This is a genomic window from Pseudomonas sp. PDM03 (assembly GCF_014852385.1).
In the GTDB taxonomy this organism is placed as follows: domain Bacteria; phylum Pseudomonadota; class Gammaproteobacteria; order Pseudomonadales; family Pseudomonadaceae; genus Aquipseudomonas; species Aquipseudomonas migulae.
On sequence record NZ_JACVBM010000014.1, the window covers coordinates 115,344 to 171,019 of the forward strand.

Annotated in this window: 54 protein-coding genes and 1 pseudogene (1 of these 55 only partly in view); 32 read left to right on the forward strand and 23 right to left on the reverse strand. The window is 59.6% G+C overall.

Features of this window, described 5'->3' with window-relative positions; translation table 11 throughout:
• The 3 genes in view from IB254_RS19380 to IB254_RS19390 are tightly spaced (at most 38 nt apart) and all read left to right on the forward strand, a layout consistent with a single transcriptional unit that may run on beyond the window.
• Window positions 1-538, forward strand: partial view of an FAD-binding oxidoreductase gene (locus IB254_RS19380; protein ID WP_192418878.1) — the end only. 845 nt of this gene lie to the left of the window's left edge; only the last 538 of its 1,383 coding nucleotides appear in the window; the start codon falls outside the window, past its left edge; its stop codon occupies window positions 536-538.
• Between the two features lie 38 nt (window positions 539-576).
• Window positions 577-1,812: an ATP-grasp domain-containing protein gene (locus IB254_RS19385; RefSeq protein ID WP_192418879.1), complete on the forward strand. Its 1,236-nt coding sequence runs from the start codon at window positions 577-579 to the stop codon at window positions 1,810-1,812.
• On the forward strand, window positions 1,809-2,993 hold the full coding sequence (locus IB254_RS19390) for an MFS transporter (protein ID WP_192418880.1): 1,185 nt from the start codon (window positions 1,809-1,811) through the stop codon (window positions 2,991-2,993). Before IB254_RS19385 ends, IB254_RS19390 begins: the two co-directional genes overlap by 4 nt.
• 15 nt (window positions 2,994-3,008) lie before the next feature.
• On the opposite strand, the gene IB254_RS19395 is transcribed toward IB254_RS19390, so the two are convergent.
• The gene (locus tag IB254_RS19395; protein WP_192418881.1) at window positions 3,009-3,923 is read right to left on the reverse strand and encodes a LysR substrate-binding domain-containing protein; all 915 of its coding nucleotides are present in this window, start codon (window positions 3,921-3,923) and stop codon (window positions 3,009-3,011) included.
• Window positions 3,924-4,148: 225 nt separating this feature from the next.
• Here IB254_RS19395 and IB254_RS19400 point away from each other — a divergent pair, with 225 nt between their 5' ends.
• From IB254_RS19400 to IB254_RS19420, 5 genes are all read left to right on the forward strand, one after another.
• The gene (locus tag IB254_RS19400; protein ID WP_192418965.1) at window positions 4,149-5,639 is read left to right on the forward strand and encodes an aldehyde dehydrogenase; all 1,491 of its coding nucleotides are present in this window, start codon (window positions 4,149-4,151) and stop codon (window positions 5,637-5,639) included.
• A gap of 21 nt (window positions 5,640-5,660) precedes the next feature.
• On the forward strand, window positions 5,661-7,031 hold the full coding sequence (locus IB254_RS19405; protein WP_008041264.1) for an aspartate aminotransferase family protein: 1,371 nt from the start codon (window positions 5,661-5,663) through the stop codon (window positions 7,029-7,031).
• 406 nt (window positions 7,032-7,437) lie between these two features.
• Window positions 7,438-8,424: an ABC transporter substrate-binding protein gene (locus IB254_RS19410; RefSeq protein WP_192418882.1), complete on the forward strand. Its 987-nt coding sequence runs from the start codon at window positions 7,438-7,440 to the stop codon at window positions 8,422-8,424.
• A gap of 9 nt (window positions 8,425-8,433) precedes the next feature.
• Window positions 8,434-9,237 carry an ABC transporter permease gene (locus IB254_RS19415; protein ID WP_008031757.1) on the forward strand — a complete coding sequence of 268 codons (804 nt, stop codon included), beginning with the start codon at window positions 8,434-8,436 and terminating at the stop codon, window positions 9,235-9,237.
• Window positions 9,225-10,061, forward strand: coding sequence for an ABC transporter ATP-binding protein (locus tag IB254_RS19420; protein WP_008031755.1), 837 nt, complete (start codon window positions 9,225-9,227; stop codon window positions 10,059-10,061). The genes IB254_RS19415 and IB254_RS19420 overlap by 13 nt, the downstream gene beginning before the upstream one ends.
• Before the next feature lie 125 nt (window positions 10,062-10,186).
• Here IB254_RS19420 and IB254_RS19425 read toward each other — a convergent pair whose 3' ends face one another.
• Window positions 10,187-11,266 (reverse strand): endonuclease/exonuclease/phosphatase family protein, encoded by a 1,080-nt coding sequence (locus IB254_RS19425; protein ID WP_192418883.1) that lies wholly within the window; start codon window positions 11,264-11,266, stop codon window positions 10,187-10,189.
• Window positions 11,267-11,332: 66 nt separating this feature from the next.
• The gene (locus IB254_RS19430) at window positions 11,333-12,007 is read right to left on the reverse strand and encodes a YciC family protein (protein ID WP_032828940.1); all 675 of its coding nucleotides are present in this window, start codon (window positions 12,005-12,007) and stop codon (window positions 11,333-11,335) included.
• A 179-nt stretch (window positions 12,008-12,186) separates the two neighbouring features.
• On the opposite strand from IB254_RS19430, the gene IB254_RS19435 reads away from it, so the two are divergent.
• From IB254_RS19435 to IB254_RS19450, 4 genes are all read left to right on the forward strand, one after another.
• Window positions 12,187-12,930, forward strand: a complete 744-nt coding sequence (locus IB254_RS19435; protein ID WP_192418885.1) for a DUF2076 domain-containing protein — start codon at window positions 12,187-12,189, stop codon at window positions 12,928-12,930.
• A gap of 127 nt (window positions 12,931-13,057) precedes the next feature.
• Complete coding sequence (locus tag IB254_RS19440; RefSeq protein ID WP_008031749.1) at window positions 13,058-13,537, forward strand: NYN domain-containing protein; 480 nt, start codon at window positions 13,058-13,060, stop codon at window positions 13,535-13,537.
• A 22-nt stretch (window positions 13,538-13,559) separates the two neighbouring features.
• On the forward strand, window positions 13,560-14,171 hold the full coding sequence (locus IB254_RS19445; RefSeq protein ID WP_008031746.1) for a PolC-type DNA polymerase III: 612 nt from the start codon (window positions 13,560-13,562) through the stop codon (window positions 14,169-14,171).
• A 301-nt stretch (window positions 14,172-14,472) separates the two neighbouring features.
• The gene (locus tag IB254_RS19450; protein ID WP_192418887.1) at window positions 14,473-14,997 is read left to right on the forward strand and encodes a Bro-N domain-containing protein; all 525 of its coding nucleotides are present in this window, start codon (window positions 14,473-14,475) and stop codon (window positions 14,995-14,997) included.
• Window positions 14,998-15,149: 152 nt separating this feature from the next.
• On the opposite strand, the gene IB254_RS19455 is transcribed toward IB254_RS19450, so the two are convergent.
• Window positions 15,150-15,605 carry an Lrp/AsnC family transcriptional regulator gene (locus tag IB254_RS19455; protein WP_008031743.1) on the reverse strand — a complete coding sequence of 152 codons (456 nt, stop codon included), beginning with the start codon at window positions 15,603-15,605 and terminating at the stop codon, window positions 15,150-15,152.
• A 163-nt stretch (window positions 15,606-15,768) separates the two neighbouring features.
• On the opposite strand from IB254_RS19455, the gene yedA reads away from it, so the two are divergent.
• Entirely contained in the window at window positions 15,769-16,695 is a 927-nt protein-coding gene (gene yedA, locus IB254_RS19460) for a drug/metabolite exporter YedA (RefSeq protein ID WP_192228035.1), read from the forward strand.
• Between the two features lie 65 nt (window positions 16,696-16,760).
• Window positions 16,761-18,095 (forward strand): DEAD/DEAH box helicase, encoded by a 1,335-nt coding sequence (locus tag IB254_RS19465; protein ID WP_008031738.1) that lies wholly within the window; start codon window positions 16,761-16,763, stop codon window positions 18,093-18,095.
• A 106-nt stretch (window positions 18,096-18,201) separates the two neighbouring features.
• Here the strand turns inward: IB254_RS19465 and IB254_RS19470 are convergent, their stop codons facing one another.
• A complete protein-coding gene (locus IB254_RS19470) occupies window positions 18,202-19,443 on the reverse strand; it encodes a TIGR03862 family flavoprotein (protein ID WP_192418889.1) in 1,242 nt (413 codons plus the stop codon).
• Window positions 19,444-19,725: 282 nt separating this feature from the next.
• A complete protein-coding gene (locus IB254_RS19475; RefSeq protein ID WP_008031735.1) occupies window positions 19,726-20,646 on the reverse strand; it encodes a histone deacetylase in 921 nt (306 codons plus the stop codon).
• Window positions 20,647-20,733: 87 nt separating this feature from the next.
• Between IB254_RS19475 and IB254_RS19480 the strand changes: the two genes are divergently transcribed.
• From IB254_RS19480 to IB254_RS19490, 3 genes are all read left to right on the forward strand, one after another.
• Window positions 20,734-21,303 (forward strand): GNAT family N-acetyltransferase, encoded by a 570-nt coding sequence (locus IB254_RS19480; protein ID WP_192418891.1) that lies wholly within the window; start codon window positions 20,734-20,736, stop codon window positions 21,301-21,303.
• Between the two features lie 106 nt (window positions 21,304-21,409).
• Window positions 21,410-22,279, forward strand: coding sequence for an acyl-CoA thioesterase II (tesB, locus tag IB254_RS19485; protein WP_008031730.1), 870 nt, complete (start codon window positions 21,410-21,412; stop codon window positions 22,277-22,279).
• Window positions 22,276-22,869 carry an HAD family hydrolase gene (locus tag IB254_RS19490; protein ID WP_192418893.1) on the forward strand — a complete coding sequence of 198 codons (594 nt, stop codon included), beginning with the start codon at window positions 22,276-22,278 and terminating at the stop codon, window positions 22,867-22,869. Before tesB ends, IB254_RS19490 begins: the two co-directional genes overlap by 4 nt.
• A gap of 104 nt (window positions 22,870-22,973) precedes the next feature.
• On the opposite strand, the gene IB254_RS19495 is transcribed toward IB254_RS19490, so the two are convergent.
• From IB254_RS19495 to IB254_RS19510, 4 genes are all read right to left on the reverse strand, one after another.
• Complete coding sequence (locus IB254_RS19495; protein ID WP_192418895.1) at window positions 22,974-23,933, reverse strand: alpha/beta hydrolase; 960 nt, start codon at window positions 23,931-23,933, stop codon at window positions 22,974-22,976.
• Window positions 23,934-24,827: a neutral zinc metallopeptidase gene (locus tag IB254_RS19500; protein ID WP_008028943.1), complete on the reverse strand. Its 894-nt coding sequence runs from the start codon at window positions 24,825-24,827 to the stop codon at window positions 23,934-23,936.
• Window positions 24,828-25,087: 260 nt separating this feature from the next.
• On the reverse strand, window positions 25,088-25,921 hold the full coding sequence (locus tag IB254_RS19505) for an aldo/keto reductase (RefSeq protein ID WP_192418897.1): 834 nt from the start codon (window positions 25,919-25,921) through the stop codon (window positions 25,088-25,090).
• On the reverse strand, window positions 25,905-27,653 hold the full coding sequence (locus tag IB254_RS19510; RefSeq protein WP_192418899.1) for an FAD-dependent oxidoreductase: 1,749 nt from the start codon (window positions 27,651-27,653) through the stop codon (window positions 25,905-25,907). Before IB254_RS19510 ends, IB254_RS19505 begins: the two co-directional genes overlap by 17 nt.
• Window positions 27,654-27,826: 173 nt before the next feature.
• Between IB254_RS19510 and IB254_RS19515 the strand changes: the two genes are divergently transcribed.
• The 4 genes from IB254_RS19515 (at window position 27,827) to IB254_RS19530 (ending at window position 31,725) form a co-directional block, all read left to right on the forward strand.
• Window positions 27,827-28,603 carry an IclR family transcriptional regulator gene (locus IB254_RS19515; protein WP_008028937.1) on the forward strand — a complete coding sequence of 259 codons (777 nt, stop codon included), beginning with the start codon at window positions 27,827-27,829 and terminating at the stop codon, window positions 28,601-28,603.
• Between the two features lie 238 nt (window positions 28,604-28,841).
• Window positions 28,842-29,897: a Gfo/Idh/MocA family protein gene (locus IB254_RS19520; RefSeq protein ID WP_192418901.1), complete on the forward strand. Its 1,056-nt coding sequence runs from the start codon at window positions 28,842-28,844 to the stop codon at window positions 29,895-29,897.
• Between the two features lie 2 nt (window positions 29,898-29,899).
• The gene (locus tag IB254_RS19525) at window positions 29,900-30,715 is read left to right on the forward strand and encodes a sugar phosphate isomerase/epimerase family protein (RefSeq protein ID WP_192418902.1); all 816 of its coding nucleotides are present in this window, start codon (window positions 29,900-29,902) and stop codon (window positions 30,713-30,715) included.
• 131 nt (window positions 30,716-30,846) lie between these two features.
• Window positions 30,847-31,725, forward strand: coding sequence for a DMT family transporter (locus tag IB254_RS19530; RefSeq protein WP_008028930.1), 879 nt, complete (start codon window positions 30,847-30,849; stop codon window positions 31,723-31,725).
• A 6-nt stretch (window positions 31,726-31,731) separates the two neighbouring features.
• Here the strand turns inward: IB254_RS19530 and IB254_RS29935 are convergent, their stop codons facing one another.
• The 3 genes and pseudogenes from IB254_RS29935 to IB254_RS19540 all read right to left on the reverse strand — a co-directional run bounded on the left by IB254_RS29935 (window position 31,732) and on the right by IB254_RS19540 (window position 34,706).
• Complete coding sequence (locus tag IB254_RS29935) at window positions 31,732-32,595, reverse strand: methyl-accepting chemotaxis protein (protein WP_412548227.1); 864 nt, start codon at window positions 32,593-32,595, stop codon at window positions 31,732-31,734.
• A pseudogene (locus tag IB254_RS29940) lies at window positions 32,587-33,390 on the reverse strand (MCP four helix bundle domain-containing protein); the annotation flags it as partial. The pseudogene IB254_RS29940 and the gene IB254_RS29935, both read right to left, overlap by 9 nt.
• A gap of 59 nt (window positions 33,391-33,449) precedes the next feature.
• Complete coding sequence (locus IB254_RS19540) at window positions 33,450-34,706, reverse strand: MFS transporter (protein WP_223414472.1); 1,257 nt, start codon at window positions 34,704-34,706, stop codon at window positions 33,450-33,452.
• Window positions 34,707-35,137: 431 nt separating this feature from the next.
• On the opposite strand from IB254_RS19540, the gene quiC reads away from it, so the two are divergent.
• Both quiC and IB254_RS19550 read left to right on the forward strand, forming a co-directional pair.
• The gene (quiC, locus tag IB254_RS19545) at window positions 35,138-37,039 is read left to right on the forward strand and encodes a 3-dehydroshikimate dehydratase QuiC (RefSeq protein WP_192418904.1); all 1,902 of its coding nucleotides are present in this window, start codon (window positions 35,138-35,140) and stop codon (window positions 37,037-37,039) included.
• Between the two features lie 102 nt (window positions 37,040-37,141).
• On the forward strand, window positions 37,142-37,819 hold the full coding sequence (locus tag IB254_RS19550; protein WP_192228022.1) for a TetR/AcrR family transcriptional regulator: 678 nt from the start codon (window positions 37,142-37,144) through the stop codon (window positions 37,817-37,819).
• Window positions 37,820-37,907: 88 nt separating this feature from the next.
• Here the strand turns inward: IB254_RS19550 and IB254_RS19555 are convergent, their stop codons facing one another.
• The 3 genes from IB254_RS19555 to IB254_RS19565 form a co-directional block, all read right to left on the reverse strand.
• The gene (locus IB254_RS19555) at window positions 37,908-38,762 is read right to left on the reverse strand and encodes a shikimate dehydrogenase (protein ID WP_192418906.1); all 855 of its coding nucleotides are present in this window, start codon (window positions 38,760-38,762) and stop codon (window positions 37,908-37,910) included.
• Between the two features lie 5 nt (window positions 38,763-38,767).
• Entirely contained in the window at window positions 38,768-39,208 is a 441-nt protein-coding gene (gene aroQ / locus IB254_RS19560; RefSeq protein ID WP_192418908.1) for a type II 3-dehydroquinate dehydratase, read from the reverse strand.
• A 140-nt stretch (window positions 39,209-39,348) separates the two neighbouring features.
• Entirely contained in the window at window positions 39,349-40,260 is a 912-nt protein-coding gene (locus IB254_RS19565; protein ID WP_008028916.1) for a LysR family transcriptional regulator, read from the reverse strand.
• 215 nt (window positions 40,261-40,475) lie between these two features.
• Here IB254_RS19565 and IB254_RS19570 point away from each other — a divergent pair, with 215 nt between their 5' ends.
• A complete protein-coding gene (locus IB254_RS19570; protein ID WP_192418910.1) occupies window positions 40,476-40,904 on the forward strand; it encodes a DUF4160 domain-containing protein in 429 nt (142 codons plus the stop codon).
• Window positions 40,901-41,347, forward strand: a complete 447-nt coding sequence (locus IB254_RS19575) for a DUF2442 domain-containing protein (RefSeq protein WP_192418912.1) — start codon at window positions 40,901-40,903, stop codon at window positions 41,345-41,347. Before IB254_RS19570 ends, IB254_RS19575 begins: the two co-directional genes overlap by 4 nt.
• A gap of 54 nt (window positions 41,348-41,401) precedes the next feature.
• On the opposite strand, the gene trmA is transcribed toward IB254_RS19575, so the two are convergent.
• Both trmA and IB254_RS19585 read right to left on the reverse strand, forming a co-directional pair.
• Entirely contained in the window at window positions 41,402-42,481 is a 1,080-nt protein-coding gene (trmA, locus tag IB254_RS19580; protein ID WP_192418914.1) for a tRNA (uridine(54)-C5)-methyltransferase TrmA, read from the reverse strand.
• Window positions 42,478-43,773, reverse strand: a complete 1,296-nt coding sequence (locus IB254_RS19585; protein ID WP_008028910.1) for an NCS2 family permease — start codon at window positions 43,771-43,773, stop codon at window positions 42,478-42,480. Before IB254_RS19585 ends, trmA begins: the two co-directional genes overlap by 4 nt.
• A 222-nt stretch (window positions 43,774-43,995) precedes the next feature.
• Between IB254_RS19585 and IB254_RS19590 the strand changes: the two genes are divergently transcribed.
• Together IB254_RS19590 and IB254_RS19595 are read left to right on the forward strand one after the other, a co-directional pair.
• Window positions 43,996-44,442: a DUF4879 domain-containing protein gene (locus tag IB254_RS19590; protein ID WP_192418916.1), complete on the forward strand. Its 447-nt coding sequence runs from the start codon at window positions 43,996-43,998 to the stop codon at window positions 44,440-44,442.
• 66 nt (window positions 44,443-44,508) lie between these two features.
• On the forward strand, window positions 44,509-45,060 hold the full coding sequence (locus IB254_RS19595; RefSeq protein ID WP_192418918.1) for a DJ-1 family glyoxalase III: 552 nt from the start codon (window positions 44,509-44,511) through the stop codon (window positions 45,058-45,060).
• Between the two features lie 6 nt (window positions 45,061-45,066).
• On the opposite strand, the gene IB254_RS19600 is transcribed toward IB254_RS19595, so the two are convergent.
• Window positions 45,067-46,305 carry an MFS transporter gene (locus IB254_RS19600; RefSeq protein ID WP_192418920.1) on the reverse strand — a complete coding sequence of 413 codons (1,239 nt, stop codon included), beginning with the start codon at window positions 46,303-46,305 and terminating at the stop codon, window positions 45,067-45,069.
• Window positions 46,306-46,795: 490 nt separating this feature from the next.
• Between IB254_RS19600 and IB254_RS19605 the strand changes: the two genes are divergently transcribed.
• The 3 genes from IB254_RS19605 to IB254_RS19615 all read left to right on the forward strand — a co-directional run bounded on the left by IB254_RS19605 (window position 46,796) and on the right by IB254_RS19615 (window position 49,492).
• Complete coding sequence (locus IB254_RS19605) at window positions 46,796-48,238, forward strand: cytochrome ubiquinol oxidase subunit I (protein ID WP_192418922.1); 1,443 nt, start codon at window positions 46,796-46,798, stop codon at window positions 48,236-48,238.
• Between the two features lie 3 nt (window positions 48,239-48,241).
• Window positions 48,242-49,249, forward strand: coding sequence for a cytochrome d ubiquinol oxidase subunit II (gene cydB / locus IB254_RS19610; protein ID WP_192418924.1), 1,008 nt, complete (start codon window positions 48,242-48,244; stop codon window positions 49,247-49,249).
• Window positions 49,250-49,324: 75 nt separating this feature from the next.
• Entirely contained in the window at window positions 49,325-49,492 is a 168-nt protein-coding gene (locus tag IB254_RS19615; RefSeq protein WP_192418926.1) for a DUF2474 domain-containing protein, read from the forward strand.
• Between the two features lie 78 nt (window positions 49,493-49,570).
• On the opposite strand, the gene IB254_RS19620 is transcribed toward IB254_RS19615, so the two are convergent.
• Together IB254_RS19620 and IB254_RS19625 are read right to left on the reverse strand one after the other, a co-directional pair.
• Window positions 49,571-50,695: a methyltransferase gene (locus tag IB254_RS19620; protein WP_192418928.1), complete on the reverse strand. Its 1,125-nt coding sequence runs from the start codon at window positions 50,693-50,695 to the stop codon at window positions 49,571-49,573.
• Between the two features lie 150 nt (window positions 50,696-50,845).
• A complete protein-coding gene (locus IB254_RS19625) occupies window positions 50,846-51,577 on the reverse strand; it encodes a helix-turn-helix transcriptional regulator (RefSeq protein WP_192418967.1) in 732 nt (243 codons plus the stop codon).
• Between the two features lie 336 nt (window positions 51,578-51,913).
• Here IB254_RS19625 and IB254_RS19630 point away from each other — a divergent pair, with 336 nt between their 5' ends.
• A complete protein-coding gene (locus IB254_RS19630) occupies window positions 51,914-52,690 on the forward strand; it encodes a ferredoxin--NADP reductase (RefSeq protein WP_192418930.1) in 777 nt (258 codons plus the stop codon).
• Window positions 52,691-52,734: 44 nt separating this feature from the next.
• Here IB254_RS19630 and mscL read toward each other — a convergent pair whose 3' ends face one another.
• Window positions 52,735-53,151, reverse strand: a complete 417-nt coding sequence (mscL, locus tag IB254_RS19635; protein WP_008040320.1) for a large-conductance mechanosensitive channel protein MscL — start codon at window positions 53,149-53,151, stop codon at window positions 52,735-52,737.
• A 646-nt stretch (window positions 53,152-53,797) separates the two neighbouring features.
• Between mscL and radA the strand changes: the two genes are divergently transcribed.
• A complete protein-coding gene (gene radA / locus IB254_RS19640) occupies window positions 53,798-55,165 on the forward strand; it encodes a DNA repair protein RadA (protein ID WP_008028888.1) in 1,368 nt (455 codons plus the stop codon).
• 132 nt (window positions 55,166-55,297) lie between these two features.
• On the opposite strand, the gene IB254_RS19645 is transcribed toward radA, so the two are convergent.
• Window positions 55,298-55,666, reverse strand: coding sequence for a PilZ domain-containing protein (locus tag IB254_RS19645; RefSeq protein WP_192418933.1), 369 nt, complete (start codon window positions 55,664-55,666; stop codon window positions 55,298-55,300).
• Window positions 55,667-55,676: the final 10 nt, after the last annotated feature.

Below are 55,676 nucleotides of genomic sequence, written 5' to 3' on the forward strand. Positions count from 1 at the left end.
GGTTGCCAGTAGCGTTGAAATGTTCACGGTTTGCGCTCGTGAGCACGGGGGGCAGGTCAAGGTTTCTGATCGCCTTGAAGAACGCACGGCCTTGTGGAAGGCCCGGCATGACGCCTGGTGGGCATTTCACGCGTTCTACAAGGGGCGCAAGGGGCTGGCCACCGATGTCTGTGTTCCGCTGTCGTGCCTGAGTGCATGTATCAGCGCCACCGCGGCAGACATCGCCGCTTCCGGGCTTGACGCACCACTCATCGGCCATGTAGGGGACGGTAATTTCCACTTACTGGTCATGCTTGAGGAAGGTGAGGATGAAAGTGTGGAGATTCAGGCTTTCCTCAGTCGATTGTCGAATCGGGCGTTGTCGTTCGGCGGCACGGTCAGTGGCGAGCACGGCGTAGGGCAAGGAAAAGTGAAATGGATGTCGGCACAACACGGCACGGCGCTCCAGGTCATGCGGGCAATCAAATCGGCATTGGACCCGGAGAACATCCTGAACCCCGGAAAGATGTATCGGCCGCTAACCGTTGAAGCTCAATAATCGTCGTTTTTTCATTTTTATGGATGGAGGTGAAAGATATGCGTCATGTTTTGATAGTTGGTATTAACAAGGTATCCATCAAGTATGTTTGCGATGCGATTCGCAGTGCAGGGTTCGAGCCGATACTTTCCGTTGACCCTTCAGGTTTTCACGGAGCAGCCAAAGCTGTATTCGAAGGGGTAACCTGCATTCCTGCATTTACCGACACAGATGCCCTGTCCGGTTACTTGAAGGCCAATGAAGCGCTGGTTGGAAAGATCCACAGCATTACAACCTTTTTTGACGAGCTGTTCCCGGTTGTCTCGGCGATTGCCCAAAAGTTCGGCTTCAACGCGCCGCCAGCGGTATTTGCAAGACTGTCATCAAAGGAGTTCGTGGGCGGCTTGATACCCGAGCACGTTCCGGCCGAGTCCTGTGTTGCACTGGCTGATGGCGATTTCGTGCTTCCCTGGCTGACGCCAGGTGTGAAAAATGACGTAGTCCTCAAGCCCGCGGTCGGCTCCGGTGCGGTGGCAACGACCATGCTTTCAATCGCGGCGGACGTTGATCCTGCCAGTGTGATCAAGTCGGCCATCCTGGAGAGCGGAATCGACGATCCCGAAGGCATTGCGTGGATTGTCCAGGCGCACTGCGTGGGTGACCTTGTGAGCATGGAGGGCTTCGTTCAGGACGGACGGGTTGTCTTCCTTGGGCTGTCCAGACGCGATCGTGTCGGGTTCACTGAAGTCGCCAATCAGTTTCCTGCCAACCAGCTTATCGACCAATCCGTTCGTTCGAAAATCGAGACAGCAGTGCGCGATCTGGTTTCGCGTTCTGCGTTTGATAACGGTTTCTTTCATTGCGAGTTCATCGCAACACCGTCCACGGCCTATCTGATTGACGCCAATATGGGGCGCCTGGGTGGGGCGAGCATCGTCGAGCAGATTGCATTGGCCTATGACCTGCCGCCTGCAACCGTTCTACAGCATGTTGCGCTGCTGCCGCTGGGATTGCTGGATGCCACGCTGGAATACAAACCGGTTGAAGAGTGCCGGCAGACCTTGAGCTATTGGTATTGCCTGGACCACGAAGCAATCGTGCATGACTGGGAGGTTCCGCAAATGGCTTCCATTCATACGCCGATCGCCAACGTCGGCAGCGTGATCCAACCCATCGGCACTTCCGATTATGCCTGGATCGGCATGCTCACCGGCTATGCAGAAGTTGTCGTGCGCGAGATCGGCCAAGTGCTGGTCCATACTGATCGTGGCCCTAGAAGACCGGTATTCAAATGATCTACATCGTCCGGTTTCTATCGTCCGCCGCATGGAGTTGCTTTTATCCATTCATGGCTATCTGGCTCAATGCAGCCGTGGGCCTCAGTACCAGTGCTGCCGGCATCGTCGTCGGCTTTGCAATTGTGTCAAACCGCATAGGTGCACTGGCCTTTCAAGGTGTTCTGGACAAGGTTGATCGCCGCCTGGAAATTGCACTGGCATTACTGTGCGTGGCGGTGGCCGCGTTATTGATGCTTGTTACGGCTGCGATGGGAATCACCAACGTATTGATCTGGGTGGTGCTTGTCGTAGTGTTCGGCGTGGCCAATTCGATCGCTACGATTTCGCAGATCTCCTATATCGTCCAGTACTTCCGTGAGGGCGAGCACGAGCGAGTACTTTCCTACGAGAATGTTGCAGCGAACGCCGGCGCCGGTGTTGCCCCCTTCATCGCATCGTTGATACTGGCCGGGGCGGGTTACTGGTTTGTTGCCTTGCCATTGCTTTTAGGTGTGCTTGCAACTGCTTCCACCACGCTGGTTCCTCACATGGCACGCTCGGCAGGTCTGGAGTTTGGCGATCGTTCTTCCACAGTGGACGGATCCGAGGCGTCCCCTAAAGTTGTTGCATTCATGGCAATCAATTTTCTGACCATGATTGGCTATGCGCAGTTTTATTACGTGTTTCCAACCTATGCGACCGAGCGCTTCTCCAGTGAGTTGGTGGGGGTACTTTTCCTGGTGGCCAGCGGGATCATCATTTTCAGCCAGGTTTATATAACGTCGCTCTCGCAGCGAGTGTCTCGCTTGTGGCGCGTCATCGTTTCAAACATGTTGATCGGGACGGGATGCCTGCTGTTGATCATTTCATCGCAAGCTCAGGCGATTCTGTTTGTCGTGGTGGTTTTTATCGTTATTGGCGAGATGATCTGTGGCCCGTTGTATCAAGCCCAGGCCGTCAAAATTTGGAAAGGGCGCAGCTCTGTCGCGATGGCCGTCCAGACCTGTGTCTGGGGAGCGGCCGAGGCAACCGCAGCGGTGCTCGGACTGCTGGCTGTCGCGCAAGAGCTCAGCTTCATGTCCTTCCTGTTGGGATTTGCCGCATGCGTGATCGCAGCCGTGGGGGCATGGGTATCGATTGCCTTGAAGCGTCCACTCATCGGCATCGAAATCGAGCGCAGGTCACCTCAGGTTTCCTGAATGGGGCCGGGGCATTCAAGCACCGGCCTTGGCCGTCAACTGCTCCCGGCAATAGTCGGCAAACAACTGCGCCGGTTTGGTCAACTGCCCGCGCTTGAGCCAAGCCGCCACCAATCCCGAGCCGGTGACGTCTTCGACGATGTCCACGCACACCACTTTCTGCCCGTCGTAGGTGCATTCCGAGTGCGGGCGGGTGACCAGGATCGAGAAGCCGAACCCTTGCCCGACCATGCCCCGGACCATCTCGATCGACGGTGAGCTGAACGCAATGTTCGGCGACAGGCCCAGTTCTTCGAACAGGCTGACGAAGTAGGTCCGGCTCGGTTGCACGTCCAGCAGAATCATCGGCTCCAGGCACAGATCCCGCAGGGACACTTGCTTGAGTTGGGCAAAGCGATGATCCGCCGGCAGCAATGCATAAGGCCGCTGCGCTGGCATCAAGGGTTCGGTTTCGATGGTGGCGTCGAGGTCGTGTTCATAGAGGATCGCCAGGTCGAAGGTGCCCGAGGTCAGGCCTTGCACCAACTCCTGCTGCTCGCCGTCGCGGATGCGGATTTTCACACCGGGATACAGCGCCGAGAACCCGGCAATCAATTGCGGCAGGTACAGCGGCGCGACGGTTTCGAAGCAGCCGATGTCGATTTGCCCGGCCACCACGTCATTGTCGGCCAGGGCGTTCTGTTCGAACTCCTTGGCCATGCGCAGCAGTTCCTGGGCCTTGCGGTAGAAGCGTGCGCCGCTGGGCGTCAGGGACACGCCTTGGGCGTGATGACGGATCAGCAATTGCACGCCGAAGCTGTCTTCCAGGCCTTTGATCGCCGTGGAAATGGCCGGCTGGGCGATGTACAGCTTGCGCGACGCCTCGGCAACGCTGCCGCATTCGACGGTGGTGATGAAGTACTTCAATTGACGCAGGTTGTAGGCAGCCACGGCAAACCTCGGGGTGGATGGACTCGACATCCAGCAATTTTTGCGCCGACTGCGTCCGTTCTGACGACGGTGTTGTTGTGCCTGAACAATAACCACATACCGCACGACCGGGGAGATGGGCTGCCCAGTTTTTTCATGGTCTGCGAAGACATTTTTACTATTTTTCCTCGACACGGGCCTGGGCCACCATCCAATTCACAAGAAAAGCCCATGGAGCATCTGAACGTGTTCGAGCTTACCTACTGGCAAAACAAGGCCGCTGCGCTGGCGTTTCCCGACCAGGCCCTGATTGATGGCAAACCCCGTTCGGCGCAGTCGGGGCAAACCTTCGCCGCGATCAACCCGGCCACCGGCCAGCGCCTGGCCAACGTGACAGCGTGCGGTGATGACGAAGTGAACGCCGCTGTCAAAAATGCGCGGCAGGTGTTCGAGGCCGGCACCTGGTCGTCGCGTTCGCCAAACGAGCGCAAGCAAGTGCTGCTGCGTCTGGCCGATCTGATCATGACCCACCGCGAAGAACTGGCGCTGCTGGATTCGCTGAACATGGGCAAGCCGGTGATGGACGCCTACAACATCGACGTGCCGGGCGCCGCCGGGGTGTTTCGCTGGTACGCCGAAAGCCTCGACAAACTCTACGACCAGATCGCACCGAGCGCGCAGAACGTACTGGCGACCGTCACCCGTGAAGCGCTGGGCGTGGTCGCCGCCGTGGTGCCCTGGAATTTCCCGCTGGACATGGCCGCATGGAAACTCGCGCCCGCGCTGGCGGCAGGCAACTCGGTGATCCTCAAACCCGCCGAGCAATCACCGTTTTCTGCCCTGCGTCTGGCCGAGTTGGCGCTTGAAGCCGGCTTGCCAGCAGGCGTGCTCAACGTGCTGCCGGGCCTCGGCGAGCAGACTGGCAAAGCCCTCGGTTTGCACCCGGACGTCGATTGCCTGGTGTTCACCGGCTCCACCGAAGTCGGCAAATTTTTCATGCAGTATTCCGCGCAATCGAACCTGAAACAGGTCTGGCTGGAGTGCGGTGGCAAGAGCGCTAATCTGGTGTTCGCCGATTGTCAGGACCTGGATCTGGCCGCCGAAAAAGCTGCGTTCGGCATCTTCTTCAATCAGGGCGAAGTCTGCTCGGCCAACTCGCGGTTGCTGGTGCAGCGTTCGATCCATGACGAGTTCGTCGAGCGCCTCAAGGCGCAGGCCGAACGCTGGCTGCCGGGCGATCCGCTGGACCCGTCGAGCAGCGCCGGGGCGATTGTCGACAGCCGCCAGACCGCGCGCATCATGAAGTTCATCGAGCAAGCCCAGCGCCAGGGTGCGACCAAGGTGTGCGGTGGTCGGCAGTCGATTTTCAACGGCTCCGACAACTTCATCCAGCCAACGATTTTCACTAACGTGAGCCCGGACATGCCGCTGTTTCGCGACGAAGTGTTCGGCCCGGTGCTGGCGATCACCGCGTTCGATGACGAGGCACACGCCTTGCAACTGGCCAACGACAGCGTCTACGGCCTGGCCGCTTCGCTGTGGACCGACGACCTCAATCGAGCCCACCGCGTAGCGCGGCAATTGCGCGCCGGCACGGTGTCGGTGAACAGCGTCGATGCGCTCGATGTGACGGTGCCGTTCGGCGGCGGCAAGCAGTCCGGTTTCGGCCGTGACCTGTCGCTGCACTCATTCGATAAATACACCCAGTTGAAGACCACCTGGTTTCAACTGCGCTAATAACAAAACGGAGAACTGGCGATGACCACACCACGTGAAACCCGCGACTACCAGGCCGCCGACGCTGCGCACCACATCCACGCATTCGTCGATCAGAAAGCGCTCAACGATGAAGGGCCACGGGTGATGGTCCGTGGCGAGCGCCTGCACCTGTGGGACAACGATGGTCGGCGCTACCTCGACGGCATGTCCGGGCTGTGGTGCACCAACCTCGGTTACGGCCGCAAGGATCTGGCGGCGGCAGCGGCTCAACAGCTTGAGCAATTGCCGTACTACAACATGTTTTTCCACACCACTCACCCGCAGGTGATCGAGCTTTCGGAGCTGCTGTTCAGCCTGCTGCCGGGGCACTACAGCCACGCGATCTACACCAACTCCGGCTCCGAAGCGAACGAGGTGCTGATCCGCACCGTGCGCCGTTACTGGACGATCCTCGGCAAGCCCGAGAAGAAAGTCATGATCGGTCGCTGGAACGGTTACCACGGTTCGACGCTGGCAGCGACGGCGCTCGGTGGCATGAAGTTCATGCACGAAATGGGCGGCATGCTGCCGGACATCGAACACATCGACGAGCCGTACTTCTTCGCCCATGAAGGCAACCTGACCCCGGCTGAATTCGGCCTGCGGGCGGCGCAGCAACTGGAAGCGAAGATTCTCGAACTGGGCGCGGACAAGGTCGCCGGGTTTATCGCCGAACCGTTCCAGGGCGCGGGCGGGATGATCTTCCCGCCAGAAAGTTACTGGCCGGAAATTCAGCGGATTTGCCGTAAGTACGACGTGCTGTTGTGCGCCGATGAAGTGATCGGTGGTTTCGGTCGCACCGGCGAATGGTTCGCCCATGAGCACTTCGGTTTCGAGCCGGACACGCTGTCGATTGCCAAGGGGCTGACCTCCGGCTACATCCCCATGGGCGGGCTGATCCTGTCGAAAAAAATGGCGCAGGTGTTGGTGGAGCAGGGCGGGGTGTTTGCCCACGGCCTGACCTATTCCGGACACCCGGTGGCGGCAGCGGTGGCCATCGCCAACCTCAAGGCGTTGCGCGATGAAGGCGTGGTGACGCGGGTCAAGGACGACATCGGGCCGTACCTGCAACAGTGCTTGCGTGAAGTGTTCGGCAATCACCCGTTGGTGGGGGATATTCAGGGTGTCGGGATGGTGGCGGCGTTGCAGTTGGCCGAAGACAAAACCAGTCGCAAGCGCTTTGCCAACGAGAACGACATTGCCTGGCGTTGCCGCACGATTGGCTTTGAGGAGGGGGTGATTATTCGTTCGACGCTGGGGCGGATGATCATGGCGCCGGCGTTGATTGCCAGTCGGGAAGAGGTTGATGAGTTGGTTGGGAAAACCCTGAAAGCGGTTGATCGTACGGCGCAGGAATACGGGCGGCTTTAAGATTGCCGGAAGGTCCTTCGGACCTTAATCGCCGGCAAGCCGGTCTCACTCCCACATTGGAACTGTGTTGACCTCGGTAGAGAGGGCAGCATAGAACCCCCTGTGGGAGCGAGCCTGCTCGCGATTGCGTTAGACCATTCAACACAACTCTCATGTTTTGCACTCACCCCGTGCACCCCCGCCAACCCCGCCCTTTTACCGCGCACGCTACCCAGTTTTTTCATCACTCCCACCGACATATTTCCTAATTTTCCTTCTCCCCACCTTGGTCCAACATCGACCTCGCCAGTCAGCCGAGCACTGCCCACCAAAAGGTCCATCAGAGACCACAAGTGGCAGCGCTTCTCCAGGGCTGCTGGCCGTACTGCCCATGACAAAACTAAATCAACAGCTTTGGGAGTGCTCCATGATCAAGTCCTTGCTAACCCGCGTCGCTCATCCACTGGCGGTCACCGCCATCGCTGCCTCGGTCGCCACCAGCGTCCAGGCCGGCACCCTGTCCATCGGCCATACCACATGGGTCGGTTACGGCACGCTCTACCTCGCCCAGGACCTGGGCTACTTCAAGGAAGGCGGTTTGACCGTCGAATTGCCCGTCGTCGAAGAGGCTTCGATGTACATGGCCGCGCAAGCCTCGGGCGAATTGTCCGGCTCGGCGTCGACCATCGATGAAGTACTGAAATACCGTCCGCAATTCTGCTTCAAGGCCGTAGCCGCACTCGATGACAGCCATGGTGGCGACGGTGTTCTGGTGGGCAAGGACATCAAGAGCCTGCAAGAGCTGAAAGGCAAAGCCGTGGCGGTGAACGAAGGCTCGACTTCGCAGTTCTGGCTCTCGTACTTGCTGAAAAAACACGGCATGAGCATGAGCGACATCACCGTGCAGAACATGACGGCCGACGACGCCGCCACCGCGTTCATCGCCGGTCGTGTGCCTGCCGCCGTGACGTGGGAACCGCACCTGTCGATGGTGCGTGACAAGAAACAAGGCAAAGTCTTGATCGACAGCAGCAGCACGCCAGGCGTGATCGTCGATGTGGTCGCGCTCAACTGCACGGTCATCGAGAAGCAGCCGGAAGACGTCAAGGCGTTGGTCGCCGGTCTGTACAAATCGGTGCAGTACACCAAGGACCATCCGCAGGAAGCCTACAAAATCATGGCCAAGGGTGTTGGCGGCTACCTCGCCGATCCGAAGGAACTGGAAGCCGCCGCGCAAGGCGTGCGCTTCTACGATCAGGCCATGAGCGAAAAACTCCTGGGCTCGCCGGGCAAGCCGGGTGACAGCGAACCGTTGATCAAACTGGCCAACGAAACCGCCAGTGAATTGCAGGGCAAACCCTACAGCGTCAGCAATGACGACCTGATCGACAACCGTTTCGTCAGCCCGCTGTAGGAGGTTCGCATGTTCAAGCGCAATTCATGGCTGAGCCGTTGCATCACGCCCAAGACCGGCTTGCCGGTTTCGGTGATCTGGAGCGCGAGCGGCCTGGCCTGGGTGTTGTTGGTTGGCCTGTGGGCCGGGTTGTCTTACGGCGGCGTGGTGCCGGGCATGTTCTTGCCGACGCCGGGCGCGGTGGTCGAAGCCGCCGTGCGCCTGAGCCGCGACGGCACGCTCGGTTTGCACGTGTGGGCCAGTCTTGAAGTGGTGGTGGTCGGTTTCGTCGTTTCGTCGCTGGTGGCGGTGCCGCTGGGGTTGCTGATGGGCAGCTTCCGCATCGTTCAGGCGTTCCTCGAACCGATGGTCAATTTCATCCGCTACCTGCCGGTGACCTCGTTCGTGCCGCTGTTCATTCTGTGGATCGGCATCGGTCTGGAGCAGCGGGTCTCGGTGATCATCTTCGGCGTGTTTTTCCAGCAACTGGTGATGATCGCGGACGTGTCCAAAGGCATCTCCAAAGACCTGATCAACGCCTCTTACACACTCGGTTCGAACCGCCGCGATGCGGTGTTGCATGTGATCGCACCGGCCTCGTTGCCGGGTGTACTCGACACCTTGCGCGTGACCATGGGCTGGGCCTGGACGTACCTGGTGGTCGCCGAGCTGGTCGCCGCTTCCAGTGGCCTGGGTTACCTGAGTCTTAAAGCCATGCGCGGCTTTCAGGTGGATGTGATTTTCCTCGCCATCGCGATCATCGGCCTGTTGGGCCTGGTCACCGATCAACTGTTCCGTTTCCTTCGTCTGAGGATTGCCGCATGGGCTCAGTAACCGCCGTCAACCCGCGTATCGTCACACCGATGGCTGCCCCGGCCTACGCCGCGCCTCGTTTGCAAGTGGACAAAGTCAGCCTGCGTTACCAGAAGCCCGACGGCGGCGTGTTCACCGCGCTGGATCAGGTTTCGTTCGAAGTTCCGGATCAGCAGTTCGCGGTGCTGGTCGGGCCGTCGGGTTGCGGCAAGTCGAGTTTGCTGTACCTCACTGCCGGTCTGAACGAGCCCACGGAAGGCGAGATCTACGTCGGCGGTCAGCAAGTTCAAGGGCCGGGCGCGGATCGCGGCATGGTGTTCCAGAGCTATACGCTGTTTCCGTGGCTGACCGTGCGACAGAACGTCGAGTTCGGCCTCAAACGTCGCGGCATGGCGGCGGCGCAGCGCAAGGACATCGTCGATTACTACGTCAATGAAGTCGGCCTCAGCGGGTTCGCCGACAACTACGCCAAGCAGTTGTCGGGCGGCATGATGCAGCGGGTGGCGATTGCCCGCGCTTTGGCCAATGACCCGCAAATCCTGCTGATGGACGAACCCTTCGGCGCCCTCGACAGCCAGACGCGCCTGCAAATGCAGCAGCTGTTATTGCGCGTTTGGGGTAACAGCAAGAAGACCGTGCTGTTCGTGACCCACGACATCGACGAGGCGATTTTGCTGGGTGATCGGGTCTACGTGATGGGCGCCAGGCCAGGGCGGATCAAGCAGATTCTGGACGTGCCGATTGAACGTCCCCGGACCCTGGACATGGTCATGGAGCGCTCATTCATCGAGATGAAACGCGATATTTTCGGGCTGCTGCATGACGACCTGGAGGAGGTCCATTGAACAACGCGACCCCTTGTAGGAGCCGGCTTGCTGGCGATGGCGTCGGTACCTTCAACGATGATGTTGCCTGACACACCGCTATCGCCAGCAAGCCGGCTCCTACAGGGTTCTGTGTTTGGCAGGGGTTACGGCGCAGCCGGCAGGAGGAAACGCGCAATCACCGGCAGGTGATCGGAGATCCGCAAGGTATCGTCCTGTCGCACCGTCGCCTCGACCCGTTTGATCCGAGGGCTGTAAAACAGGTAATCGACGGTGCGGTCCGGGCCGTTCAAGCCTGGATCATTCGGGTAATGCGTCAGCCACCGCGCCCGATCGATGCCGCTGGCTTCATTGTTGGTCGGGATCATCGGGTACTTGTCCCACAACAGGTGCAGCGCGCTGTCGGCGGAGTAGGGCGTGCGTTGTTCGGTGGGCAGGCGTCGATATTGCCCCAGCGGCAACAGGTTGAAGTCGCCGCCGATCAGCCACGGGGTGCTATGGCTTTCGTATTTGTCGAGGACTTTGGCCACCGCCGTCACCTGGGTCTGTAGCGTTTCGTCAGGTTGGGTGGCACGGTCCAGATGGGTGTTGAGGACGGCCAACTGCCCGCCGTCACTCAACGGCAGGTAAGTGGCCAGCAAGGCATTTTTCGGCTGGAACTGACGGCTGATGAAGTTAGTCGGCGCGACCGGCAATTGCAGGCGTTCAGCGTGTTCGATCCGGTAGCGGCTGAGGGTTGCCAGTTGCCGGCCGACACTGCCGAAGATGTGCGGTTGCGGCACGAAGTCGGCTTTCCAGTCGAAGGCATGGGCGCTGCACGGATAGAGATCGGCGAGGCGTTCCTGAAGCAGTTTGAACTGGTTCTGGTAATCGCTGGCCTTGGCGCCGTCATCGAGCTCTTGCAGCAACACGAGGTCCGGTTGTTCGTCGCGAATCACCCGCGCCACTTCATCGAGGCTGAAGGCCATGTCTTCAGTCGTCGGTTTTTCGTCGTCGCCGGCGGCCAGGTCATTCCAGAACACATAGCGCTTACCCGCCAGGTACTGAACGTTCCAGGTCATCACTTTCAACGCCTGGCCGGGCACCAGTGTCGGTGCTTGAACGTTGCAACTGACGGGCAAAACTTCCTTGGCTTCGGGGCGCCAGGTCAGGCTGTAGATCAGCAAGGCAATCAGGCCGATTGCTATCAACAGGCCCAGCAGGGTGTAGCGCAGTAGTCGGGTCATGGCTCGGCTTATAGCGTTACAAAAGATGGATCCGAGCATAACCGAGTGCCGGGCCGAAGCCCACGATCAGAGCGGCCGGTCGATTTTCTCGGGAACGTCGCTGATCAGCATGAACAAACGGAACAACACCACGCTGGTGAACAGTTGCAGGAAGCTGTGGGCGCTGTCGATCAGCAGGGAAATCACCGGGTTCTGCGGTTCCGGATACACGTTGAGCGTCACACCCTTGAGCACCCACAACGGGCCCATCACACACAGGATGCACACCAGAATCCGCAGGAAATGACCGCGGGTCAGGCGCAGGCTTTCTTTCATTGCCGCCAGCGGCGCCAGGCCGCGCAGCACCAGCAGGTATTCGCTGAACGCCAACGTCACCATCAGCCAGATGCCCGGCAGGAAGTACAACGACAGGCCGAGCAGGATCATCAATGTATTGAGCGCCGTGAGCAGGGCGAAGCGCGGCCACAGGTACGCGGACCTCGCCAGCAGGTCACGGTTGCGCGGCGATTCGCCACGGCTGCGCGCGTCGAGAAACAGGATCAGCGCGGCGGTGTACAGCGGGTACACCAGCAGGCCGACGATCACGCTGACGCCGGGAAAGCTGTCCGGCACGGTGTTGTGGTCGACCACTTGTTGCAGCAGCGCTTCGAAAATCACCAGCGGCAGGCACAGCCGCACGATCTGGCTCAGATTGCGCTTAAAGAAATACAGCGAGTCACGCAGTACATCGAACGGATTCATCAGTCGGTATCGCAGGTTGAAAGCAGTGGTCCACTTTAACCGATGCAGCGCGTCGGGACGCAAACGTAAACGTTCAGTAAAGCTCATTGAAACAACTTGTTTCAGCCTCCATTAAGGTCGAGCACCGTATCCTCCTTCGAGAAGGTCAACGATTTTCCCCGGCAATCTACGAGGTCGCCATGAACACTGAAGAACAAACCCTGATCGATGGACTGTTTTCCCGGCTGCAACAGGCCGAAACGGACGCAGCCCCGCGCGATGCCCTGGCCGAGGCGCGGATCAAGGAACATCTGGCTCGCCAACCCGCGGCGGGCTACTTCATGACCCAGGCGATTCTGGTGCAGGAGGCAGCGATCAAGAGCCTCGACGCACAGAACAAGCAACTCACCGAGCAAATCCAGCAATTGCAGGCCGAACTGCAATCGGCCAAGTCCCAGGCACCTGCTCCGGCGCCGAGCAGCGGTGGTTTCCTGTCGAGCATTTTCGGTGGCAGTTCCCGTGAAACGCCTGCGCCAAGTGCACCGCCCTCCAGCGGCGGCTGGCGTGAGCCGGGGCGGCCGTCGTACAACGCGCAGCCGCCACAGCAGAATTTCGCTGCACCGCCACCGCAGCAGAACTACGCGCCGCAACAGCAGGCGCCGGCGGTTGGCAGCGGTTTCCTCGGCGGCGCGCTGAAAACTGCAGCCGGTGTGGCGGGTGGCGTGATGCTGGCACAAGGCATCAGCAGCCTGTTCCATCACAACCAGCAGCCGGAAGTGGTGGAAGTGATCAAGGAAGAGCCGGCCCAGGTCAACGACCACGGTGGTGACAACGGCTGGGGCGATGACCAGCGCGTGGCTGACAACTCCCAAGACTATGCCGACACCGACTACAACGATGACAGTTCATCGTTCTTCGGCGGCGACGACGATTCCTTCGTCTGAAACGCCATTCGTCCGGAGCGCTGCGGCGCTCCGGGCCGATTATTCGCGGAACAATCCTCCAGGCTGGCATACTGGGCAACTTTTCGGGCCCGGTGCCTGATCCCGCCTGCGCGAAAGAGGATGCACGGTGAAAAAAATTGCAGTGTTCGCCGATGTCCAGAACCTCTACTACACCGTGCGTCAGGCCTATGGTTGCCACTTCAACTACGCCGCGCTGTGGGCTGACATCAGCAAGCAGGGCGATATCGTCGAAGCCTATGCCTACGCGATCGATCGCGGCGACAGCAAACAGCAGCAGTTCCAGCAGATCCTGCGCAACCTCGGCTTCACCGTGAAGCTCAAACCCTACATCCAGCGCAGCGACGGCTCGGCCAAGGGCGACTGGGACGTGGGCATCACCCTCGACATCATGGACGCCGCCGATCACGTCGACGAAGTGGTGCTGGCCTCCGGCGACGGTGATTTCGACATGCTGCTGGAACGCATCATCGCCAAGCACGGCGTACAAGCGGTGGCCTACGGCGTACCGGGCCTGACAGCCAACTCGCTGATCCGCGCCGCCAGCCGCTACGTGCCGATCGAAGGCGCGTTGCTGCTCAAGAATTGATTTTTACGGAGTTGAAACAGGTTTGGAACGCATAGCAGTCATCGACTTTGAAACCACCGGGATCTCCCCGAGCAGCAGCTGCCGGGCCACGGAAATTGCCGTGGTGATCCTTGAACAGGGGCGCATCGTCGAGCGTTACCAGAGCCTGATGAACGCCGGCGTGCGTGTCCCGGCCTTCATCGAACAACTCACCGGTATCAGCAACGCCATGCTGCGCACCGCGCCGTCGGCGGAACAGGTGATGAACGAGGTCAACGAATTCGTCGGCACCACGCCGCTGCTGGCGCACAACGCCGCGTTCGACCAGAAGTTCTGGGACTTTGAACTGGGGCGGATCAAGCGTACGCGGTTGCAGAACTTCGCTTGTTCGCTGCTACTGGCCCGTCGATTGATGCCGGCTGCGCCGAATCACAAGCTCGGCACCCTCACCACCTTCGCCAGCCTGCCCAACACCGGCAAGGCTCACCGGGCGATGGCCGACGCAGAGATGGCGGCCAACCTGACGGCGCACCTGGCGCAGGAGTTGCGGCAGAAGCATGGGTTGCGTGAGTTGTCCCATGATTTGTTGGTCAGCTTGCAGAAAGTGCCGGCGGCCAAAATCAACGAACACCTCAAGCGCCATCGCGGATTCTGAAAACACCGCGACCCCCTGTAGGAGCCGGCTTGCTGGCGATGGCGGTTCGTCATTCAACATTGATGGCGGCTGATACGCCGCAAATCGCCAGCAAGCCGGCTCCTACAGGGGCGGTGTCCGACTTCAACTCTTATGTTTAGCCACGCCTCAAATCCGACGATCGATCCTACCGAACTTTAAGGATTGTCCGTCTTGCCGCCCATTTGCGGCATCGATAACCTCTGGGACGTCGCTGCCAATGCAGCGACCGGGACTGCAAGCCCGAATTCTTTAGGGGCATACTTGGTTCGGAGATTCGCCCATGGTCACATTCACCCCCGGCACCCCTGAAAACGCTGCTGAGCCCGCGCAAACACTTGCACGCGCAGCTCACTTCGCCCACAAAACGTTCATCCGTCACCACATTCAACTACGTTCAATTTTGCTGCATGCAGAAGCGTGGTTCTGTGCGCGCGATATCGGCCGGCTAATGGGGTTGGAGCTAAACGGAAGACAAGCCCTCAAGCTCGATGCAGATCAGCGGCAGATGATGCGTTTGTCTGGAAGCGATGACGCACAAGAGACATTGATGCTCAGCGAGTCAGGTGTATACGCGATGTTGATCTATCACTACTGCCCGGAAAACCGCCATTTGCGCCGTTGGTTGACCCACCATGTAGTGCCGATGTTGCGGGAGGAGGCGGGACCTGTTTCGGCTCAAGCGCCGCATATGCCGGCAATGGAGTGGGCTGGCGGAACGTTGCGGCTGCTGCATTGGCGCAAAGAGCCTTGGGTTCGGCTGCGAGATATGCCGAGTGTGTTATCCGCAGGTTATAGCGGCGTTTGAGAGATCGTTTCGCGGGCAAGCCTCGCTCCTACGGGTATACATAGCTCTTGTAGGAGCCGGCTTGCTGGCGATGGCGGTTCGTCATTCAACATTGATGTCGACTAATACACCGCTATCGCCAGCAAGCTGGCTCCTACTGGGTTCGTGTTGGATCAGGGCTTTCCATTGGCTTCCAACTGTCCCAACGGCACGCGCTTCTCTATTGCGCTCGACAACACAATCGACGTCTTGCTGAACCCGAACGTGGCAATCCGGTTGATCAGCTCTTCCAGTTCCGGCATCGAGCCCACCGCCGCTTGCATGATCACGCATGGATCACCCGTCACCCGGTGGCATTCGGTCAGCTGAGGGATTTTGATCAGGTCGTCGTAGGCTTTCTGATTACCGTGCTGGTTCAGGCGCAGTTCGATCACGCATTGAATCGGCAAACCCAGCTTGGCCATGTCGACTTTCGCCTGATAACCGGTGATCACCCCGCTGGCCTCAAGTTTGGCCACGCGCTCGGCCACGGCCGGGGCGGACAGGTTCACTTTGCGTGCGAGGTCGGCGTAGGACGCACGACCGTTTTCCAGTAGGGCGCTAAGGAGCATGCGGTCGTATTTGTCCATAGTCCATTCCTGAAAAATGACTGACTTTCGAAAGCATGGTTTATAGCGCTGATCTCCGTGATTTGAAAAGTGTACCGGCGCTATAAACAGGTTTTGTAACTTATTTTCTGCTGTTCGCCTTTCTAGAATAGCTATTCATTTGTCCTTGCCTGCGAGCTACCCCATGCCTGGCCTCCGTCGTTTTCCCCTACCGTTGATCGCTGCCTTTTTCGCCTTGTACGTGATTTGGGGCTCGACTTACCTGGTGATCCGTATCGGCGTGGAGTATTGGCCGCCCTTGTTGCTCGCCGGTATTCGCTTCGTCATTGCTGGCACGTTGATGTACGCGTTCCTGCGCTGGCGCGGGGCGCCGGCACCGACTTGGGCGCAGTGGAAAGCGGCGGGGATCATCGGGATTTTGCTGCTGGCGTGCGGTAACGGCGGGGTCAGTGTGGCGGAGCACATGGGCGTCGCTTCCGGCGTCGCGGCATTGGCGGTGGCGACGGTGCCGTTGTTTACCTTGCTCTGCGGATATTTCTGGGGCGCGCGTAATACTCGTCTCGAATGGGCGGGGATTGTGCTCGGGCTGATTGGCATCGCCATGCTCAACCTCGGTTCCAACCTGCAATCGAGCCCGCTGGGTGCGATGTTGCTGATCTTTGCGGCGGCGGCCTGGGCGTTCGGTTCAGTCTGGAGCAAACACTTGCCGTTGCCCCAGGGCGCGATGGCCAGTGCCGTGGAAATGCTGGTGGGCGGCGTGGCGTTGCTGATCGGCAGTGCGATGAGTGGTGAACATCTGGAAGCCATGCCACCGATTGAAGGATGGGCGGCGCTGGCCTATCTGACCTTCTTCGGTTCGATCATCGCCTTCAACGCCTACATGTACCTGTTGAAAAACGTACGTCCGGCAGCGGCCACCAGTTATGCCTACGTCAACCCGGCGGTGGCGGTGTTGCTGGGGATCGTGTTTGTCGGCGAGACCATCGGCATCGAAGAAGCCCTGGCCATGCTGGTGATCATCAGTGCCGTGGTGTTGATCGGTTTGCCGCAGTGGCGCCGGGCGCCGGAACGACCTGCTGCGGTGGTGCAGACAGAATCGAGTGTGAATTAGGGTAAACTGCGCGCCATTGCACACTTGTTCTGCACAACCGCGCTGAATTTTCCTACGGTAATCCCATGACTTTCGCCACCCTTGGCCTGATCGAACCCTTGCTGCGCTCTCTCGAGACGCTCGGCTACCAGACCCCGACGCCGGTTCAGGCGCAAGCCATTCCGGCGGTGCTGGCCGGTCGCGACCTGATGGCCGCCGCCCAGACCGGCACCGGCAAGACCGCCGGTTTCGCGTTGCCGCTGCTGCAATTGCTGGCCATGGAAGGGCCGAAAGTCACCGCCAACTCGGTGCGCGCATTGATTCTGGTGCCGACTCGCGAACTGGCCGAGCAGGTTCACGAAGCCGTGCGTCAGTACGCCGAGAACCTGCCGCTGAGCACCTATGCGGTGTATGGCGGCGTGAGCATCAACCCGCAAATGATGAAGTTGCGCAAAGGCGTCGACCTGTTGGTGGCGACGCCGGGCCGTCTGCTCGACCTGTTCCGCCAGAACGCGCTGAAGTTCAACCAGTTGCAAACCCTGGTGCTGGACGAAGCCGACCGCATGCTCGACCTGGGCTTTTCCGAGGAGCTGGGGAACATTTACCGCGTGCTGCCGAAGAAACGTCAGACGCTGCTGTTCTCCGCGACCTTCTCCGATGCGATTCGCCTGCTGGCCGGGCAAATGCTCAATGATCCGCTGAGCATCGAAGTCAGCCCGCGCAACGTTGCTGCCAACACCGTTAAACAGTGGGTAGTGACGGTGGACAAGAAGCGCAAGCCGGAGCTGTTCATCCACCTGCTGCGCAAGGGCAAGTGGAAGCAGGTGCTGGTATTCGCCAAGACCCGCAACGGCGTGGATGCGCTGGTGGAAAAACTCCAGGGCCTGGGCATCAACGCCGACGGCATCCATGGCGACAAACCCCAGGCTACGCGTCAACGTGCGCTGGACCGTTTCAAGGCCAGTGAAGTACAGATCCTGGTGGCCACCGACGTCGCAGCCCGTGGTCTGGATATTGAAGATTTACCGTTGGTGGTCAATTTCGACCTGCCGATTGTGGCAGAGGACTACATCCACCGGATCGGTCGTACCGGCCGTGCGGGTGCCACCGGGCAGGCCATTTCGTTGGTCTGCGCCGATGAAGTGAATTTGCTGTCGGCCATTGAGACGTTGACGCGTCAGACGTTGCCTCGGCAGATGGAACACGATTTCGAACCTGAGCACCGCGTGCCGGACACCGATGCCAGCGGCCAGGTGGTGAAGAAACCGAAAAAACCGAAGAAGCCGAAGACGTCCAGCGGCGGTAAGCGCAATTTGGGTAAATGGGTCGAGAGCGGGGATGCTTCGGCGCCGGAGCCTTCGATCAAGCCTGTGCGTAAGGTGCCGGTGTTTAACACTGGGCCGCGTAAGCGTAAGCCTTGATTGGTTGCGGCGGCTGTTAGGCCGCCTTCGCGGGCAAGCCTCGCTCCTACAAGGGCACCACCAATCCGTAGGAGCGAGGCTTGCCCGCGAAGGGCGCGCCTCGGTCTCAAGCCTTGCGCTTGAGCCACTCCACCATCCCCAACCCAGCCGCTCGCCCACTGGCGAAACACGCGGTCAGCAGATAGCCGCCTGTCGGCGCTTCCCAATCCAGCATTTCCCCCGCGCAGAACACGCCAGGCAACTGCTTGAGCATCAAACGTTCATCCATCGCCTCGAACATCACGCCACCGGCAGTGCTGATGGCCTCGTCCAGTGGACGGGTTTTCATCAATGTCAGCGGCAACGCCTTGATCGCTTTAGCCAACAGCGCCGGATCGGTGAAGCATTCTGCCGGCGTCAGTTCCCGCAGCAGTGCCGCTTTCACGCCATCTATCCCGAGCTGGCTGTGCAGATGTTTGGACATTGAACGAGACCCGCGCGGTTTGCTCAGCGCCGCCTGAACTTTATCCACAGGCCGGCCCGGCAACAGGTCGAGGTGAATGGTCGCCGAGCCATGCTGATTGATCGCTTCGCGGATGGGCGCCGACAGGGCGTAGATCAAACTGCCTTCAATCCCGGTGGCCGTGATCACACATTCCCCGAGCCGAGGGATGTCGTCATTGAGGCCGATCGCGATATTTTTCAGCGGCGCGCCGGCGAATTTGCTGACCATCAATTCGCTCCAGGCCTGCACCTCGAAGCCGCAATTACTCGGCTGCAGCGGCGTCAGTCCTACGCCGTGCTGCTCCAGTGGCAGTATCCACGCGCCGTCCGAACCCAAGCGCGACCAACTGCTGCCACCGAGGGCCAGCAGCGTTGCTTCGGGCTTCAGGGTTTTTTCACCCTCAGGGCTTTCAACACGCAATCCACCATTGTTATCCCAACCGAGCCAACGATGGCGGGTGTGGATAACTACGCCGGCCTCTCGCAGGCGTTTGAGCCAGGCGCGCAACAGCGGCGCGGCCTTCATGTCGGTCGGAAACACCCGGCCGGAGCTGCCGACAAAGGTTTCGATGCCCAGGTCATGAATCCACTGGCAAAGCGCTTCGGCACCAAAGGCTCGCAGCAGCGGTGCAATTTGCGGTGCACGCTCGGCGTAGCGTGAGAGGAATGCCGGGTAGGCTTCGGAATGGGTGATATTCATGCCGCCTACGCCCGCGAGGAGAAATTTCCTGCCGACCGAAGGCATGCCGTCGTACAGATCGACCTTGATTCCGGCCTGGCTCAACACTTCGGCCGCCATCAGGCCGGCGGGGCCGCCGCCGATGATGGCGACTTTAGGGGGGAGGGAAGTCGAGGGCTGAGTCATGGAATGCACTGCGGTTCGGCGGAATAAGCCGGGCATTCTACCAGCACGGTTAACTGTAGGAGCGAGCCTGCTCGCGATGGCGGTGGGTCAGTCAAAATCGATGTTGGATGTGAGGGCCTCATCGCGAGCAGGCTCGCTCCCACATTGGTTCCGGGGTGTTCATAAAATAGTGATCAAAAAACAACCAGCGCTCTGCATGCCATATGCAGCATGGCCTGTAGGCCCTTTCGCTCAGGTTATCCACAGGCAGCTCCACAGGCATTGTGGGTAAAGGCGCACACCTCAATGACAACCTGATGACGCCCACACCCGCTGCGCGCTGTGATGCAGGATGCCGTGACGCCGCGCCAGCGCCTTGCGGTCCTTGCTGTAGCCGCCGCCAATCACCCCGACCACCGGAATATCCCGCCCGAGGCAATGGCGCATCACGCTTTCATCCCGAGCGGCCACGCCTTCGTCTGTCAGCTTCAGGTAACCGAGCGCGTCGTCCTTATGCACATCGACACCGGCGTCGTACAGCACCAGGTCCGGCTGGTAGAGCGGCAGCAAATAATTCAGCGCGTCGTCGACGACCTTCAGGTAGTCGGCATCGCCCATGCCCTTGGGCAGCGGGATGTCCCAGTCACTTTCGGCCTTGCGTGCAGGAAAGTTCTTCTCGCAGTGCAGGGAAACGGTCACCGCGTCCGGGGTGTTGTGCAGAATCCGTGCAGTCCCGTCGCCCTGATGCACGTCGCAATCGAAGATCAGCACCCGATTCACACGACCGCTTTCCAGCAGGTAATGGCTGATCACCGCCAGGTCGTTAAAGATGCAGAACCCCGCCGGGTAGTCGTAATGCGCGTGATGCGTGCCGCCGGCCAAGTGACAGGCCAATCCATGTTCCAGCGCCTGTTCCGCCGCCAGTAGCGAACCGCCGACCGCCCGCACCGTGCGCCGGGCCAGGGCTTCGTTCCACGGCAGGCCGAGGCGCCGCTGGTCTTCGCGGGACAACTCGCCGCTCATGTAGCGTTCGATATAGGCAGCGTCATGTGCGAGGGCGAGAATTTCCGGCGGGCAGAGTTCCGGGCGCAGCAGGTCGGCGTCCCGGGTCAGCCCACTGTCCACCAGGTGATCGCGCAGCAGGCGAAACTTGTCCATGGGGAAGCGGTGGTCCGCCGGGAACTCGGGGCTGTAGTCTTCGTGGTAAATCAATGGCAGCGGCATGGCGGGCTTTTATGAGTACGGCGTGTAGGAATGAGTGAACGATCCTACCAGCGATGTAGACTTGCGGCATGGAAACGGAGGGGCATGATGGAGCCGATACTGGAACTCGAGAGCGCGCGACTGCTGTTGCGGCAGTGGCGTGACGAGGATTTGCCGGCGTTTGCGGCGATGTGCGCCGATCCACAGGTGATGCGCTATTTTCCGGCACCCTTGAGTCGACTGGAAAGTGCTTCGCTGATCGGGCGGATTCGTGGGCATTTCGCCGAGCATGGTTTTGGTCTCTGGGCGCTGGAGCGCAAGGACACCGGTGCATTTATCGGTTTTACCGGGCTCGGCGTGGTCGGTTTCGACGCGCCTTTCACTCCAGCCATCGAGATCGGCTGGCGCCTGGCTCGCGAACACTGGGGCTTGGGTTACGCCAGTGAGGCGGCGTGGACCGCTCTGCGCTGCGGGTTTGACCGGTTGGCGCTGAACGAGGTCGTGTCCTTCACCTGCGAAACCAACACGCCATCGCAGAAAGTCATGCAGGCCATCGGTATGCACCATGATTCAGCCGGTGACTTCGACCACCCGAAACTCGCGGTCGATCATCCTCTGCGTCACCATGTGCTGTACCGCATCACCCGTGAACAATGGCTGCAAACCTTGCATGGATAAGACGGCCCGGACGTTTACAATGGCGCCAATGATGGCCCTGGCCGGAAACTGAATCGACCGCCGCAGCCAAGACTGCGCGGCATTGCGATGTGTGAGGAGAGTCTGAATGAGCCAAGTGTTGGATGATCTGGTCGATTTGCTGACCCTGGAACCGATCGAAGAAAACCTGTTCCGTGGCCGCAGCCAGGACCTGGGCTTTCGTCAGTTGTTCGGCGGCCAGGTGATCGGTCAGTCCCTGTCGGCGGCCAGCCAGACGGTCGAAGTCGCGCGTCATGTGCATTCGATGCACGGTTATTTCCTGCGTCCGGGCGATTCCACGTTGCCCGTGGTGTATCAGGTTGATCGGGTTCGCGACGGCGGCAGTTTTAGCACGCGTCGGGTCACGGCGATCCAGAAGGGCAACCCGATCTTCACGTGCAGCGCATCGTTCCAATATGACGAAAAAGGCTTCGAGCATCAGGGCCAGATGCCGACGGTGGTCGGGCCGGAAAACCTGCCCTCGGAACTGGAGCTGACCCATCAGCGCGCGCACCTGATCCCTGAGCACATGCGTGAAAAACTGCTGTGCCCGAAGCCGATCGAATTCCGCCCGGTCACCGAGAAAGATCCCTACAACCCGCAGCCATCCGATCCGGTCAAGTACGTCTGGTTTCGCGCCGACGGCGCGTTGGCCGACTCCCCGGCGCTGCACAAATACCTGCTGGCCTACGCGTCGGACTTCAATCTGCTGACCACCTCGATGTTGCCCCATGGCAAGTCGGTCTGGCAAAAAGACATGCAGGTCGCCAGCCTCGATCACGCGCTGTGGTTCCATGCGGACCTGCGTGCCGATGACTGGTTGCTGTACGCGATGGACAGCCCGTGGGCCGGCAATTCCCGTGGGTTCAGCCGTGGCAGCGTGTTCAATCGCGCCGGGCAACTGGTGGCGTCGGTCACTCAGGAAGGGCTGATCCGTCACCGCAAGGATTGGGCATGAGCCTGGCCGAGGTGCGGCACTGGGTGTTCGACATGGACGGCACCCTGACGGTGGCCGTGCATGACTTCGCGGCGATTCGCGTGGCGCTGGCGATCCCGGCCGAAGACGACATCCTGACCCACCTCGCCGCGTTACCGGCTGCTGAAGCGGCAGCCAAACATGCATGGTTGCTGGAGCATGAACGGGATCTGGCGCTGGGTTCGAAACCGGCGCCGGGAGCTGTGGAGCTGGTGCGCGAGTTGGCGGGGCGCGGTTATCGCCTGGGCATTCTCACGCGCAATGCTCGGGAACTGGCGCATGTGACACTGGAGGCCATCGGCCTGGCAGACTGCTTCGCGGTGGAGGATGTGCTGGGGCGTGATGAAGCGCCGCCCAAGCCGCACCCCGGTGGTTTGTTGAAATTGGCCGAGGCCTGGAACGTGCCGGCGAGCGAGATGGTGATGGTCGGTGATTACCGGTTTGATCTGGATTGCGGGCGGGCGGCGGGGGCGCGGACGGTGTTGGTGAATCTGCCGGATAACCCGTGGCCTGAATTGGCGGATTGGCATGCGGCGGATTGTGTTGAGCTCAAGCAGATGCTTTCGGCTTGAGGGCCTCATCGCTGGCAAGCCAGCTCCCACAGTGGATCAGTGTTGCAGATTAAATTGTGGGAGCTGGCTTGCCAGCGATGGCGTCAAATTAAGCAACAAAAATCTCACTGCCCAAATAAAACCTTCTGCCCCTCCGGCGACGTAAACATTCCATCCCCGTTATGCCCAACCCCGGGCACTTCGATCAATTGCTGATTCAATCCTTGCGGATGGCTACGCTTCAAAAACTCAAAATAATTGCGCCCGCGAATCAATCGATTAGCGCCCTGGGCTTTCGCCTCACAACTTTTATCCAGCGCCGGATGGTTCGGATCAATGTCCTGCTGCCCCAGTAGATAAACGATGTCACGCTGAACGTAGTTTTCCTCCAATTGCGCGGGCGTTTGTCCTTCGGCGTAGGCGGGCAAATCTGACAGGCCGTACTTCCAGCGATTGAACGCCGGGCAACCGGCGTGACTGAACGCCACTGGCCGCCGCTCATCGAAATACGCGTAGGAAGACGGGTTGGCGATGACGTAGCGCACATGCACGCCAGCCGCCTTGAGCTCCGGTTGATCGTGACTCAACAACGCATAACGCTGAACCACCTGAGCACCGCCCGAGTGGCCGGCGATGACGACATCCTTCACATCCGGAAACTGTCGACGATCGCCGAGCCGGGCGATGATCTGGTCGAGTGCCGCGTAGGAACTCAGGGCAAACGGAGCGGTGGATAAACCACCGGCCATCCAGTCATTGCCCTGCCAACGCAACACCGTGTCGGCGACTGGATGGAGTGCCACGTCGGTTTCATTGAGAAATTGCGGAGCGATCACCAAGGTATTGGCGCTTTGCCCGGCTTGCTCTGCCGCCCGCTCGGCACTCTGGCGGTAGGTTTCAGCATTGCGCAACCGACCGTGGATGATGATCAGCACGCGCTCGATTTTCGCCGGCGCCGGGCCGATGCCCACCGCCATCTCACCTTCGTTCAACAAGAGTCGGCCGGGGCTGATCTCCTTGACCCCATGCTCGGCAGCCTGGGTACAGGTGCAAGTAAACAACAACATCAACAACCACTTTTTCATTTACAGATTTTTCGCCGCAAAGGTATCGCACTGGCCCACCTGGCCTTGCGCAAATCCGGTTTTGAACCAGCGCACCCTTTGCGCCGACGTGCCATGGGTAAACGAGTCCGGCACCACGCGACCCTGGCCTTGCTGCTGCAAGCGGTCGTCGCCGATGGCGTTGGCGGCATTCAAGGCTTCTTCGATGTCGCCCGGCTCCAGCCAGTTCAGGCGTTGCTGTGCATTGTTGGCCCAGACACCCGCGAGGCAATCCGCTTGCAGTTCCTGACGCACCAACAAGCCACCGTCACCTTCCATTTGCCGGCCTTGCTGACGGGCGGCCTGAATTTTCGCGGAAACGCCGAGCAAGGTCTGAACATGGTGTCCGACTTCGTGAGCGATCACGTAGGCCTGAGCGAAATCACCCGCAGCGGCAAAGCGTTGCGACATTTCCTGGAAGAAACTCATGTCCAGGTAAACCTTCTGGTCTGCGGGGCAATAGAACGGCCCGGTCGCCGAGGTGGCCAGGCCGCACGCCGAGTTCACCCGGTTGCTGAACAGCACCAGCGTAGGATCTTTATACTGTCGGCCGGCCTGCTGGAAAATCTGGCCCCAGGTGTCTTCGGTGTCACCGAGGATCGAACGGACGAATTCCGCCCCTTCATCATTGGCTGGCGGTGCCTTGCGGGTTTGCGTCGGTGCCGGTGCCGATTGCTCGGTCATCTGCCCGGTGAGTTGGCCGAGGATCTGCAACGGGTCCTGGCCGGTGATCCAGCCGATCCCGACAATCAGAATGATCGCGGTCAGGCTCAGGCCCTTGCCGCCACCAAAACGCATCCCGCCGCCACCACCGCCGACATCATCACCACGGGCATCGACCACGTTGTCGCTGCGTCGGCCTTTTTTCCATAGCATGTGGGAATCCTCTGATTATCGTGGGGATGAGTGTTGCTGGTGAGTGGGAGCGGCGCCAGTCCGGTCGTCCGGCTTTTATGCGGGCGGGAACATTACTGAGTGTATTGAACATGGATAACCCATCGAATTCCGTCAGGTGATGGGTTTTTTATGACGTCAGGGCGAACGCCCTATGACTTGTAGGAGCCGGCTTGCCGGCGATGGCGATCTTATGGACGCTATCGCCGGCAAGCCGGCTCCTACGAAAAGCAGTCCGGTGCTTACTGGTCGAACGCATCCCACACTGGCGCGAAGTCAGGGCTAACCAGTCGTTCGCGTTTCGACAAACCGGCAATCAACGCCCGGTCTTCGTCATCGAGCTGGACGTCCAGCGAGGCCAGGTTGGCCAACTGATTAGCCTCGCTGCTGGCCTTGGGGATCGCCGCAACGTTCGGTTGATCAAGCAGCCATTTGAGCGCCACTTGTGTTGGCAGAACCCCGTGTCTGGCGGCGATCTGCTGGATTTGCGGGATGTCCGAGACCTTGTTGCGGGCCAGCGGCGAGTAGGCCGTCAGTGCCAGGTCATGTTGACGGGCGTAGTCCAGCAGCGCGTTTTGTCCGAGCAACACGTGGTATTCAACCTGGATGGCTGACAGTGGCGCGCCCAGTTCTTCGACGACTTTGCGCAGCAGCGGCAGCGGAAAATTCGCCACGCCGATGTTGCGCGCCAAGCCTTGCTCCTTGAATGACACCAGGGTTTCGATCGTGCGTGGCAGGTCCCAATCGGTGGTCGGCCAGTGGATCATGAACAGGTCTACGTAATCGCTGCGCAAGGCCTTGAGGCTGCGGTCCATGGAATGGCGCATGGCATCGGGTTGCAGTTGATCCCACCAGACTTTGGTGGTGACGTGGATCTGCTCGCGAGGCGTAGGACTGTTTACCAGCGCCTGACCGACGGCCTCTTCGTTGTTGTAGGCGGCAGCGGTGTCGATATGCCGATAACCCAACTTCAACGCCTGTTCAACGGCACGTGTGCATTCTTCGCCGAGCATCGGCCAGGTGCCGAGGCCGAGTTTGGGCATGTTCAAACCCTGTGCATTAACGATGCGCTGCATGGTCGATCTCCTGTTCATAAGCAGTGATGCCGGCGATATGTCGCGCGGCGATGTAGCCGAACGTCAGCGCCGGGCCGAGATTAATGCCGCCGGCGGGGTAATGCCCGCCCATGATGCTGGCCATGTCACCGCCTGCGGCGTACAGCCCGGCGATGGCCTGGCCGGATTCGCCGAGGACCTGGGCGTGTTGATTGACCTTGAGCCCGGCGAAGGTGCCGAAGCAGCCGGGCTGGACCTTCACCGCGTAAAACGGCCCTTGCTCGATGGGCGCAACGCACGGGTTGGGTTGCTGCAAGGCGTCACCCTGTTTGCGGTTGTAAGGCGTCGAACCGCGGCCAAACAAGGGGTCTTCACCGTTGCGAGCATGCTGGTTGTAGTCCGCCACAGTGCTGCGCAAGCCGTTCGGGTCGATGCCGCAGGCGTGGGCCAATTCCTCGATCGTGTTGCCGGTTTTCAGATAGCCGCTGCGGATAAAGGATGACAACGGAACCGGAAAAGGCCGAGAGATGCCCAGCCCATATCGGCGTTGAAAACCATGGGTGCAAATCAGCCAGGAGGCAACCTCTTCGCCGGCAGGCGCAGCGGCGACCATGGCCGTTACATAGTCGTAGTAGCCGTTCGCTTCATTGACGAAGCGCTGGCCATTGCTCAGTACGCCGATGATCCCCGGTTTGCCCCGCTCGATGATGTGCGGGAAGTGACCGATGCTGCCATCCCTGTGTGGCACTTGCGAGACCGGCGCCCAGGCTACGGGAGAGGCCATGTCGGTGTTGACCCGGGCCCCGGCGCTTTCGCCCAGGCGCAAACCGTCACCGGCCACGCCGAGGGGTGGCAGCGCCCAGTGTTCGATGCCGGTCGGTGTGCGCGGGAACAGTGCCTTGCGCCGCTCGATGTCATTGGCAAACCCACCGGCCGCGAGCACCACAGCCTTGCGCGCATGGATGCGGACCTTGCCTTTGGCGGTGCTCACCAGCGCGCCCCGGACCTGATCGCCTTCGCGAAACAACTCGCTGACAGGCGCTGATTCCCAGAGCAGTACGCCAAGGTCTTCGGCAGATTTTGCCAGGCGAGCAACCAGCGCCACGCCGTTGACCAGCTGCATCGCCCGGCCATGCACAATGAGGTCGAGCAGGTGCCGGGTGAAGCGCCGGGTGACGTGCCACGCGGCGGACACCGAACGGGTCAGGTTGAGAAACGCGGCCAGATCCGCCCCCGCCATGATCGGCATGCCCATGAACGAAGTTTCCCGCATGGTTTTGCGAAGACGCCTCAGCAGCTTGCCGACTTTTCGCCCGTCATAGGGCGCTGCGATCACCGAACGTCCGCCCGTTCCGGCACCGGGCGTATCGCCATGTATGTCGGCGATGGCATTGCCATCGGCGAATTGCAGCGAGGTGTGCTGTTCGAAAAAGGCGACCATCCGTGGGCCCGCCTCAAGGAACGCATCGATCATTGCCGGTTCGTAACGCTCACCGAGTTCATGCTTGAGATAGGTGCGCGGCAACTCGACGTCTTCGACGATGCCGGCGCGGCGGGCCAGAGGATTGCACGGCACCCAGGCCCAGCCGCCGGACCACGCCGTGGCTCCGCCGAATACCGGGTCTTTCTCCACCACAATGACTTTCAATCCGTGCCATGCAGCGGTAACCGCTGCCGATAACCCGGCTGCACCGGAGCCGATGACCAATACATCGCAGTCGATGTCTGGAGAGCTGTGGGATTCGGCAGGCATTGTTTAAAACTCCAGTGCACATTTTTAGAATTGGATTCCAGAAAATATAGCGACGTGAATCCGCTCGGCAACCACTCAACTGATAAAACGGGCGGTTACCGAACAAGCAGTTCCAGATTTCGCATTAGGCGGTTTGTCTTCTAGAATCGGGCAAATTTCAGGCGGAACCTTCCATGGCCGGCAGTCAGATCGAACGTGTTTTCAGCGTGCTGGAAAGCCTCACCAGTGACCCTCGCGGCCTGCCGATGCAGACGCTGGCAGAGCAACTGGACATCCCTAAAAGCGCGACTCATCGCTTGCTCGCCGAGCTGATTCGGCTGGGTTACGTGCGGCAGAATCCGGATAACTTGCGCTATCACCTGTCGACCAAACTGGTGGCCATGGGGTTCCGTTATCTGTCGGGAAGCGGCGCCGATATCGTGCAGCCAGTGCTTGATCGCCTGGCCCAGGAAACCGGCGAACTGGTGCGCCTTGGGGTCATCGAGGGCGAGCGTCAAACCTGGATCGCCAAGTCCCAGGGCGCCCGCTCCGGTCTGCGATACGACCCGGACATGGGCCGTGATGCGCCGCTGTTTTACACGGCGTCGGGCCATGCGTGGCTGGCGTGCATGAGCGATGCCGAAGCGTTGTCGCTGGTGGAACGCCAGGGCGGCGAGCGTCCAAAAGACCTCGGGCCGAATGCGCCGCGTTCCAACATTGAATTGCTCGAACGCCTGCGTCTGGCGCGGGAGCAGGGCTACGCCTGGGTTGAAGAGAGCTCGGCGGTGGGCACTTCGGCGATTGCGGCGGTGGTGCGTCACCCGAGTGATGGACGAGTGATCGGGGTGCTGAGTATTGCCGGGCCGAGCGCGCGGATGCCGGGGGCGCGGCTGCATGAGTTGGCGCCGCTGTTGTTGAGATTTGCCGAAGAGTTGTCGGCGGCGAGTCTCGCGTCAGAATTTTTCAGTTAACCACCGCCACACATAACCCTGTAGGAGCGAGCCTGCTCGCGAAAGCGGTGAGTCAGTCAACGCATCTGTTGAATCCTAAACAGCTTTCGCGAGCAGGCTCGCTCCCACAAAGGATCTTCGTCTGGCCGGGAAAATTGTGCGTTGTTCGCACGCTTTCGTGAGTCGCTTGTGTAAGAATCTGGAACCAGGTTCTAAATTGTTGAGGGTCAATCAACAATAATCACAAGAGGACCGCACCATGACTTCGCCCGTTCGCATCGCCCTGATCGGTGCCGGCAACATGGGCCAGCAGCATTACCGGCATCTGCACACCCTGAAGCACGCGACCCTGTGCGCGGTAGCTGATCCTGGCCCGCAAGCGGCAGGCCTCGCCGCCGAATGGGGCGTGGGGTATTTCGCCGATCACCGTCAGATGCTGGAGCAGGTGAAGCCGGACGCGGTCATCGTGGCCAACCCGAACACGCTGCACGTCAGCACCGCGCTCGATTGCCTGGCTGCCGGCGTGCCGGTACTGCTGGAAAAACCGGTCGGCGTGCACCTGGATGAGGCGCGCGAGTTGGTAGCCGCCTCGAAAGCCACCGGCGTCCCGGTGCTGGTCGGCCATCATCGTCGGCACAATCCACTGATCGTCCGTGCCCGCGAACTGGTGCAAAGCGGTGCTTTGGGGCGGCTGACGACGGTGACGGCGCTCTGGCAATTGCGCAAACCCGACAGTTATTTCGAAACGCCGTGGCGCCGCGAGCCAGGTGCGGGAATGTTGCTGACCAACCTGATCCATGACCTCGATCTGCTGCGCCATCTGTGCGGCGAAGTGCGGCAGGTTCAAGCGATCACCAGCAATGCCGTGCGCGGGTTTGCCAACGAGGATTGTGCGGCGGTGTTGCTGCAATTCGACAACGGCGCACTGGGCAGCCTGACCGGTTCCGACGCGGTGGCGGCGCCCTGGAGTTGGGAGCTGGATTCCGGGGAGAACCCGGTGTATCCGCGTCAGGCGGATCAGCCGTGTTACTTGCTGGCCGGTACCGGTGGTGCGTTGAGCATTCCGCAACTCAAGCGCTGGCATTACGCCGACGTTGATGGGGGATGGCATCAACCCTTGTTGCCGATGCAGGAAAGCGTCAACGCCGATGAAGCCCTGGGTTTGCAGTTGCAGCATTTCGTGCGCGTGGTGCGTCGGGAAGTCGAACCGTTGGTCAGCGCTGCCGATGCGGCACGCACACTGGCGTTGATCGAGGCCATCCGCGAAGCCGCCGAAACCGGTCGCGCCTGCACCCCGGTGGTGATCGAGGAATGAACATGAGTGAACGGATCTTTTCCCTGGCCAGTCTGACGGTACTGGAATTGTCACCGCCGCAGATGGTGGACGTCGCGGCACGCGCCGGGTACAGCCATGTGGGACTACGCCTTGAGCCGGCGACGCCCGAAGAACATCACTTTGCGCTGGTAGCCGATGTCGGTTTGCGGCGTGAGACGCTGGCGCGGCTGCGCGACACCGGTATTCGTGTGCTGGATGTTGAAATCCTGCGTCTTAAACCGGACACGGTCGTCGCCGACTTCGAGAAAATTCTGGCAGTCGGTGCGGAGTTTGGTGCCAGTGAATTGCTGGTGGCGGGTAACGATTCTGACGAGCAACGGCTGACGGAAAACTTCGCCCGGCTCTGTGATCTGGCGGCGCCTTACGGACTGCACCCGCACCTGGAGTTCATGCCCTGGACTGATGCGCGCAATCTTGAACAAGCGGTGCGCATTGTCGAAAGCGCTGATCGCGAAAATGGCGCGGTGTTGGTCGATGCGTTTCATTTCGATCGCTCGGGTTCTCGGCTGGAAGATCTGGCCAAAGTCGCCCCGTCACGGTTACGGTATGCGCAGTTGTGCGATGTGGCGGGGCCGCGGCCGACGGACATGGCTGAGATTTTGCGTCAGGCCCGCAACGAGCGACGTTTTCCAGGTGATGGCGATTGTGATCTGGCGGGGTTGTTGCAGTGTTTGCCGGCTGATATTCCGCTCAGCCTGGAGATTCCAACGGTGAAGTTGTTGGAGCAGGGCGTGAGCGGGTTGCAACGGGCGCAGATGGCGCTGGAAAAGGCCCGGGAATTGTTGGCGCGTATCTAGACGGTGCTGCGCACCTGTTCGCGGGCAAGCCTCGCTCCTACAGGGGCAATGGATAACCCTGTAGGAGCGAGGCTCGGTCTGGGCGGCACTCCGACGAAGCTTTTGACTTTCGATGTAAAAAAGGAATCCCAATGACCGTCAGCACCCCGCTCTCCGGCGTAAACCAACCCTTCAAAGGGATTTTGCTGATCGTCTTCGCCACCTTTCTCTTCTCAAGCCATGACGCCTTGTCGAAATACCTTTCGGGGTTCTACCCGATCGTCATGGTGGTGTGGGCCCGGTATGTGGTTCACACCTTGTTGATGGCCGGGATTTTTCTGCCGCAATCCGGGCTGCGCGTCCTACGCACCAAACGACCGTTGCTGCAGTTGCTGAGGGCGTTGTGCCTGTTGGGCACCAGTCTGTTTTTCACCACCGGCTTGCAGTACATCCCGTTGGCCGAAGCCACCGCGGTCAACTTTCTTGCACCGGTCCTGGTGACTGCGCTGTCGGTGCCGCTGCTGCGTGAGCGCGTCACCCGCGGCCAATGGATCGCGGTGATTTGCGGATTTATCGGCGTGTTGATCATCGTCCACCCCGGTGGTGATCTGTTCACGCCAGCGGTGCTGCTGCCGCTCTGCTCGGCGCTGTTTTTCTGCTTCTATCAATTGCTCACCCGCAAGCTCAGCAGCGTCGACAGCCCGACCACCAGCAACTTTTTCGCCGGGTTGTGCAACACCCTGGTGATGAGCGCGCTGGTGCCGTTCTTCTGGCAAGTGCCGAGCCTTGGGCATGGATTGATGATGGTGGCGCTGGGGGCATGCGGGATGACGGCGCACTTGTTTCTGACTCAGGCATTCCGCTACGCCGCTCCGGCGCTGTTGGCGCCGTTCGGCTATTGCCAGATTGTCTTCGCCGGTTTGCTCGGCTGGTTGCTGTTTTCCCACACGCCGACCCTGACCACGGTGGTCGGGATCGCGGTGATTTGCTGCAGCGGTTTGGCGGCGGCCTGGCAGCAAAGCCGTCGCTGAGCAGGGTCAGAATCTGAAGCGCACCACCAGGTTTTGCAGGCCGGTCGCCAGTTGCGACAATTCCTGGCTGGTGGCGCTGGTCCGGGTCGAGGCGTCGGCACTTTCCAGCGACAGGTCGCGGATGTTCAGCAAGTTGCGATCCACCTCGCGGGCCACTTGCGCCTGTTCCTCTGACGCGCTGGCGATCACCAGATTACGTTCATGGATCTGCTCCATGGCCCGGGTGATTTCTGCCAGTGCCAGACCCGCCTGTTCGGCAATCGACAAGGTATCGGCGACGCGCTGACTGTTGTCGTGCATCGACAGCACCACGCTGTCGGTATCGCCCCGCACCCGGCCAATCATCTGTTCGATTTCGCGGGTCGATTGCTGGGTTCGATGAGCCAGTGCCCGCACTTCATCGGCCACCACTGCAAACCCACGCCCGGCTTCCCCGGCGCGGGCGGCCTCGATGGCGGCATTGAGCGCGAGCAGGTTGGTCTGTTCGGCGATGGCGCGGATCACGTCCAGCACCTTGCCGATTTCCCGGGATTGCTCGGCCAGCGTTTGCACCTGTTGCAGAGCGAGGCCGGCATTGCTGCTCATCGCCTGAATCGAATCCAGTGTCTCAATGACCCGTGTCTGGCCCTGGTTGGCTTGCTGCGTGGACAGGCGAGTGCTGTCGGAAGTCGACACCGCGTTACGTGCGACTTCTTCCACCGCGACCGTCATCTCGTTGACGGCCGTGGCGGCTTGTTCGATTTCATTGTGTTGCTGTTGCAGCCGAGCGGAATCCTGCCGAGTGTTCTGATTCATCTGCAGCGCAGCCGCCGCCAATTGCGTCGAGGTGCCGCTGATCAGTTGCAGGGTTTCGCGCAGGCTGGTTTGCATGGCTGACAAAGCCTTGAGCAAACGTGCGGTTTCATCGCTGCCGTGGCTGTGAATCGGTTTACTCAAGTCCCCGGCGGCGACTTGCTCGGCCACGGCTACGGCCTGACGGATCGGAACGACGATGCTGCGAATCAGCAGCCAGGCCAGGCACAAAGTCAGGAGCGCAACGGCGATCAGCGCACCGATCACGGTGAACTTCACCTGGTTGTAAAGCGAGTCGGCCTGGTTGGCCGACAGGCTGACTTCATTGGCGGCAAGGGCCATCAATTCGGCGAACTGGTCACCGGTCTGGGTCGAGTACTCCTGGATTTTGCCGTTGAGCAGCGCGGTCATGTCTTCGCTGCGGTTCTCCCGCGACAGCGCTTCGTATTGCGCCAACGCCTGACGGTAACGGGTGACGGTGGCGACGAACTTTTCGTACGGCTCCCGGTTGTAATCACCGACCAGCGGGGTGAATTTTTCCAGCGTCTCGCCCAGCCAGCCTTGTACTTGATGCAGGCGTGTGACGGTAGCATCGAGCACTTTGGGGTCGCGGTTGAGGGCCATGCGCAGGCTGAGTACGCGAATGCTCAGGACATAGTCGCGGATTTCACCCAGGTAGCGAACGCTCGGCAGGGAGATGTTTTCCGTGTGCTGGCCGGTGGCGCGGACCTGCGCAACCTGTTTGAGGGCGAACAATCCCTGCAACAGAACCAGCAGGGCGATAACGCCGAAGCTGATCACGGCGCGTTTGGCAATGCTCAAGTGACCTGGGGACATGGTGGGTCTCTGTGGTGTTGAGAAAAAAGGGGGCATTCATAAATCCTGCGCATAAAAAAACGCAGGCCCGGGATCAGGCCTGCGTTTGGGGTGTATCAGTTTTCGACTGTAGGAATCTTGCGCGGCGCCATGAAGTACATCCAGGTCAGCGCGATGAAGTACATCGCCGGAATGATGGTGAACAGCACGGTGTAGTTGTTGTTGGTGATGGTCAGAATGTGGCCGACCAACTGGGTCATGAACATCCCGCCGATCGCGGCGCACATGCCGCCGAAGCCGAACACCGTACTCATCATGTGTTTAGGCGTGTAGTCCATCACCAGGCTCCAGATGTTCGCGGTCCAGGCCTGGTGTGCACCGATGGCCAGGGAGATTGCAAACACCGCCACCCACAGGCTGCTCGAACCGGCGGCCATGACCACGCCGATGATGCAGCAGGCAAACAGGAACATCGACATCAGGCGCGCCTTGATCGGGTTGATCCCGCGGCCGATCAGGAACGAGGACAGGATGCCGCCGCCAACGCTGCCGAAGTCAGCAGTGAGGTAGATGATGATCAGCGGGATACCCATCTGGGTCACGTTGATCCCCAGGTTGTATTGCTGATTGAGGAACGGCGGCAGCCAGTACAGGTAGAACCAGAACACCGGCGCGGTGATCGAGTAGGCGAGGGCGAAGGCCCAGGTGCCACGCATGCGCAGGATTTTGGAGAACGGTACGCGGGATTGTTCCGGTTCGACTTCCTTCTGGATGTAGTCCAGTTCCGATTGTTTAACGCTTGGGTGATCTTCCGGGTTGAAGTACTTCAGGCCCCAGAACAGCAGCCAGATGCCACCCAGCGACGCCATGCACAGGAACGCGGCCTGCCAGCCCCACACATGCAGGATCAGTGGCAGCAGCATCGGGGTGAACATCGCACCGACGTTGGTGCCGGCGTTGAAAATGCCCGTGGCCACGGCGCGCTCGCCGGCCGGGAACCACAACCGCGTGGTTTTCACGCAAGCCGGGTAGTTGGCGGCTTCGGTCAGCCCGAGGATAAAACGGCAGACCATGAAGCCGACCGCTGACGTGGCCAGGCCGTGGGCGCCGGTCGCCAGGCTCCAGAGCAGCACTGCGCAGAAGAACACGCGCTTCACGCCGACCCGGTCGATCAAGCGGCCTTGCAGCACGAAACCGATGGCGTAACCGACCTGGAACCAGAAGTTGATGTTGGCGTAATCCATCGCCGTCCAGCTCATTTCCTTGGCCAGGATCGGCTGCATCACGCCCAGTGCGGCACGGTCGATGTAGTTCAGGGTGGTGGCGAAAAACACCAGCGCCAGCATGCCCCAACGGGTCTTGCCGACGGCCATGGCGCCGCGGATCTTGTCGCCGATGCCACCGACGGCAGGAGTCGTGGAGGAACGCTCCACGGGAGAGCTTTGAGAAGGAGTCATGTAGGCCACCGATTATTTTTATGTGGTGTTCTGAGTCTTGGGTCACCGAGACCGATGGTTGTGACCGGACTCAATGTGTAGTGGATGGTGGGCAGTGGACGAAAAATCGTCAATTCGCCAAAGGCCATTGTGTTCGATAATCGCACGGAAAACTAACCGGATAGTACACTTTGAATTGCTGTGCTCGATACTACAGCCAATAATTTACTCCATGAAAAACGCGGTCCCTGTAGGAGCCGGCTTGCCGGCGATGGTGCCCGCAAGATCGCCATCGCCGGCAAGCCGGCTCCTACAAAAATGCGTGCAATGCCCCTAACAAGATGGTCTCCACCACCGGGAGTCGAAACATGCAGCGTTCCATTGCCACCGTGTCCTTGAGCGGTACCCTGCCGGAAAAACTCGAAGCCATTGCCGCCGCCGGTTTCGACGGGGTGGAGATTTTCGAAAACGACCTGCTCTATTACGACGGCAGTCCTCGGGAAATTAAACAGATGTGCGCCGATCTCGGGATCGCCATCACGCTGTTTCAACCGTTCCGCGATTTCGAAGGCTGCCGCCGCGACCGCCTGCCGCGCAATCTGGAGCGGGCCGAGCGCAAGTTCGACCTGATGCAGGAGCTGGGCACTGACCTGGTGCTGGTGTGCAGCAACGCTTCCGCCGATTCCGTGGGTGATGAGCAAATTCTCGTCGACGATTTGCGTCTGCTGGCCGAACACGCCGGTGCGCGTGGTCTGCGAATCGGTTACGAGGCGTTGGCCTGGGGCCGGCACGTCAACACCTGGCAGCAGGTGTGGAACATCGTTCGCCAGGCGGACCACCCAAGTCTGGGCGTGTTGCTGGACAGTTTCCACACGTTGTCGCTCAAGGGCGATCCGAGTGCCATCGCCGACATTCCCGGCGACAAAATCTTCTTCGTGCAAATGGCCGACGCGCCGATCCTGGCCATGGACGTGCTGGAATGGAGCCGGCATTTCCGCTGCTTCCCGGGCCAGGGCGAATTCGATTTGCCGGGGTTCCTCGCGCCGATCATCAAAAGTGGCTACACCGGGCCGTTGTCGCTCGAGATCTTCAACGACGGCTTCCGCGCCGCACCGCCACGGGCCAACGCCGCCGATGGTTTGCGTTCGTTGCTGTACCTGGAAGAGAAGACCCGCGAGCGGCTGGCACAGGAAACCAAACCTGCGGCCAGCCCGGACATTCTGTTCGAGACGCCGAAGGCCAGTGAATACAACGGCATCGAATTTCTTGAGTTCGCCGTGGACGAAAGCCTCGGCGCCAGGCTTTCTCATTGGCTGGAGCGGCTGGGCTTCGTCAAGGCCGGCCAACACCGTTCAAAAAGCGTGAGCCTGATGCGTCAGGGCGACATCAACCTGATTCTCAACTCCGAGCCCTACTCGTTTGCCCACAGCTTTTTCGAAGCTCATGGCCCGTCGCTTTGCGCCACGGCGGTGCGGGTCAATGACAGCACCAGCGCGCTGGCCCGGGCCGTCGCTTATAAAGGTCAGCCTTATCGCGGACTGGTCGGCCCCAATGAGCTGGAACTGGCTGCGGTGCGCGCGCCGGATGGCAGCCTGATTTACCTGGTGGACCAGGACGCCGACGTCTACGGCACCGACTTCAATCTGCAACCGACGGAAACGGCCAGCGGTGGCCTCAAACGCATCGACCACATGGCCATGGCGCTGCCGGCCGACAGCCTCGACAGTTGGGTGCTGTTCTACAAAAGCCTGCTGGATTTCGAAGCCGATGACGAAGTGGTGCTGCCCGATCCGTATGGTCTGGTAAAGAGCCGGGCACTTCGTAGCCGCGACAGTTCGATCCGCTTGCCGCTGAACATTTCCGAGAACCGCAACACCGCGATCTCACACGCGCTGTCGAGTTATCGCGGCTCTGGTGTGCATCACATCGCGTTTGACTGCGACGATATCTTTGCCGAGGTCCGTCGGGCCAAGGAGGCGGGCGTGCCGCTGCTGGATATCCCGCTCAACTATTACGATGACCTGGCGGCGCGGTTCGATTTCGACGACGAATTCCTCAGCGAACTGGCTTATTACAACGTGCTCTACGACCGTGATGCCCAGGGCGGTGAGCTGTTCCACGTTTACACCGAGCCGTTCGAAGGGCGGTTCTTCTTTGAAATCATCCAGCGTAAAAACGGCTATGCCGGTTACGGTGCGGCGAATGTGGCGGTGCGGCTGGCGGCGATGGCTAAATCCCGCAGCGGCGCCGTTCGTCAGGCGAAGTTGTAGCAATTTCGTAAACGCGAGGTTAAACCGCTGCCGCGCGGCTTCCTTCACTGTGCCGTGCGGCTCATAATCGCCAGCCTGTGCAGTGATGGCCGTGAGCCCGCAATGACAATGACATCAGAACTCTCCGTAGCGCCCGACGAACCCTTGGCCGAGCCACGCAAGAGTCGCAAGAACAACCCGGAAAAGACCCGCGAGAACATTCTTCAAGAGGCCATTGTAGAGTTCGTCCAGCAGGGGCTTTCCGGCGCTCGCGTCGATGCGATCGCCGAGCGTATCCACACCTCCAAACGCATGATCTATTACTACTTCGGCAGTAAGGAACAGCTCTACATCGAGGTGCTGGAGAAGCTCTACGGCGATATCCGCAGCACCGAAAACCGCCTGCACCTGGCCGAACTGGCGCCGGTGGAGGCGATTCGGCGGCTGGTGGAATTCACCTTCGATCACCATGATCGCAATGTCGATTTCGTGCGCATCGTCAGCATCGAGAACATTCACAACGCCGAATTCGTGAAGCGTTCCGATGCGATCAAGGCGATGAACAACACCATTCTTGATTCACTGGGCGTGATATTGCGTCGCGGGGTTGAAGAGGGTGTGTTCCGGGCGGGGCTTGAGCCCCTGGATGTGCATCTGTTGATCAGTTCGTTCTGCTTCTATCGCGTGTCGAACCGCCATACGTTCGGTGAGATTTTTCAGATCGACCTGCCGGACGAAAGCATCAAGCAGCGTCATCGAGAGATGATTTGCGAGTCGGTTTTGCGATACCTGCAGGCCTGACGCCTTCGCGGGCGAGCCTCGCTCCTACAGGTTTTGCGTTGATCTGTAGGAGCGAGGCTTGGTCTGGGCGGCATTCCGACGAAGCTTTTCAGCTATTCATGCTTTGAAAATGCGCCAGCATTCGCTGCGCATCCGGCACCACGCCGCTGAACAATTCAAACGCCTTCACCGCCTGAAACACCGCCATGTTGCCGCCATCCAGTGTGCGGCATCCCAAGGCTCGGGCGTTGCGCAGCAGTTCGGTTTCCAGCGGGAAGTAAACGATCTCCGCCACCCACAACTGTGGCCTTAGCAACTCCACCGGGACCGGCATGCCAGGCAGTTTTTTCATGCCCATGGGCGTGGTGTTTACCAGGCCGTCAGCCTGAGCCAGCGTGTTCGGCAAATCATGACCCGCCACGGCTCGGCCAGCGCCGAAATGCTGATTGAGATTGTCCGCCAGACTCTGCGCGCGACTGATTTCCACATCGAAAATGCTCAACCGCTGTACGCCTTCGCTCAATAGCGCGTGGGCCACCGCCGCACCGGCACCACCGGCGCCCATCTGGACGACATGCTCAAGGGCAACGCCCTGCAAGCCACGGCGAAAACCTTCGGCAAATCCCAGGCAATCGGTGTTGTGGCCGATGCGTTTACCGTCCTTCAACACCACCGTGTTCACCGCGCCGATACCGCGGGCTTCCGGCGACAACTCGTCGAGCAGGGGGATGATCGACTGCTTGCAAGGAAAGGTGATGTTCAGGCCGGTGAAGTTCATACGTTCCGCCGCCATCAACAGGTCGGGCAGGGCGCTGCTGTCGAGTTTCAACTGATCGAGATCGATCAGACGGTAGAGGTAACGCAAACCCTGAGCGTCGCCTTCATGTTCATGCAGTGCGGGCGTACGGGACGCCTGAATGCCGGCGCCGATCAGCCCGGCCAGTACCGCGTTGTTCTGAGTCACGGCGTTCACCCTTTCAAGCGCAGGCTGAAATGCTCCAGCGCCAGGCGATAGCCATGGCTGCCGAAACCGGCCATTACTGCGGTGGCAATGGCTGAAACAAAGGAGTGGTGGCGGAAAGGCTCACGAGCATGGACGTTGGACAGGTGGACTTCGATCACCGGCAATTCGCTGGCGATCAGGGCGTCACGAATGGCGACCGAGGTGTGGGTCCAGGCGGCGGGGTTGATGACGATCCCGGCGCAACGACCGCGGGCGGCGTGAATCCAGTCGAGCAGTTCACCTTCGTGGTTGGTCTGGCGAAACTCCACCGCCAGGCCGAACTCTTCGGCGGCCCGGCCGCACAACGCTGCGATATCCGCCAGGGTTTCGTGGCCGTAAGTTGCCGGTTCACGGGTGCCGAGCAAGTTCAGGTTCGGGCCGTTGAGCACCAGAACGATAGGGTTCATCAGGGTCTCTCCACATATTATTTTTGGCATGGGCTGATATTTCAGCCTGTGGAGATAAATTGTACTAGATGGTTAATTTGGTCAATTGAACAGGCGCCAAGACGGAGGTTTGTGTGCGGTGATCGGACGGTTTCGGCATCTCAACGCGGCAAATGCTCGATCAGAAAATCAATAAACGCCCGTAACCGCAGAGGCACATGGCGGCTTTGCGGGTAAAGCAGGGTGAATGGTCGTGACCGTCCGCCGTAAGGTTTGAGGATTTCCACCAGCGAGCCATCGGCCAGCTCCTTTTCGACGATAAAACGATAAGTCTGGAATAGACCCGCCCCATGTTTGGCCAGGGTCACACCGCCCAGCACGTCGTCGGAACAACTGAGATCACCCTCGGCGAGGATCTCGCGCTGCACGCCATCGTCGTTGAACAGCCAGGCAATCCGCCGACCGCTGCTGGGCAAATCGTACTGGATGCATTCATGATTTTTCAGGTCGTCCAGGGTTTGCGGCGTGCCCGCGCGCTTCAGGTAATCGGGGCTGGCGATCATCACCAGTTGCGCGTCCTCCAATTGTCGGGCGATCAGCCCGGAATCCGGAATCGCTCGCACGCGGATAGCCAGGTCATAGCCTTCACCGACGAAATCGATGTTGCGATTGCTGATGTGCGACTCGACTTTCACCTGCGGAAAACGCTCCCGAAACGCCGGCAGCAACGGCAGGATCCGGTGATGCGCATACGTCGTGGGGATACTGATGCGCAAGGTGCCGGAAGGCTCTTGCTGCTGGCCCATCACCTCGCGTTGGGCCTCGACCAATTGCGCCAGCGCCTGACGACATTCTTCGTAATACCGGCGCCCGCTATCCGTCAGTTTGACGCTGCGAGTGGTCCGCGCGAACAGCCGCACGCCCAGGCGTTCTTCCATGCGCGACACGGACCGACTCACCGCTGCCGGCGTCACGCCAGCGACCAGCGCGGCGGCGGTAAAGCTGCCAGCTTCAGCGGCGAGGCAAAACAGTTCGATGCTGCCGAGCTGAAGATCGTCGAATGTTCGCTGCATGATTGATTACACCGGGGATCAAATGAAGGACTTGATGCAGTGTTTATCAAATTGCGGAAAGGATTGCTTACCATTTTTGCAGCGTATCGCCACGCTCGATGCGAGTTGGAACGCTAGCCTCAAGTTCGGGCGATAACGTGAAGGCTTGCACCGGTTATCGGATTTTCAAGGGAATGACGGGTCATTGAGCTCAACAACCTAACGGATGGGTTAACATGAAATTGTTCAGCTACAAAGGGCTTTCAATGGTGATCATGTTGCGCGATGAACACTGCCCACCGCATACGCATGTAGACGCCGGAGCCTGGAGCGCACGCTTCAAGTTCTGCTTTTGGCACAACGGCGTAGAGCTGTGGGATGTGGTGCCTCATTCCAACCGGCCACCTGCCGCCGTACTGGAAGGCTTGCGTCACGCACTCCGTCAGCCTGCTCATTTGCGTCGTGCCCGTAAGATCTGGTGGGAAAAGCTGCACACGGTCTGCCTCAATCATCAAATATGGGACTGGCAGACCAGCGAAGTCGCCGTGGTGAAAAGGATTGCCAGTGCGACCAACATGATTTATTCGGCTTGCTATGAGCCCGAGACGAACAAGACCTTGCTGGCGCTGTTTGGCGTTTCGGAGGGTGTGGAGATCAAGTTATGAAATCGATAGAGGCGAAAACACTGGCGGATCGGCCTGTGACAGAAGCCGCGCTGGATACGGCCATCCGTCGTGGGCAAGCGCGTCACAAAGGTGGTTTTCAGGTGACGGCCGTGTCCTATGTTGAGCCGTGTCTGGCAGTCAGTTTCGTTGATGGCAGTGGCGTGCTGCTGCCGGTGCAGCACTATCCGGAGTTCGATGGATTCGAGGTCGAGGATTTCGCCGGCCTGAAAGTCGGCTTTTCCGGAACCGCCCTCTGCCATGAGGGCAAGGATTTGCATGTATCCATCGCCGGCATGATCTCGGCGAGCAAGCCGTTGATGGACATGGCCGCCTCGGTCATCGCCTCGCGCAATGGTCGCCAAAGCAGCGCTGCCAAGGCCGAGGCGGCGCGGGCCAATGGTCGCAAGGGCGGACGCCCGCGCAAACCAGAAATCACCGAATGAACGCGCACAAAAAAGCCGTCGTACTGACGGCTTTCTTGTATCAGGCGGTTGCAATCAACGCCGGATCAACAACACCCCGGATTCCATGTGGTGAGTCCACGGGAACTGGTCAAACATCGCGCATTGGCTAATGCGGTGGGTGTCGTGCAGTTGGGCAATGTTGGCCGCGAGGGTCTCCGGGTTGCAGGAGATGTACAGGATATTGTCGAAGCGTCGGGTCAGTTCGCAGGTGTCCGGGTCCATGCCGGCGCGAGGCGGGTCGACGAAGACGCTGCCGAACTCGTAGCTCTTGAGATCGATGCCGTGCAGGCGACGGAACGGGCGCACTTCGTTCAGGGCTTCGGTCAGCTCTTCGGCGGACAGGCGCACCAGCGTGACGTTATCCACCGCATTTTCGCTGAGGTTGCTCAGTGCCGCGTTGACCGAGGTCTTGCTGATCTCGGTGGCCAGCACTTTGCGTACGCGGGTCGCCAACGGCAGCGTGAAGTTGCCGTTGCCGCAATACAGTTCCAGCAGATCGTCCGGGCGGTCGCCGAGTGCGTCGTAAGCCCAGTTCAACATCTTCTGGTTCACGGTGCCGTTGGGCTGGGTGAACGCGCCTTCCGGCTGACGGTAGCTGAAGGTGCGGCCGCCGACTTCAAGTTTTTCGACCACATAATCGTGGCCGATCACTTCGCGTTTGCCTTTCGAGCGACCGATCACGCTGACGTTCAATTCGGCTGCCAGCTTCGATGCCGCCGCGTGCCAGTGTTCATCCAGCGGACGGTGATAGCACAGCGTGATCATTGCATCGCCGGCCAATGTGGTCAGGAACTCCACCTGGAACAGCTTGTGGCTCAGGGCCGCACTGGCTTTCCACGCGGCCTTGAGCTGCGGCATCAGTTGATTGATGCGCAGGCTGGCAATCGGGAACTCTTCGATCAGGATCGGCGTGCGTTTGTCTTCCTGGGAAAACATCGCGTAGTGACGCTCGCCGGCTTCACGCCACAGGCGGAATTCGGCACGCAGGCGGAAGTTCTTCAGCGGCGAGTCGAACACTGCCGGCTCCGGTGCATCGAACGGGGCCAGCAGGTCGCGCAGGCGCGAGACCTTTTCTTCGAGCTGAACGGTGTAAGCCTGGGAATCAAAAGTCATGCGTTGAACCAACCCAACTTGATCACAAACAGAATCGACAGAATCACCAGCGCCGGGTTCAGCTCACGGCCGCGACCGGACAGCAGCTTGATGGCGGTCCAGGAAATGAAACCGAAAGCGATGCCGTTGGCGATGGAGTAAGTGAATGGCATGGCCAGCGCAGTGACCACGACCGGTGCGGCAACGGTGATGTCGTCCCAGTCTATTTCGGCCAGGCCGGAAGTCATCAGGACAGCGACGAACAGCAGTGCCGGCGCCGTGGCAAATGCCGGAACACTGGCGGCCAGTGGCGAGAAGAACAGCGCCAGCAGGAACAGGATCGCCACCACAATGGCCGTCAGACCGGTACGGCCGCCGGCGCTCACGCCCGCTGCGGATTCGATGTAACTGGTGGTGGTCGACGTACCCAGCAACGAACCGGCCATGGCCGCGGTGCTGTCCGCGATCAGCGCGCGGCCCATTTTCGGCATGTGGCCGTCCTTGCCCATCAGGCCGGCGCGCTTGGCGACGCCGATCAGGGTGCCGGAGTTGTCGAACAGGTCGACGAACAGGAAGGCGAAAATCACGCTGACCAGACCGATGTCCAGTGCACCCTTGATGTCCAGTTGCAGGAAGGTCGGCGCCAGCGATGGCGGCATCGACATCACGCCGCCGAACGGGGTGAAACCGAGGGCAATCGACGCAATGGTCACAACCAGAATCCCGATCAGCACCGCACCGCGCACGGCGAGGGCTTCAAGGGCAACGATCAGGGCAAAACCCAGGGTGGCGAGGATCGGTGCCGGTTGTTTCAGGTCACCGAGGCCGACCATGGTCGCCGGATTGCTGACCACGATGCCGGCGTTGTGCAGGGCGATCAGCGCCAGGAACAGGCCGATACCGGCAGCAATCGCCGAGCGCAGCGGCAGCGGGATGCTGTTGATGATCCATTCCCGGATGCGGAAGATCGACAGCAGGAAGAAGCACACTGCCGAGATGAATACCGCGCCCAGCGCCACTTGCCAGGTGTGGCCCATGTGCAGGACCACGGTGTAGGTAAAGAAGGCGTTCAGGCCCATGCCCGGTGCGAGGGCGATCGGGTAGTTGGCGATCAGGCCCATGGTCGTGGAGCCGATGGCGGCTGCCAGACAGGTGGCGACAAACACCGCACCTTTGTCCATGCCGGTCTCGCCGAGGATGCTCGGGTTGACGAACAGAATGTAGGCCATGGCCAGGAAGGTCGTGACGCCCGCAAGAATCTCGGTCCGCACGTTGGTGTTGTGTGCCTTGAGTTGAAACAGCCTTTCCAGCATGTCTGCTCCCCGTGGCGCGCCCGGCGCCGTGAATGTATCGACCTCAACAGCAAAGCACAGACCGCTGCAGGCGCCTGGTAATTTTCTGTGGGTCGGAAAAAGCCGCGCATCATACCAGCCGCGTGGGGTTGTGGCTGCTTATGGTGGTGATCGTCGTCGATGTTTTGCGTTAAAGCCAAGTGCGCCATACTGCGCGCTGGTTTTGGGGGACATGGGGATTGCATGAAAAAGCGTCTGGTTAACGTATTCGCAGTATTGATTGCCTTGATGCTGGGGGCGCAAACCGCTTCGGCTGCCTCGGCGGCGCCGTTGAGCCAGGTCAAGGTGCTCAAGGTCGAGTCGCCGACCTGTGGGTTTGAAGACATCAGCGAAGGCCAGGAAAAGACCCGTTGCGATCACAGCGGTCCGAGCATCAAGATCTACGTGCTGGAAGTCGGCTATGGTCGCAAGGCGCAAGTCGGGCTGGACGGTTTCGATGTGGACGGTACCCGGACCCCGGTCTGCGCCTTTGATAACGGCAATCTGACCGAATGCACAGTCGGTAGTAAAACAGTCGGCTATCTGTATGTCTTCGATCTGGCTGGCAAGCAGGAAGGCACGTTCACCTTCAGCAACACGTCGATCAATGCGCCGGGTAATACGCTGTCGACGCAGCTTTACATCAAGTAACGGCCGGCTCGAACAAGGGTCAGGAAAGCTGACTACGCTTTAAAGATCATTCTGTGGATTGCGCCCATGACCTTTAGAGCCCTGATTACCCTCGCCGAGGGCATCGATGACCTGCAAACCGTGACGCTGATCGATGTGCTGCGCCGCGCCAAGGTTGAAGTGGTGGTGGCCAGCATCGAAGGCCGGCGCATGCTCACCTGTGCCCGCGGCACCCGCGTGACGGCCGATGCAATGCTGGTGGATTTGCTGGCCCAACCGTTCGACCTGGTCGCGCTGCCTGGCGGTGCCGTCGGCGCGCAACATCTGGCCGGCCATCAACCTTTGCAGCAATTGATCAAGGATCAGGCGGCAGCCGGCCGTCTGTTCGCCGGCATCGCCGAAGCCCCGGCCCTGGCACTTCAGGCCTTTGGCGTCCTGCGTCAACGGCGGATGACTTGCCTGCCTTCGGCCAGTCATCAGCTTTTGGGCTGCAACTTCGTTGATCAACCGGTGGTGGTCGACGGCAATTGCGTTACTGCGCAAGGTTCGGCGGACGCACTGGAGTTTGCTCTGACGTTGGTGGAACAACTTTGCGGCAAGGCCACGCGGGCGACGGTGACGAGGGAGTTGGTGGTTTAACGAATGTCAGGCCGTCGTTTCTTCCGCCGGCAAATGCATGCGATCCCGGTTGGCCAGGGTCGGAAACAGTTTGATCCAGACTCCGGTCACCACCAGCGTGCCGATACCACCCATGACCACCGCCGGCACGGTGCCGAACCAATGGGCGGTGAGACCGGATTCGAACTCGCCCAACTGGTTCGAGGCACCGATGAACAGGCCGTTGACGGCGCTGACCCGGCCACGCATTTCATCCGGGGTTTCCAGTTGCACGAAGGACGCGCGGATCACCATGCTGATCATGTCTGCTGCGCCCAACACGACCAGCACCGCCAGCGAGAACCAGAATGAAGTGGACAGGCCGAACGCAATGGTCGCGACGCCGAATACACCGACGGCGGTAAACATCACCCGACCGACCTTGCGATCCACGGAGAACCGCGCCAGCCACAGCGACATCAGCAACGCGCCCACTGCCGGAGCCGAGCGCAACAAGCCCAGGCCCCATGGCCCGGTCAGCAGAATGTCCTTGGCAAACACCGGCAGCAAGGCCGTCGCGCCGCCGAGCAGCACGGCAAACAGATCCAGAGAAATCGCCCCGAGAATGTCCGGCCGACTGCGAATGAAGCGGATACCCGCCAGCAGCGAATCCAGGGTGGCCTTGCCTTTGTTCAACGGCGTTTGCCGCGCGGGCAGGTTGAGCATCAGCAGGCAGGCAATCACATAGAGAATCACGGTCGGGCCGTAGACCCAGGCGCTGCCAAAGGCATACAGCAAGCCGCCGAGGGCCGGCGCGACGATGGTCGCCGATTGTTGGGCGGACTGTGCCGCGGCCACGGCGCGGGGGAACAGCGCGGTGGGAACGATACTTGGCAGCAGCGCCTGGGTGGTCGGCATCTCGAAGGAGCGCGCGGCGCCGAGCAGAAACGCGAGGATGAAGATCATTTCCCGAGTGACATGGCCGGTGGCGCCGCCAATCGCCAGGGTCAAGGCAATCAAGGCTTGCAGCGACTGACAGATCGCCGCGACTTTACGCCGGTCGTAGCGGTCGGCGACATGCCCGGTGTGCAACATGAACAGCACGCGCGGGGCAAACTCCACCAGACCGACCAGACCCAGATCCAGCACGTTGCCGGTCAGTTGGTAGAGGTTCCAGCCGATGGCCACGGTGAGCATCTGAAAGCCGCTGGCGGTAAATACCCGAGCCAGCCAGAACGCGATGAAAGGGCGGTGATGACGTAACAGCAAAGGCGCTTGGCTGGGCATCGGAGGCAGATCTTGAGCGAGGGGAGGCCCGAGATTATCACCAACCTGTAACCAGAAGTTGCAGAGGCGGGAAATTTAGTTAGCTAGACACCGATCCAGAAAACCCTGAAATCCCTTGTGGGAGCGAGACCGGCTTGCCGGCGATGGAGTCGGCACATTCAACATAAAGGTGACAGACAGACCGCTTTCGCCGGCAAGCCGGTCTCGCTCCCACAGGAATGTGTTGCCAGCTATGACTGTGGCTATGAGGCAACCTGTCACGCGGCAAAAGACCACACCGTCCATCGCCAAAAACCGGACTACTCTTTTACCCATGCTTGATCCAGATCAAGGCCTTTGTGGAATTGATCTGGTGGCCAGATGGCCGAATTCCCTACGTGTGATGTTTGTAAAAAGAAGAACGAATTCAAATTCGCCACACTCCTATTCGTGGGGGCCGTGGGTGTAGGCCGCAAGCCTTCAGCCGGTATTACCTGACAGAGGAAGACTTATGTTCGGTTTGGAGGCGCTTGATCTCGCCCGAATTCAGTTCGCGTTCACCATCTCGTTCCACATCCTGTTCCCGGCCATCACCATTGGTCTGGCGAGTTACCTGGCGGTACTCGAAGGCCTGTGGCTGAAAACCAATAACGACACCTATCGCGATCTGTACCACTTCTGGTCGAAGATCTTTGCCGTCAACTTCGGCATGGGCGTGGTCTCCGGGCTGGTCATGGCCTACCAGTTCGGCACCAACTGGAGCCGTTTTTCGGACTTCGCCGGTTCCGTCACCGGGCCGTTGCTGACGTACGAAGTACTGACTGCGTTCTTCCTTGAAGCCGGTTTCCTTGGGGTCATGCTGTTCGGCTGGAACAAGGTCGGGCGCAATCTGCACTTCTTCGCCACGGTCATGGTCGCCATCGGCACGCTGATCTCGACCTTCTGGATTCTTGCGTCCAACAGCTGGATGCAGACCCCGCAGGGCTTCGAAATCGTCAACGGCCAGGTCATTCCAACCGACTGGCTGGCGGTGATCTTCAACCCGTCGTTCCCGTACCGCCTGATGCACATGGCGACGGCCGCGTTTGTCGCGACCGCATTCTTCGTCGGTTCCTCGGCGGCCTGGCATTTGCTGCGCGGCAAGGACAACCCGGCGATCCGTACCATGCTCTCGATGGCCATGTGGATGGCCTTGATCGTCGCGCCGATTCAGGCGGTCATCGGTGACTTCCACGGTCTCAATACGTTGAAGCATCAACCGGCGAAAATCGCCGCGATCGAAGGCCACTGGGAAAACCACGGCGATGAACCGACCCCGCTGATCCTGTTCGGCTGGCCGGACATGAAAGAAGAGAGGACCAAGTTCGCCGTCGAGATTCCGTACCTGGGCAGCCTGATCCTCACGCACTCGCTGGACCAACAGGTGCCGGCGCTCAAGGAGTTCCCGCCGGAAGACCGGCCGAATTCGACCATCGTGTTCTGGTCGTTCCGGATCATGGTCGGCTTGGGAATGCTGATGATCTTTACCGGTCTGTGGAGCCTGTGGCTGCGCAAAAGCGACAAGCTGTATACCTCGCGACCGTTCCTGTACCTGGCATTGTGGATGGGGCCGTCCGGCCTGATCGCGATCCTCGCCGGCTGGTTTACCACTGAAATCGGTCGTCAGCCTTGGGTCGTCTACGGCCTGATGCGCACGGCGGACGCGTCCTCCAATCACAGCTTCATGCAGATGAGCATCACGCTGATCCTGTTCGTCGTGGTCTATTTCGCGCTGTTCGGTGCCGGTCTGGGCTACATGATGCGCCTGGTGCGCAAAGGGCCGAAGATCGACGAAGGCAAGGAAACCAACGACGGTGGTCCCGGCCAGAAACGCACACCGGCGCGTCCCCTGTCTGCGGCTGACGATGATGGCGCCGAAAACGACCACAGTCCCAGCCTGACCAAGGAGATTTGAGTCATGGGTATTGATCTTCCGCTGATCTGGGCCGTGATCATCATCTTCGGCATCATGATGTACGTGGTCATGGACGGCTTCGACCTGGGCATCGGGATTCTCTTCCCGTTCATCCCGGGCAAGACCGACCGTGACGTAATGATGAACACCGTCGCACCGGTCTGGGACGGTAATGAAACCTGGCTGGTGCTGGGCGGTGCGGCGTTGTTCGGCGCCTTCCCACTGGCGTATTCGGTGGTGCTCTCGGCGCTGTACCTGCCGCTGATTTTCATGCTGATAGGGCTGATCTTTCGCGGCGTGGCGTTCGAGTTCCGCTTCAAGGCCAAGGACGACAAGCGCCACCTCTGGGACAAGGCGTTCATTGGTGGCTCCATCGCTGCGACCTTCTTCCAGGGCGTCGCGCTGGGTGCGTTCATCGATGGGCTGCCGGTGGTCAACCGTCAGTTCGCCGGCGGGTCACTGGATTGGCTGACACCGTTCACGATGTTCTGCGGCGTGGCGTTGGTGGTGGCTTATGCGCTGCTCGGTTGCACTTGGCTGATCATGAAAACCGAAGGCAAGTTGCAGGAGCAGATGCACAACCTGGCGCGGCCGCTGGCGTTCTTGGTGCTGGCGGTGATTGGTATCGTCAGCATCTGGACGCCGCTGGCTCACGCGGAAATCGCTGCGCGCTGGTTCACGTTGCCGAATCTGTTCTGGTTCCTGCCGGTGCCGATTCTGGTGTTGGTGACCATGTACGGCTTGATCCGCGCCGTAGCTCGCAATGCGCACTACACGCCGTTCCTGCTGACGCTGGTGCTGATCTTCCTCGGCTACAGCGGTCTGGGCATCAGCCTGTGGCCGAACATCGTGCCGCCGTCGATCTCGATCTGGGACGCCGCCGCACCGCCGCAAAGCCAGGGCTTCATGCTGGTCGGCACCTTGTTCATCATCCCGTTCATCCTGGGTTACACCTTCTGGAGCTACTACGTGTTCCGCGGCAAGGTCACCCATGAAGATGGTTACCACTAATCCTGTAGGAGCAAGCTTGCTCGCGATGGCGTCATCACTGACGCCATCAACCTTGAAGAGGAGGGTTGGAACGCCATGACTGGTAAACACACTTTGGAAGAAATCCAGGCGGCAGAGAAAAAGCCGCTCTGGCAGCGGCTCGGCTGGCTGGCGATGATCTGGACTGGCAGCGTGGTGGCGCTGTTCATCGTTGCGAGCCTGATGCGCATGTTCATGAATGCCGCAGGCCTGTCGACCCACTGAATTCGCAAAATCCCATCCCGGCGCCTTGCGGCCCGGATTTACAACCCTCCTGCGCTGGAGGGTTTTTTTTGCCCGGGATTATTTTCGGGCTTTGAGGATCACGAACTTCGGCGTGGCGGCCACTTGTTCGACGCCACGGAACAACCGCGCCAGTTTGCTGTGATAACCCAGATGACGGTTGCCGACGATGTACAGCGCGCCGCCTACTACCAGCGCTTCGCGCGCTTGCTGGAACATCCGCCAGGCGAGGAAGTCGCCCACGACTTGTTGCTGGTGAAACGGGGGGTTGCACAGCACCACGTCCAGTGACTGCGGTTCCTGTCCGGCCAGACCATCCCCGGCACGCACGATCACGTCTCGCTCACCCAGCGCCGCGCGCCAGTTTTCGGCGGCCGATTGCACGGCCATGAAGGATTCGTCCACCAGCGTGTAGTGCGCCTGCGGGTTTTGCAGAGCGCTGGCAATGGCCAAAACGCCGTTACCGCAGCCCAGATCAGCGACCCGTGCCGCGCCGAGGTTTGTCGGCAAGTGCGGCAAAAAGGCTCGGGTACCGATATCCAACCCTTCGCGACAGAACACATTGGCGTGGTTGAGCAGTTCAATCGCCGGCGCATCGAGCCGATAGCGGGACGGGTAGGGCGACGTCGCGGGAGCTTTGGCTTCAGCGGTGGCCATCAACAGCCGAGCCTTTTTCACCGCCAGCGAGGCTTGAACCGGACCGATGTAGCGCTCCAGCAAATCCCCGGCGGCGCGTGGCAGATGCTTGATCATGGCGCCGGCAATCACTTGGGCTCCGGGCGCCAATTGGCTTTGCAGACGGATCAATTGCTCCTCCAGCAAGGCCAGGGTTTTCGGCACGCGGATCAGGACTCGATCAAACGGGCCGCTAAACGCTTCGCTGGCAGGCACGCGAGGCACGGCATCAAATGCCTGAGCGTTACGGATCAGATTTTTTTCCAGGCCCTGAAAGGCCAGGAACGAGTCGCCGCTGCTGGTCACCTGAACCTTGCCCGCGAGGCTGGCGGCCAATGCGCCAAAGCTGTCGTTGAGCACCAAAACGCGCGTATCCGGAGCCGGTTGTTGTTCGGCCAGGTGATTGAGCAGGTATTCGTCGGCGGCATCGAACGCTTGCAGCGGTTCGTTCTGCTGTTCTGGCTGGCGGATCAGGTCGAGGCGGGCGAAAGGTGTTTCGAGCAAAGGCATGGGGCGGGGCTCTGGGTAAATCAACGGGTATCCCGCGGCCCAGGGGCGTTGTAGCGGGCGAGACCGTCCAAGTGCACTGCGTCGTGAAGGTTCACACGTCAACACTCAGGAGGAATCGCAAATGGTACGTTACTCGCAGGTTTTAATCGATCAACGTGTCGAGGTGCTTTTGAGGTGACCGGCCTTGATCGCGGCGATGATCGCGGCAATCTTGTTGCTGACCCCGAGTTTCAAAATCACGCTTTGAATGTGGAAATGGATGGTCCGTGCGCTCAGGTTGAGAATTCGCGCGCTTTCTTCAGCCGTCTTGCCGGCTGCCGCCAGTTCCAATACGTCGATTTCCCGTGGAGATAAATGTGGAGCGGGTGGTTTCAGCATTTTCTTGGGCAACGATTGTGCGATCAACGCATGAAGATGACGGCACATGAACACCGAAAAACCGAGGTTTTCATACAGCTCCAGGGCCGTAATCGGGCAATGGCTCCTTGCCAGGCTCAGAATACTGCACAGGCCGCTCTCTTCGTCATGCAGCGATTGTGACCAGCCGTGCTGCAAACCATGCGTTTCCAGGGCCTCCCACAGGGAAGGAATCTTGGAGAAAAGCGTTTCGCTCCACATAATGGGCAGCATTGAGTGATTGCAATGAGCTACTACTGGGTCCACCGAGCTTAAGTTTTTCTGTTCATAATACTTGTTCCAGATGGTTGGGTAATTGTTGTGTCGGATAGTGTTGAGCTGGTTGTTTTTTGTTTGATAAGTGGTTGAAAAAGCGAAAAATTTAAACCCGATATTTTTCGCGAATTCAAGTGCGATCGGGTACGCGGCATCAATATGCTTCGTGCTCGATAGTTGGTTGAGTTGTGACTCCTTCCACCGCTCCATCATGTATCTCCATTTTACAATCTGCCGGGGTGCTGATTGGATCCGAAATCCTGCACGAAGCGAGTGTAGGACGAATCCTACATAAAAGTGAGATTTTTTGGCTTTACTGCGTTTTAAAAAATAAATATCAAGTTCTAATGGAGTTTTTAAAAATACGGCGGGTTTTGAATGTTGAGTTTAATTTCATTGGTCGTTTTATTAACTGAATGGTACGTCAAAAAAGATCAAATACTATTTGTAATGTTCAGGTTGATAATTAAAGGCACTACAAATCGTCGGTGTTTGTTTTTCCCGCTTTGCGGGACACTGGATGCTATCCGTTGAATGGAGCGCCCCATGACTGCCAGTGCAGAAAAATTCACGCGCCAGACCTTGCTCGACGTCAAGCCATTGACTCCGAACCTGTTCACCCTGCGTACGACGCGGGATCCGGGTTTTCGTTTTCGTGCAGGGCAATTCGCCCGGCTGGGCGTGACCAAGGCTGACGGCAGCGTTGTGTGGCGTGCCTATTCCATGGTGTCTTCGCCTTATGACGAATTCCTCGAATTCTTTTCCATCGTGGTGCCGGGGGGCGAGTTCACCAGTGAGCTGAGTCGGCTGGGCGTCGACGATACGCTGCTGGTCGACCGCCAGGCCTTTGGATACCTGACGCTTGATCGCTTCATCGATGGGCGGGATCTCTGGTTGTTATCCACCGGCACGGGCGTGGCGCCGTTTCTGTCGATCCTGCAGGACTTCGAGGTCTGGGAGAAGTTCGAGCGAATCATCCTGGTCTACAGCGTGCGCGAAGCCCGGGAGCTGGCGTATCAGGAACTGATCGCGGAATTGATGCAGCGTGACTATCTGGCCGAGTACGCGCACAAGTTTCAGTACATTGCCACCGTCACCCGCGAACAGCATCCAGGTGCCTTGAATGGCCGGATCACCACCTTGATCGAGAGTGGCGAACTGGAGCGGGCGGCGGGCGTGGCAATGACGTCCGAGCATTCGCGGGTCATGCTGTGTGGTAACCCGCAGATGATCGATGACACGCGAAAACTGCTGAAACAGCGTGACATGCACTTGAGTCTCAGCCGACGCCCTGGGCACGTGGCGGTGGAAAACTATTGGTAAAAAAAAACGGCGCCACGAAGGCGCCGTTTTTTATCTGCATCAGATTATTCAGGCCGATTATTCTGGGCCTTCAACAGATCGCGAATCTCACCCAACAGCTCTTCTTCCTTGGTAGGAACCGGCGGCAGGGTGGGCGCAACGGCTTCTTCGCGCTTCAAGCGATTGATGGCTTTGACGCCCATGAAAATCGCGAACGCGACGATGATGAAGTCGATCATGCTCTGGATGAATTTGCCGTACGCCAGCACCACTGCGGGGGCGTCGCCGCTGGCGGCCTTGAGCGTAATGGCGAGATCACTGAAATCCACCCCACCGATCAGCAGGCCGATTGGCGGCATGACCACGTCGCCGACAAACGACGAAACGATCTTGCCGAAGGCGGCACCGATGATGATACCGACGGCCATGTCGACCACGTTGCCTTTTACCGCGAAGGCCTTGAACTCATTTAGCACGCCCATAGGTTATTTCCTTGTTACAGATGAGGTTGGTAACGCAGTGTAAATCAGCCAAATGGTTCTTGCCCGAAACAACTGCTGGTATCGCAAGCTTGCTATCGACCGGTTTGACGGTAAAAAGTTTTCAAAATGCCATCATTGATGTGTAGGTCTGAGCCTTCCAGGCGTGAGCCCTCCATCTAAAGGGTGTTGTTCGTCATTCAGTCGGTTGTGCTGATCAGCGATGGATGTGGCGGTTATCATTAAAATTGTGTGCGTCTCAGGAGTGACTTATTAAGTGTAGTGGGAGTGTGCGCAATAAGTTTTACAGTGCTGTATTTCAGGTGTCAGTTCTCGGCTAAGAAAATAGTGGTCGGAAAAACAAATGGAGCAGGGTGTCGTAAGGCCATCGATTTGATTCTCTGTATTAAATTATTTGTTTTTGGATGATGTTGTACATTATTTTTTTAGAGTGCTATGGCGTGTATAGGTTTGTGGGGGGGTTAATTTTTACAATATTATTTGAGTGGTGCGTTGTACAAGTTGTTCCAGTTGCAACACTTTAGGTGTCTCGAGAACCGAATAAGTTTTAACAGAACTCCATTGGGCAACTCCGTCGCACTGATCCAGCCCAGCTGAGCTATCATCGCGGTTTTTGCCGGGAGTTCAGATGGCCAAGGCCAAGCGCATGTACGGCTGCACCGAGTGCGGCTCAACCTTCCCCAAGTGGGCCGGCCAGTGCGGCGAGTGTGGGGCCTGGAACACCTTGACCGAAACCATGGTCGAGAGCGGCGGTGCCGCAGCCCCCAGCGGTCGCACCGGCTGGACCGGCCAACAGGCACAGATCAAGACCCTGGCCGAAGTCAGCGTCGAAGAAATACCGCGCTTTTCCACCGCCTCCAGTGAACTCGATCGCGTCCTGGGTGGCGGGCTGGTGGACGGTTCGGTGGTACTGATCGGCGGTGATCCGGGCATCGGCAAATCAACCATCCTCCTGCAAACCTTGTGCAACCTCGCCAAGAGCATGCCGGCGTTGTACGTCACGGGCGAAGAGTCCCAGCAGCAAGTGGCCATGCGCGCCCGACGCCTGGGATTACCGCAGGATCAACTGCGGGTCATGACTGAAACCTGCATCGAAACCATTATCGCCACCGCCCGGGTCGAAAAGCCCAAGGTCATGGTGATCGACTCGATTCAGACGATTTTCACTGAACAGCTGCAATCGGCACCGGGCGGCGTGTCCCAGGTGCGGGAGAGCGCGGCCTTGCTGGTGCGTTATGCCAAACAAAGTGGCACAGCGATTTTCCTGGTTGGTCACGTAACTAAAGAAGGTGCGCTGGCCGGTCCGCGCGTGCTGGAGCACATGGTCGATACCGTGCTGTATTTCGAGGGCGAATCCGACGGACGCTTGCGCTTGCTGCGGGCGGTGAAGAACCGTTTTGGCGCGGTCAACGAACTGGGCGTGTTCGGCATGACCGACAAGGGGTTGAAAGAAGTCTCCAACCCTTCGGCGATTTTTCTCACTCGTGCACAGGAAGAAGTCCCGGGCAGTGTGGTCATGGCAACGTGGGAAGGCACCCGACCGATGCTGGTGGAAGTTCAGGCATTGGTGGATGACAGCCATCTGGCCAACCCGCGTCGGGTCACGTTGGGGCTGGATCAGAACCGACTGGCGATGTTGCTGGCGGTTCTGCATCGACACGGCGGTATTCCGACCCACGACCAGGACGTGTTCCTCAACGTGGTGGGCGGCGTGAAGGTGTTGGAAACCGCTTCCGACCTGGCGCTGATGGCGGCGGTCATGTCCAGTTTGCGCAACCGGCCATTGCCCCATGACCTGCTGGTGTTCGGCGAAGTCGGTTTGTCTGGCGAAGTGCGTCCGGTGCCGAGTGGGCAGGAACGCTTGAAAGAGGCCGCCAAGCACGGCTTCAAACGGGCCATCGTGCCCAAGGGCAATGCGCCGAAGGAGTCTCCGCCGGGATTGCAGATTATTGCCGTGACCCGCCTCGAACAGGCCCTCGACGCACTCTTCGAATAACCTGCCAGATAGAACACCGATCCTGTGGGAGCGAGCCTGCTCGCGATAACGGACTGTCAGTCAACATCATCGTTGAATGTTAAACAGCTATCGCGAGCAGGCTCACTCCCACATTGGATTGGTGTCGGGTTTTCAGACTTCGATCAGGGCGCCCAATTCGCGCTCCAGTTCCTCGGGGTCCCCCAGGTTGAACTCGATCAATCGCCGCAGGCACGCAATGGAATCCAGGCTGATGTATCGGCAAACGAAGCCCAAATGGCGAGGATCGTCGTGCGTCAGTTGCACGTCCATCTTGATGTCAACGTCGTTGCTGAGATGAATGTCGACGGAAAAGATCTTTTCCGGGTTGCCCAGCCATGGCTCGGGCCGCTCGATCAGCAATCCCTTGAGCGACAAGTCAATCAGCTTCACTGGCCAGATGAATTCCCCTTGGCAAAGCTCGGTTCGGGCATCGAACGCAATACGTTTGAAGCGGCGGCGATTGGCAGGGTGTTCGCTCATGGCTTATTCC

Excerpts from the sequence above, each read along its gene's own strand:
- IB254_RS19385 (WP_192418879.1), top strand. The coding sequence starts at position 577 with ATGCGTCATGTTTTGATAGTTGGTATTAACAAGGTATCCATCAAGTAT.
- IB254_RS19390 (WP_192418880.1), top strand. The coding sequence starts at position 1,809 with ATGATCTACATCGTCCGGTTTCTATCGTCCGCCGCATGGAGTTGCTTT.
- IB254_RS19405 (WP_008041264.1), top strand. The coding sequence starts at position 5,661 with ATGACCACACCACGTGAAACCCGCGACTACCAGGCCGCCGACGCTGCG.
- IB254_RS19410 (WP_192418882.1), top strand. The coding sequence starts at position 7,438 with ATGATCAAGTCCTTGCTAACCCGCGTCGCTCATCCACTGGCGGTCACC.
- IB254_RS19415 (WP_008031757.1), top strand. The coding sequence starts at position 8,434 with ATGTTCAAGCGCAATTCATGGCTGAGCCGTTGCATCACGCCCAAGACC.
- IB254_RS19420 (WP_008031755.1), top strand. The coding sequence starts at position 9,225 with ATGGGCTCAGTAACCGCCGTCAACCCGCGTATCGTCACACCGATGGCT.
- IB254_RS19425 (WP_192418883.1), bottom strand. The coding sequence starts at position 11,266 with ATGACCCGACTACTGCGCTACACCCTGCTGGGCCTGTTGATAGCAATC.
- IB254_RS19430 (WP_032828940.1), bottom strand. The coding sequence starts at position 12,007 with ATGAATCCGTTCGATGTACTGCGTGACTCGCTGTATTTCTTTAAGCGC.
- IB254_RS19435 (WP_192418885.1), top strand. The coding sequence starts at position 12,187 with ATGAACACTGAAGAACAAACCCTGATCGATGGACTGTTTTCCCGGCTG.
- IB254_RS19450 (WP_192418887.1), top strand. The coding sequence starts at position 14,473 with ATGGTCACATTCACCCCCGGCACCCCTGAAAACGCTGCTGAGCCCGCG.
- IB254_RS19455 (WP_008031743.1), bottom strand. The coding sequence starts at position 15,605 with ATGGACAAATACGACCGCATGCTCCTTAGCGCCCTACTGGAAAACGGT.
- yedA (WP_192228035.1), top strand. The coding sequence starts at position 15,769 with ATGCCTGGCCTCCGTCGTTTTCCCCTACCGTTGATCGCTGCCTTTTTC.
- IB254_RS19465 (WP_008031738.1), top strand. The coding sequence starts at position 16,761 with ATGACTTTCGCCACCCTTGGCCTGATCGAACCCTTGCTGCGCTCTCTC.
- IB254_RS19470 (WP_192418889.1), bottom strand. The coding sequence starts at position 19,443 with ATGACTCAGCCCTCGACTTCCCTCCCCCCTAAAGTCGCCATCATCGGC.
- IB254_RS19475 (WP_008031735.1), bottom strand. The coding sequence starts at position 20,646 with ATGCCGCTGCCATTGATTTACCACGAAGACTACAGCCCCGAGTTCCCG.
- IB254_RS19480 (WP_192418891.1), top strand. The coding sequence starts at position 20,734 with ATGGAGCCGATACTGGAACTCGAGAGCGCGCGACTGCTGTTGCGGCAG.
- tesB (WP_008031730.1), top strand. The coding sequence starts at position 21,410 with ATGAGCCAAGTGTTGGATGATCTGGTCGATTTGCTGACCCTGGAACCG.
- IB254_RS19490 (WP_192418893.1), top strand. The coding sequence starts at position 22,276 with ATGAGCCTGGCCGAGGTGCGGCACTGGGTGTTCGACATGGACGGCACC.
- IB254_RS19495 (WP_192418895.1), bottom strand. The coding sequence starts at position 23,933 with ATGAAAAAGTGGTTGTTGATGTTGTTGTTTACTTGCACCTGTACCCAG.
- IB254_RS19500 (WP_008028943.1), bottom strand. The coding sequence starts at position 24,827 with ATGCTATGGAAAAAAGGCCGACGCAGCGACAACGTGGTCGATGCCCGT.
- IB254_RS19505 (WP_192418897.1), bottom strand. The coding sequence starts at position 25,921 with ATGCAGCGCATCGTTAATGCACAGGGTTTGAACATGCCCAAACTCGGC.
- IB254_RS19510 (WP_192418899.1), bottom strand. The coding sequence starts at position 27,653 with ATGCCTGCCGAATCCCACAGCTCTCCAGACATCGACTGCGATGTATTG.
- IB254_RS19515 (WP_008028937.1), top strand. The coding sequence starts at position 27,827 with ATGGCCGGCAGTCAGATCGAACGTGTTTTCAGCGTGCTGGAAAGCCTC.
- IB254_RS19520 (WP_192418901.1), top strand. The coding sequence starts at position 28,842 with ATGACTTCGCCCGTTCGCATCGCCCTGATCGGTGCCGGCAACATGGGC.
- IB254_RS19525 (WP_192418902.1), top strand. The coding sequence starts at position 29,900 with ATGAGTGAACGGATCTTTTCCCTGGCCAGTCTGACGGTACTGGAATTG.
- IB254_RS19530 (WP_008028930.1), top strand. The coding sequence starts at position 30,847 with ATGACCGTCAGCACCCCGCTCTCCGGCGTAAACCAACCCTTCAAAGGG.
- IB254_RS29935 (WP_412548227.1), bottom strand. The coding sequence starts at position 32,595 with ATGCAAACCAGCCTGCGCGAAACCCTGCAACTGATCAGCGGCACCTCG.
- IB254_RS19540 (WP_223414472.1), bottom strand. The coding sequence starts at position 34,706 with ATGGCCGTCGGCAAGACCCGTTGGGGCATGCTGGCGCTGGTGTTTTTC.
- quiC (WP_192418904.1), top strand. The coding sequence starts at position 35,138 with ATGCAGCGTTCCATTGCCACCGTGTCCTTGAGCGGTACCCTGCCGGAA.
- IB254_RS19550 (WP_192228022.1), top strand. The coding sequence starts at position 37,142 with ATGACAATGACATCAGAACTCTCCGTAGCGCCCGACGAACCCTTGGCC.
- aroQ (WP_192418908.1), bottom strand. The coding sequence starts at position 39,208 with ATGAACCCTATCGTTCTGGTGCTCAACGGCCCGAACCTGAACTTGCTC.
- IB254_RS19565 (WP_008028916.1), bottom strand. The coding sequence starts at position 40,260 with ATGCAGCGAACATTCGACGATCTTCAGCTCGGCAGCATCGAACTGTTT.
- IB254_RS19570 (WP_192418910.1), top strand. The coding sequence starts at position 40,476 with ATGAAATTGTTCAGCTACAAAGGGCTTTCAATGGTGATCATGTTGCGC.
- IB254_RS19575 (WP_192418912.1), top strand. The coding sequence starts at position 40,901 with ATGAAATCGATAGAGGCGAAAACACTGGCGGATCGGCCTGTGACAGAA.
- trmA (WP_192418914.1), bottom strand. The coding sequence starts at position 42,481 with ATGACTTTTGATTCCCAGGCTTACACCGTTCAGCTCGAAGAAAAGGTC.
- IB254_RS19585 (WP_008028910.1), bottom strand. The coding sequence starts at position 43,773 with ATGCTGGAAAGGCTGTTTCAACTCAAGGCACACAACACCAACGTGCGG.
- IB254_RS19590 (WP_192418916.1), top strand. The coding sequence starts at position 43,996 with ATGAAAAAGCGTCTGGTTAACGTATTCGCAGTATTGATTGCCTTGATG.
- IB254_RS19595 (WP_192418918.1), top strand. The coding sequence starts at position 44,509 with ATGACCTTTAGAGCCCTGATTACCCTCGCCGAGGGCATCGATGACCTG.
- IB254_RS19600 (WP_192418920.1), bottom strand. The coding sequence starts at position 46,305 with ATGCCCAGCCAAGCGCCTTTGCTGTTACGTCATCACCGCCCTTTCATC.
- IB254_RS19605 (WP_192418922.1), top strand. The coding sequence starts at position 46,796 with ATGTTCGGTTTGGAGGCGCTTGATCTCGCCCGAATTCAGTTCGCGTTC.
- cydB (WP_192418924.1), top strand. The coding sequence starts at position 48,242 with ATGGGTATTGATCTTCCGCTGATCTGGGCCGTGATCATCATCTTCGGC.
- IB254_RS19615 (WP_192418926.1), top strand. The coding sequence starts at position 49,325 with ATGACTGGTAAACACACTTTGGAAGAAATCCAGGCGGCAGAGAAAAAG.
- IB254_RS19620 (WP_192418928.1), bottom strand. The coding sequence starts at position 50,695 with ATGCCTTTGCTCGAAACACCTTTCGCCCGCCTCGACCTGATCCGCCAG.
- IB254_RS19625 (WP_192418967.1), bottom strand. The coding sequence starts at position 51,577 with ATGGAGCGGTGGAAGGAGTCACAACTCAACCAACTATCGAGCACGAAG.
- IB254_RS19630 (WP_192418930.1), top strand. The coding sequence starts at position 51,914 with ATGACTGCCAGTGCAGAAAAATTCACGCGCCAGACCTTGCTCGACGTC.
- mscL (WP_008040320.1), bottom strand. The coding sequence starts at position 53,151 with ATGGGCGTGCTAAATGAGTTCAAGGCCTTCGCGGTAAAAGGCAACGTG.
- radA (WP_008028888.1), top strand. The coding sequence starts at position 53,798 with ATGGCCAAGGCCAAGCGCATGTACGGCTGCACCGAGTGCGGCTCAACC.
- IB254_RS19645 (WP_192418933.1), bottom strand. The coding sequence starts at position 55,666 with ATGAGCGAACACCCTGCCAATCGCCGCCGCTTCAAACGTATTGCGTTC.